Annotated in this window: 51 protein-coding genes, 1 pseudogene and 1 riboswitch (2 of these 53 only partly in view); of the genes and pseudogenes, 36 read left to right on the forward strand and 16 right to left on the reverse strand. The window is 71.9% G+C overall.

Features of this window, described 5'->3' with window-relative positions; all coding sequences use genetic code 11:
• Positions 1–1,965 carry the 5' portion of a glycogen debranching protein GlgX gene (gene glgX, locus ACIRB7_RS25795; protein WP_403602988.1) on the reverse strand. The gene continues 237 nt to the left of window position 1, outside the view, so only the first 1,965 of its 2,202 coding nucleotides appear in the window; its start codon is at positions 1,963–1,965; its stop codon lies beyond the left edge, outside the window.
• A gap of 142 nt (positions 1,966–2,107) precedes the next feature.
• Here glgX and ACIRB7_RS25800 point away from each other — a divergent pair, with 142 nt between their 5' ends.
• The 8 genes from ACIRB7_RS25800 to ACIRB7_RS25835 all read left to right on the forward strand — a co-directional run bounded on the left by ACIRB7_RS25800 (position 2,108) and on the right by ACIRB7_RS25835 (position 9,850).
• Entirely contained in the window at positions 2,108–3,346 is a 1,239-nt protein-coding gene (locus ACIRB7_RS25800) for an Ig-like domain-containing protein (protein ID WP_403602990.1), read from the forward strand.
• Positions 3,347–3,531: 185 nt separating this feature from the next.
• Positions 3,532–4,803: an Ig-like domain-containing protein gene (locus ACIRB7_RS25805; protein ID WP_403602992.1), complete on the forward strand. Its 1,272-nt coding sequence runs from the start codon at positions 3,532–3,534 to the stop codon at positions 4,801–4,803.
• Positions 4,804–4,880: 77 nt separating this feature from the next.
• A complete protein-coding gene (locus ACIRB7_RS25810; protein ID WP_403602994.1) occupies positions 4,881–5,648 on the forward strand; it encodes an enoyl-CoA hydratase/isomerase family protein in 768 nt (255 codons plus the stop codon).
• 71 nt (positions 5,649–5,719) lie between these two features.
• Complete coding sequence (locus tag ACIRB7_RS25815; RefSeq protein ID WP_351215138.1) at positions 5,720–6,223, forward strand: ATP-binding protein; 504 nt, start codon at positions 5,720–5,722, stop codon at positions 6,221–6,223.
• Positions 6,224–6,604: 381 nt separating this feature from the next.
• Positions 6,605–7,396 (forward strand): polysaccharide deacetylase family protein, encoded by a 792-nt coding sequence (locus tag ACIRB7_RS25820; protein ID WP_403602997.1) that lies wholly within the window; start codon positions 6,605–6,607, stop codon positions 7,394–7,396.
• Positions 7,396–8,571: a hypothetical protein gene (locus tag ACIRB7_RS25825; protein ID WP_403602999.1), complete on the forward strand. Its 1,176-nt coding sequence runs from the start codon at positions 7,396–7,398 to the stop codon at positions 8,569–8,571. The genes ACIRB7_RS25820 and ACIRB7_RS25825 overlap by 1 nt, the downstream gene beginning before the upstream one ends.
• 86 nt (positions 8,572–8,657) lie before the next feature.
• The gene (locus ACIRB7_RS25830; RefSeq protein ID WP_403603001.1) at positions 8,658–8,873 is read left to right on the forward strand and encodes an EF-hand domain-containing protein; all 216 of its coding nucleotides are present in this window, start codon (positions 8,658–8,660) and stop codon (positions 8,871–8,873) included.
• Between the two features lie 68 nt (positions 8,874–8,941).
• Complete coding sequence (locus ACIRB7_RS25835) at positions 8,942–9,850, forward strand: CopD family protein (RefSeq protein ID WP_403603003.1); 909 nt, start codon at positions 8,942–8,944, stop codon at positions 9,848–9,850.
• Positions 9,851–9,913: 63 nt separating this feature from the next.
• On the opposite strand, the gene ACIRB7_RS25840 is transcribed toward ACIRB7_RS25835, so the two are convergent.
• The 4 genes from ACIRB7_RS25840 to gcvT form a co-directional block, all read right to left on the reverse strand.
• Complete coding sequence (locus ACIRB7_RS25840) at positions 9,914–11,284, reverse strand: L-serine ammonia-lyase (protein WP_351215128.1); 1,371 nt, start codon at positions 11,282–11,284, stop codon at positions 9,914–9,916.
• Positions 11,285–11,460: 176 nt separating this feature from the next.
• Complete coding sequence (gene glyA, locus ACIRB7_RS25845) at positions 11,461–12,729, reverse strand: serine hydroxymethyltransferase (protein WP_351215126.1); 1,269 nt, start codon at positions 12,727–12,729, stop codon at positions 11,461–11,463.
• Between the two features lie 32 nt (positions 12,730–12,761).
• Positions 12,762–13,145 (reverse strand): glycine cleavage system protein GcvH, encoded by a 384-nt coding sequence (gcvH, locus tag ACIRB7_RS25850; protein ID WP_403603006.1) that lies wholly within the window; start codon positions 13,143–13,145, stop codon positions 12,762–12,764.
• 77 nt (positions 13,146–13,222) lie between these two features.
• Positions 13,223–14,347, reverse strand: a complete 1,125-nt coding sequence (gene gcvT / locus ACIRB7_RS25855) for a glycine cleavage system aminomethyltransferase GcvT (RefSeq protein ID WP_403603008.1) — start codon at positions 14,345–14,347, stop codon at positions 13,223–13,225.
• A gap of 186 nt (positions 14,348–14,533) precedes the next feature.
• A riboswitch (glycine riboswitch) is annotated at positions 14,534–14,633 on the reverse strand.
• Between the two features lie 151 nt (positions 14,634–14,784).
• Between gcvT and ACIRB7_RS25860 the strand changes: the two genes are divergently transcribed.
• The 11 genes from ACIRB7_RS25860 to ACIRB7_RS25910 all read left to right on the forward strand — a co-directional run bounded on the left by ACIRB7_RS25860 (position 14,785) and on the right by ACIRB7_RS25910 (position 27,249).
• A complete protein-coding gene (locus tag ACIRB7_RS25860; RefSeq protein ID WP_403603010.1) occupies positions 14,785–15,447 on the forward strand; it encodes an AAA family ATPase in 663 nt (220 codons plus the stop codon).
• A gap of 124 nt (positions 15,448–15,571) precedes the next feature.
• Positions 15,572–16,312 (forward strand): enhanced serine sensitivity protein SseB, encoded by a 741-nt coding sequence (locus tag ACIRB7_RS25865; RefSeq protein ID WP_403603012.1) that lies wholly within the window; start codon positions 15,572–15,574, stop codon positions 16,310–16,312.
• 93 nt (positions 16,313–16,405) lie between these two features.
• Positions 16,406–17,197 (forward strand): enhanced serine sensitivity protein SseB C-terminal domain-containing protein, encoded by a 792-nt coding sequence (locus ACIRB7_RS25870; protein ID WP_351215116.1) that lies wholly within the window; start codon positions 16,406–16,408, stop codon positions 17,195–17,197.
• 363 nt (positions 17,198–17,560) lie between these two features.
• On the forward strand, positions 17,561–18,589 hold the full coding sequence (locus ACIRB7_RS25875) for an ABC transporter permease (RefSeq protein ID WP_403603014.1): 1,029 nt from the start codon (positions 17,561–17,563) through the stop codon (positions 18,587–18,589).
• A 110-nt stretch (positions 18,590–18,699) separates the two neighbouring features.
• Positions 18,700–20,469: an ABC transporter substrate-binding protein gene (locus tag ACIRB7_RS25880; RefSeq protein ID WP_403603016.1), complete on the forward strand. Its 1,770-nt coding sequence runs from the start codon at positions 18,700–18,702 to the stop codon at positions 20,467–20,469.
• A gap of 306 nt (positions 20,470–20,775) precedes the next feature.
• Positions 20,776–21,774: an ABC transporter permease gene (locus ACIRB7_RS25885; protein WP_403603018.1), complete on the forward strand. Its 999-nt coding sequence runs from the start codon at positions 20,776–20,778 to the stop codon at positions 21,772–21,774.
• A complete protein-coding gene (locus ACIRB7_RS25890; protein ID WP_403603020.1) occupies positions 21,771–22,889 on the forward strand; it encodes an ABC transporter ATP-binding protein in 1,119 nt (372 codons plus the stop codon). The genes ACIRB7_RS25885 and ACIRB7_RS25890 overlap by 4 nt, the downstream gene beginning before the upstream one ends.
• A gap of 14 nt (positions 22,890–22,903) precedes the next feature.
• Entirely contained in the window at positions 22,904–23,962 is a 1,059-nt protein-coding gene (locus ACIRB7_RS25895) for an ABC transporter ATP-binding protein (protein WP_403603267.1), read from the forward strand.
• 420 nt (positions 23,963–24,382) lie between these two features.
• Entirely contained in the window at positions 24,383–25,060 is a 678-nt protein-coding gene (locus tag ACIRB7_RS25900) for a trimeric intracellular cation channel family protein (RefSeq protein ID WP_403603022.1), read from the forward strand.
• Between the two features lie 23 nt (positions 25,061–25,083).
• A complete protein-coding gene (locus ACIRB7_RS25905; protein ID WP_403603024.1) occupies positions 25,084–25,944 on the forward strand; it encodes a thioesterase family protein in 861 nt (286 codons plus the stop codon).
• 141 nt (positions 25,945–26,085) lie between these two features.
• The gene (locus ACIRB7_RS25910; RefSeq protein ID WP_403603026.1) at positions 26,086–27,249 is read left to right on the forward strand and encodes a cysteine desulfurase family protein; all 1,164 of its coding nucleotides are present in this window, start codon (positions 26,086–26,088) and stop codon (positions 27,247–27,249) included.
• Between the two features lie 15 nt (positions 27,250–27,264).
• Here ACIRB7_RS25910 and ACIRB7_RS25915 read toward each other — a convergent pair whose 3' ends face one another.
• Entirely contained in the window at positions 27,265–27,915 is a 651-nt protein-coding gene (locus tag ACIRB7_RS25915; protein ID WP_403603028.1) for an N-acetylmuramoyl-L-alanine amidase, read from the reverse strand.
• A gap of 61 nt (positions 27,916–27,976) precedes the next feature.
• On the opposite strand from ACIRB7_RS25915, the gene mnmA reads away from it, so the two are divergent.
• Complete coding sequence (gene mnmA / locus ACIRB7_RS25920) at positions 27,977–29,113, forward strand: tRNA 2-thiouridine(34) synthase MnmA (protein WP_403603030.1); 1,137 nt, start codon at positions 27,977–27,979, stop codon at positions 29,111–29,113.
• A gap of 13 nt (positions 29,114–29,126) precedes the next feature.
• Here the strand turns inward: mnmA and ACIRB7_RS25925 are convergent, their stop codons facing one another.
• The gene (locus ACIRB7_RS25925; protein WP_403603032.1) at positions 29,127–29,768 is read right to left on the reverse strand and encodes an alpha/beta fold hydrolase; all 642 of its coding nucleotides are present in this window, start codon (positions 29,766–29,768) and stop codon (positions 29,127–29,129) included.
• A gap of 98 nt (positions 29,769–29,866) precedes the next feature.
• Here ACIRB7_RS25925 and ACIRB7_RS25930 point away from each other — a divergent pair, with 98 nt between their 5' ends.
• The 9 genes from ACIRB7_RS25930 to gatB all read left to right on the forward strand — a co-directional run bounded on the left by ACIRB7_RS25930 (position 29,867) and on the right by gatB (position 40,431).
• A complete protein-coding gene (locus ACIRB7_RS25930) occupies positions 29,867–30,406 on the forward strand; it encodes a TIGR00730 family Rossman fold protein (RefSeq protein ID WP_403603034.1) in 540 nt (179 codons plus the stop codon).
• Positions 30,407–30,413: 7 nt separating this feature from the next.
• Positions 30,414–31,112: an SDR family oxidoreductase gene (locus tag ACIRB7_RS25935; protein WP_403603036.1), complete on the forward strand. Its 699-nt coding sequence runs from the start codon at positions 30,414–30,416 to the stop codon at positions 31,110–31,112.
• 2 nt (positions 31,113–31,114) lie between these two features.
• The gene (locus tag ACIRB7_RS25940) at positions 31,115–32,113 is read left to right on the forward strand and encodes a methionine synthase (protein WP_403603038.1); all 999 of its coding nucleotides are present in this window, start codon (positions 31,115–31,117) and stop codon (positions 32,111–32,113) included.
• Positions 32,114–32,145: 32 nt separating this feature from the next.
• Complete coding sequence (gene ligA, locus ACIRB7_RS25945; protein ID WP_403603040.1) at positions 32,146–34,326, forward strand: NAD-dependent DNA ligase LigA; 2,181 nt, start codon at positions 32,146–32,148, stop codon at positions 34,324–34,326.
• A gap of 330 nt (positions 34,327–34,656) precedes the next feature.
• Complete coding sequence (locus ACIRB7_RS25950; RefSeq protein WP_403603042.1) at positions 34,657–36,771, forward strand: putative bifunctional diguanylate cyclase/phosphodiesterase; 2,115 nt, start codon at positions 34,657–34,659, stop codon at positions 36,769–36,771.
• Positions 36,772–36,865: 94 nt separating this feature from the next.
• Positions 36,866–37,162 carry an Asp-tRNA(Asn)/Glu-tRNA(Gln) amidotransferase subunit GatC gene (gene gatC, locus ACIRB7_RS25955; RefSeq protein ID WP_015036350.1) on the forward strand — a complete coding sequence of 99 codons (297 nt, stop codon included), beginning with the start codon at positions 36,866–36,868 and terminating at the stop codon, positions 37,160–37,162.
• 5 nt (positions 37,163–37,167) lie between these two features.
• Positions 37,168–38,664 (forward strand): Asp-tRNA(Asn)/Glu-tRNA(Gln) amidotransferase subunit GatA, encoded by a 1,497-nt coding sequence (gatA, locus tag ACIRB7_RS25960; RefSeq protein ID WP_403603044.1) that lies wholly within the window; start codon positions 37,168–37,170, stop codon positions 38,662–38,664.
• Between the two features lie 5 nt (positions 38,665–38,669).
• Positions 38,670–38,903: a hypothetical protein gene (locus tag ACIRB7_RS25965; protein ID WP_356696183.1), complete on the forward strand. Its 234-nt coding sequence runs from the start codon at positions 38,670–38,672 to the stop codon at positions 38,901–38,903.
• Positions 38,904–38,919: 16 nt separating this feature from the next.
• On the forward strand, positions 38,920–40,431 hold the full coding sequence (gatB, locus tag ACIRB7_RS25970) for an Asp-tRNA(Asn)/Glu-tRNA(Gln) amidotransferase subunit GatB (protein ID WP_403603046.1): 1,512 nt from the start codon (positions 38,920–38,922) through the stop codon (positions 40,429–40,431).
• Between the two features lie 93 nt (positions 40,432–40,524).
• On the opposite strand, the gene ACIRB7_RS25975 is transcribed toward gatB, so the two are convergent.
• The 5 genes from ACIRB7_RS25975 to ACIRB7_RS25995 all read right to left on the reverse strand — a co-directional run bounded on the left by ACIRB7_RS25975 (position 40,525) and on the right by ACIRB7_RS25995 (position 45,294).
• Positions 40,525–40,686 (reverse strand): hypothetical protein, encoded by a 162-nt coding sequence (locus tag ACIRB7_RS25975; protein ID WP_403603048.1) that lies wholly within the window; start codon positions 40,684–40,686, stop codon positions 40,525–40,527.
• 338 nt (positions 40,687–41,024) lie between these two features.
• Positions 41,025–43,823 (reverse strand): tetratricopeptide repeat protein, encoded by a 2,799-nt coding sequence (locus ACIRB7_RS25980; RefSeq protein WP_403603050.1) that lies wholly within the window; start codon positions 43,821–43,823, stop codon positions 41,025–41,027.
• A 3-nt stretch (positions 43,824–43,826) separates the two neighbouring features.
• Positions 43,827–44,231, reverse strand: a complete 405-nt coding sequence (locus ACIRB7_RS25985) for a hypothetical protein (protein WP_403603052.1) — start codon at positions 44,229–44,231, stop codon at positions 43,827–43,829.
• On the reverse strand, positions 44,228–44,470 hold the full coding sequence (locus ACIRB7_RS25990; protein WP_403603054.1) for a DUF397 domain-containing protein: 243 nt from the start codon (positions 44,468–44,470) through the stop codon (positions 44,228–44,230). The genes ACIRB7_RS25985 and ACIRB7_RS25990 overlap by 4 nt, the downstream gene beginning before the upstream one ends.
• Positions 44,467–45,294: a Scr1 family TA system antitoxin-like transcriptional regulator gene (locus ACIRB7_RS25995; protein ID WP_403603056.1), complete on the reverse strand. Its 828-nt coding sequence runs from the start codon at positions 45,292–45,294 to the stop codon at positions 44,467–44,469. The genes ACIRB7_RS25990 and ACIRB7_RS25995 overlap by 4 nt, the downstream gene beginning before the upstream one ends.
• Positions 45,295–45,406: 112 nt before the next feature.
• On the opposite strand from ACIRB7_RS25995, the pseudogene ACIRB7_RS26000 reads away from it, so the two are divergent.
• Positions 45,407–45,784, forward strand: a pseudogene (locus tag ACIRB7_RS26000) (ATP-binding protein); the annotation flags it as partial.
• 32 nt (positions 45,785–45,816) lie between these two features.
• On the opposite strand, the gene ACIRB7_RS26005 reads toward ACIRB7_RS26000, so the two are convergent.
• On the reverse strand, positions 45,817–46,122 hold the full coding sequence (locus ACIRB7_RS26005) for a hypothetical protein (protein ID WP_403603058.1): 306 nt from the start codon (positions 46,120–46,122) through the stop codon (positions 45,817–45,819).
• Entirely contained in the window at positions 46,119–46,430 is a 312-nt protein-coding gene (locus ACIRB7_RS26010; protein ID WP_403603060.1) for a hypothetical protein, read from the reverse strand. Before ACIRB7_RS26010 ends, ACIRB7_RS26005 begins: the two co-directional genes overlap by 4 nt.
• A 258-nt stretch (positions 46,431–46,688) precedes the next feature.
• Here ACIRB7_RS26010 and ACIRB7_RS26015 point away from each other — a divergent pair, with 258 nt between their 5' ends.
• The 6 genes from ACIRB7_RS26015 (at position 46,689) to ACIRB7_RS26040 (ending at position 55,780) form a co-directional block, all read left to right on the forward strand.
• Positions 46,689–48,791, forward strand: coding sequence for a phosphocholine-specific phospholipase C (locus ACIRB7_RS26015; protein ID WP_403603269.1), 2,103 nt, complete (start codon positions 46,689–46,691; stop codon positions 48,789–48,791).
• A 176-nt stretch (positions 48,792–48,967) separates the two neighbouring features.
• Entirely contained in the window at positions 48,968–51,214 is a 2,247-nt protein-coding gene (locus ACIRB7_RS26020; protein WP_403603062.1) for an MMPL family transporter, read from the forward strand.
• Complete coding sequence (locus ACIRB7_RS26025) at positions 51,192–51,755, forward strand: GNAT family N-acetyltransferase (protein ID WP_403603064.1); 564 nt, start codon at positions 51,192–51,194, stop codon at positions 51,753–51,755. Before ACIRB7_RS26020 ends, ACIRB7_RS26025 begins: the two co-directional genes overlap by 23 nt.
• Before the next feature lie 35 nt (positions 51,756–51,790).
• The gene (locus ACIRB7_RS26030; RefSeq protein WP_403603066.1) at positions 51,791–52,369 is read left to right on the forward strand and encodes a hypothetical protein; all 579 of its coding nucleotides are present in this window, start codon (positions 51,791–51,793) and stop codon (positions 52,367–52,369) included.
• Positions 52,370–52,518: 149 nt separating this feature from the next.
• Positions 52,519–52,716, forward strand: coding sequence for a hypothetical protein (locus ACIRB7_RS26035; protein WP_403603068.1), 198 nt, complete (start codon positions 52,519–52,521; stop codon positions 52,714–52,716).
• A 7-nt stretch (positions 52,717–52,723) separates the two neighbouring features.
• Positions 52,724–55,780: an AAA family ATPase gene (locus tag ACIRB7_RS26040; RefSeq protein ID WP_403603069.1), complete on the forward strand. Its 3,057-nt coding sequence runs from the start codon at positions 52,724–52,726 to the stop codon at positions 55,778–55,780.
• Here the strand turns inward: ACIRB7_RS26040 and ACIRB7_RS26045 are convergent.
• Both ACIRB7_RS26045 and ACIRB7_RS26050 read right to left on the reverse strand, forming a co-directional pair.
• Positions 55,777–56,925, reverse strand: coding sequence for a PQQ-dependent sugar dehydrogenase (locus ACIRB7_RS26045; RefSeq protein WP_403603071.1), 1,149 nt, complete (start codon positions 56,923–56,925; stop codon positions 55,777–55,779). The two genes, ACIRB7_RS26040 and ACIRB7_RS26045, sit on opposite strands and share 4 nt — an antisense overlap.
• Before the next feature lie 121 nt (positions 56,926–57,046).
• Positions 57,047–57,195 carry the 3' portion of an aldo/keto reductase gene (locus tag ACIRB7_RS26050; RefSeq protein WP_403603073.1) on the reverse strand. The gene runs 862 nt beyond the window's last position, so 149 of the gene's 1,011 nt are visible here — the last part of the coding sequence; its start codon lies beyond the right edge, outside the window; the stop codon is at positions 57,047–57,049.

Raw genomic sequence — 57,195 nt, forward strand, 5'->3', positions numbered from 1 at the left:
GATGTCACGGCCCGACAGGTAGAGGCCGAGGGTGGCCGTGGGCGCGTACCAGTCGGGTTCCGTCATCTCGGCGCCGTCCGCGGTGAACCAGGCCAGGTCCCGCAGTCCGTCCGCGCCCTGGGGGCGGCCCGAGAAGAAGGCCCGGCGGCGCAGCACCGGGTGGTGGTTGCGGAGGGCGAGCAGTCGGCGGGTCAGGGCGAGGAGCTGGGCCCGCCCGGGGTCGTCCGGGAGGGACCAGTCGACCCAGCCGGTCTCGTTGTCCTGGCAGTACGCGTTGTTGTTGCCGCCCTGCGTACGGCCCATCTCGTCGCCGGAGACGAGCATCGGGACACCGGTGGAGAGGAGGAGGGTGGTGAGGAGGTTGCGCTGCTGGCGCAGCCGCAGGGTGGTGATCCCGGGGTCGTCGGTCTCGCCCTCCGTCCCGCAGTTCCAGGACCGGTTGTCGTTCGTGCCGTCCCGGTTGCCCTCGCCGTTGGCCTCGTTGTGCTTGCGCTCGTACGTGACGAGGTCGCGGAGGGTGAAGCCGTCGTGGGCGGTGACGAAGTTGACGGAGGCGTACGGCCGGCGCCCGCCCCAGGCGTACAGGTCACTGGAGCCGGAGAGCCGGTAGCCGAGGTCCCGTACGTCGTGCAGGGCCCCGCGCCAGAAGTCCCTTACGGCGTCCCGGTAGCGGTCGTTCCACTCGGTCCACAGCGGAGGGAAGGCGCCGACCTGGTAGCCGCCGTTGCCCACGTCCCAGGGTTCGGCGATGAGTTTCACCCGGCGGAGCACCGGGTCCTGGGCGATCACCGCGAGGAACGGGGAGAGCATGTCGACGTCGTGCATCGAGCGGGCGAGTGCCGCCGCCAGGTCGAAGCGGAAGCCGTCGACGCCCATCTCCGTGACCCAGTAGCGGAGGCTGTCGGTGATGAGGCGCAGGACCTGCGGCTGCACGACGTGCAGGGTGTTGCCGCAGCCCGTGTAGTCGGCGTACCGGCGGGCGTCGGACTGGAGCCGGTAGTAGCCGCGGTTGTCGATGCCCTTCAGGGACAGGGTGGGGCCGAGCTCGCCCGCCTCCGCCGTGTGGTTGTAGACGACGTCGAGGATGACCTCGATCCCGGCCGCGTGCAGCGCCCGCACCATCCGCTTGAACTCGCCGACCTGCTGCCCGGTCGTCCCCGACGAGGAGTAGCCGGCGTGCGGGGCGAAGTAGCCGATCGAGTTGTAGCCCCAGTGGTTGCGCAGGCCGCGCCGGAGAAGATGGTCCTCGTGCGCGAACTGGTGCACGGGGAGCAGCTCCACCGCCGTCACCCCGAGCTGTACGAGGTGCTCGATCGCCGCCGGATGGGCCAGGCCCGCGTACGTGCCCCGCAGCCGTTCGGGGATGCCCGGGTGGAGTCGGGTGAATCCCTTGACGTGGAGCTCGTAGATGACGGAGTCCTGCCAGGGCGTCTTGGGCCTGCGGTCGTCCGACCAGTCGTCGTCGTCCTGGACGACGACCCCCTTCGGCACGTACGGGGCGGAGTCCCGCTCGTCGCGCACGGTGTCGGCGACATGCTGCTGCGGCCAGTCCCGCACATGCCCGTACACCTCGGGCGGCAGGTCGAAGTCGCCGTCCACGGCCCGCGCGTACGGGTCGAGGAGCAGCTTCGCCGGGTTCCACCGGGCGCCCGTCCACGGGTCCCAGCGGCCGTGCACCCGGTAGCCGTACCGCTGCCCGGCCTCGACCCCGGGCACGAATCCGTGCCAGATCTCGTGGGTCAGCTCCGTGAGCGGCAGCCGGCGTTCCGTACCGTCCGGCCCGAAGAGGCACAGCTCCACCGCCTCCGCCCCGCCCGCCCACAGGGCGAAGTTCGTGCCCGCCACCCCGTCGGGCCCGACCCGGCAGCGGGCGCCCAGGGGCGTCGGCGCCCCCGGCCACACCGGGGGTCCGGCCCGCTCCGGGGCATGCTCCGGTACCGCCTCCTGCTCGGCTGCGCTCGCCACCGTCCCGGCCTCCCGCGGCTCGTCGGGCCCGCGCCCGGGGCAGCGACGGCGTCCCGGCCGCCGCTCCCGCGCGTGTCCTCCTCCTGTTCTGCCCGCACGGCCCCGCTCCCAACATGACCCGTACGCACGTTTCCCCTGGAGGGTGGCCGTCGTTGGGCCGAGCGTGACACACGTATGGAAGCGGGCGAGGTACGCCCTGGCGGTGGCGGGACTGATGGCGGGCCTCGTGGGCTGCACGGGAGAGGGCGGCGGACGGGGCATCGACCTCTCCCTGCCCGGCAAGGCGCGGGCCCCTGGTGACGTCATCCGGATCAGCCCGGAGGACGGCACCCGGGGGGTGAAGGCCGAAGGGCCGGTCGAGGTGAGGGTGGACAGCGGGCGGCTCGAACGGGTGACCGTCGTCCAGGTCGAGGACGCCCAGCGGACCGAGGTCGCGGGGGAGATCTCCGCGGACGGGCTGCGCTGGCGGCCCCGGGCGGACGCCCGGCTCGCGCTGGCCGCGAAGTACAGCGTGGACGCGGTCGCGCTCGACGCGCACGGGCGCCGCTCCGCCCGGCACACCACCTTCACCACCGTGGTGCCGGAGAGCCGCTTCATCGGCTACTTCAAACCGGAGAACCGTTCCACTGTCGGCACCGGCATGATCGTTTCCTTCGGCTTCAACAGACCGATCGAGAACCGCGCCGCGGTCGAACGGGCCATCAGGATCACCTCCGTGCCGCCGGTCGAGGTCGTCGGCCACTGGTTCGGCAAGGAGCGGCTCGACTTCCGCCCCGCCGCGTACTGGCAGCCCGGCACCCGCGTCACCGTCCGGCTCGGCCTGCGGGACGTCGAGGGGGCGCCCGGCGTGTACGGCATCCAGCGCAAGACGGTCGGCTTCACCGTCGGCCGCTCCCAGGTCTCCCTGGTGGACGCCGCCGCGCACACCATGGAGGTCAGGAGGGACGGCGCGGTCCTGGCGACCCTGCCGATCACCGCGGGAGCGCCGAAGACCACCACGTACAACGGGAAGATGGTCGTCACCGAGCTGTACGACGTGACGCGGATGGACGGGCGCACGGTCGGCTTCGGCGGCGAGTACGACATCAAGGACGTCCCGCACGCCATGCGGCTCACCGAGTCGGGGACCTTCCTGCACGGGAACTACTGGGCGTCGCCCGGCACGTTCGGCACCGCCAACGTCAGCCACGGCTGCGTGGGGCTGCGGGACGAGAAGGGCGGCAGCGCCGAGTCGCCCGCGGGCTGGTTCTTCGACCGGACGCTCATCGGCGACGTGGTGGAAGTGGTCAACTCCCGTGACCGCAAGGTCGCTCCCGACAACGGCCTCGGCGGCTGGAACATGGAGTGGAACCGGTGGAAGGCCGGCTCCGCCCTGCACTGACCCCTCGTCGCCCTCGCACCACCCGGAACTTCCGTCGTCTTACCAGGTCGATCGGGACTGAACGGTGACATTCACGAGGATCTTTCGTGTCCTGCGGTGTGATTATCTAGCGCCGTGTGCGCGAGTGAATGCGCACGGGGGTGGGGCCGTGGCGGTGCCAGGCCGTGCGAGGGGAGACGACCACAGTGAACGGGCAGCCGATATCGGGGACATCGGTAGGGGCTAAGGGGCGGCGCGGCCGACGGCGCGGGGGCGTCCGGCTGCAGGCCCTGGCGGCGGGAGCGATGCTCCTGGTGCTCACGGCCTGCGGCGGCGGCGAAACAGCCGGCGGCAGCGGCGGTACGGGGGGACAGGGGCCGGCCGCCGGGGGCGGCGGCCAGCAGGGGAACGCGGCCTCGCAGGCGGTCGTGACGATCCTTCCGAAGGACGGCGCCGACTCGGTCGCCACCAGCGGGGCGCTCAAGGTCACCGCGACGCAGGGCAAGCTGACCACGGTCACGGTCGCCGACTCCAAGGGCACCGCGGTCGAGGGCAGGATCGCGGCGGACGGCGCCAGCTGGTCGCCCACCGCCCACCTGGCCGGCGGCACCCAGTACAAGGTCCACGCCGTCGCGAAGGACGCCGAGGGCCGCGAGTCGGCGAAGGACACCACCTTCACCACCCTGGTCCCGAAGAACACCTTCCTCGGCCACTACACGCCGGAGCACGGTTCGACCGTCGGCGTCGGCATGCCGGTGTCCATCAACTTCACCCGGGGCATCACCGACCCCGAGGCCGTCGAGAAGGCCATCAAGGTGACGGCCGAGCCGGCCGTGCGGATCGAGGGCCACTGGTTCGGCAACGACCGCCTCGACTTCCGCCCGGAGAACTACTGGGCCGCCGGCACCAAGGTGACCGTCGAGCTCAACCTGGACGGCGTCGAGGGCCGCCCGGGCGTCTACGGCAAGCAGAAGAAGACGGTCACCTTCACCATCGGCCGCCGTCAGGTCTCCACCGTCGACGCGAGCGCCAAGACGATGAAGATCGAGCGCGACGGCAAGATCATCAAGACGATCCCGATCACCGCGGGCGCCCCGTCGACGACCACGTACAACGGTCAGATGGTCATCAGCGAGAAGTACAAGGTGACCCGCATGAACGGGGCCACGGTCGGCTTCGGCGGCGAGTACGACATCAAGGACGTGCCGCACGCGATGCGTCTGTCCACCTCGGGCACCTTCGTGCACGGCAACTACTGGGCCCCGAAGAGCACCTTCGGCTCCTCCAACGTCAGCCACGGCTGCGTCGGCCTCCAGGACGCGCGGGGCGCGGGCGACAGCTCCATGCCGGCCGCCTGGTTCTACGACCGCTCGATCATCGGTGACGTGGTCGTCGTGAAGAACTCCAAGGACAAGCAGATCAAGCCGGAGAACGGCCTCAACGGCTGGAACATGGACTGGTCGGAGTGGATCGCCTAGATCTCCCGTGAGAGGGCCCGGTGCTGTGAGCAACAGCACCGGGCCTTTTCCAGTTAACGGACACTAACCTTCCTCTCATGACTGTGAATCTCGAAGTCGCCGAAGGCGTCGGCACGATCCGCCTCGACCGCCCCCCGATGAACGCCCTGGACATCGCCACCCAGGACCGGCTGCGCGAGCTGGCCCAGGAGGCGACCGACCGCGACGACGTGCGGGCCGTGGTCCTCTACGGCGGCGAGCGGGTGTTCGCGGCCGGCGCGGACATCAAGGAGATGCAGGTCATGGACCACGTGGCCATGGTCAAGCGCTCCCGCGCCCTCCAGGACTCCTTCACCGCCGTCGCCCGCGTCCCCAAGCCCGTCGTCGCCGCGATCACCGGGTACGCCCTCGGCGGCGGCTGCGAGCTGGCGCTCTGCGCCGACTACCGGATCGCCGCGGACAACGCGCGGCTGGGCCAGCCGGAGATCCTGCTCGGCCTGATCCCGGGCGCGGGCGGCACCCAGCGCCTGTCGCGCCTGGTCGGCCCCTCCAAGGCCAAGGACCTCATCTTCACCGGCCGGATGGTGAAGGCCGACGAGGCCCTGACGCTGGGTCTGGTCGACCGGGTCGTCCCGGCCGCCGAGGTGTACGAGCAGGCGCACGCCTGGGCCGCGAAGCTGGCGCAGGGGCCCGCGGTCGCCCTGCGGGCCGCGAAGGAGGCGATCGACCAGGGGCTCGAGGCCGACATCGACACCGGTCTCGCCATCGAGCGGACCTGGTTCGCGGCTCTGTTCGCGACCGAGGACCGCGAGCGCGGGATGCGCAGCTTCGTCGAAGAGGGCCCGGGCAAGGCGAAGTTCGCCTGACGGGTTGTTCCGGGGGCCGATTCCGTCGGAACGGCCCCCGCGGACGCCTCCGTACGGCCATGATGGGGGGCATGGCGGGCCTGGAGGGTAGGGAACAGCCGTGGCAGCGCGCAAGCGCCGCCGCAGCGCGGTGGTCACCGGCCGCGGACGACGAACAGGCCGCCGGGGCAATGGAGTTGTACGGTAATCCGGCGGACGAGGATGTGCGGCTGCCGTCCCGTCCCGAGTCCGCGTGGGTGGCCCGCCGACTCACCGAGCACGTCGTGCTGCGGCAGTGGGGGCTGGGCCCGCAGATCGCCGAGCACGCGGTCCTGCTCGTCTCCGAACTCGTCGGGAACGCGGTCCGGCACACCGGCGCCCGGGTCTTCGCACTGCGGTTACAGCGGCGGCGCGGCTGGATCCGCGTCGAGGTGCGGGACCCCTCGCGCGGGCTGCCCTGTCTGATGCCGGTGCACGAGCTCGACACGAGCGGCCGGGGGCTCTTCCTCGTCGACAAGCTCTCGGACCGCTGGGGTGTGGACCTCGCGCCGCGCGGCAAGACGACCTGGTTCGAGATGCGGGTCTCCGACCGCTGACCGACCCCGCAGGCACGGAAGCCCCCGTGCGCCGTGGTGGGGCGCGTGGGGGCTGCCGTGTGGTGCGCCGTGGACGGGGGGGTGTATCCACGGCCGCTATGTCGACCTGGCCCGGGTCAATGGGGGTCGTGTCTCCGACTATGGCAGACAGGGGGCCTTGGCGCCAAAAGCTCCTAGCGGGGCAATCCAGGGCGAAGTGGGACAGTTCCAGAATGAATCGTTGGTGACGTGAAGCACCCGCCTTGTAAACAGTGAATGGCTATGCGGTTCATCGGTTGTTTCCCGGGCTCGTCCGCATGCTGGACGCCACTTCAGGGGTCGTAAACGTCCTGAATTGGCCCAATCGTAATAAATCGGGCGGTAGCGCCTTTAAATGGTCGCGTGAAGCCGACCGACCGCCGCAGCGCCCTCCGAGCCGGTGCGGCCGCCACCCTCGCGGGAGCCCTCGCCACCGCCTGCGGCACGGAGCCCCGCCCCGCCGCCCCCGCTCCACAGCGCCCGGCCGCTCCCGCCGCTCCCCGGCGGCCCGCCCCCGCGCCCCACGCGGCCCCCGGCCCGCGGCGCCTCCCCGGACAGCCCGCGGAGATCGCCCACGGCCCCCGTGACCGGCCCCGCGTCGCCCTCACCTTCCACGGCCAGGGCGACCCCGCCCTCGCCCGGACGCTCCTCACCCAGGCCGAGAAGGCCGGCGCCCGTGTCACCGTCCTCGCCGTCGGCAGCTGGCTCGACGCCCACCCCGACATGGCCCGGCGCGTCCTCGACGGCGGACACGACCTCGGCAACCACACCCAGCACCACACCGACGTCAACGCCCTCACCGAAGCCGGGGCCCACGCCGAGATCGAGGCCTGCGCCACCAGGCTCCGCCGGCTCACCGGCTCCATCGGCACCTGGTTCCGGCCCTCCCGCACCCAGCGCGCCGCCCCCGCCGTCCTGCGCGCCGCCCACCGCGCCGGATACCCGCACGTCCTCTCGTACGACGTCGACTCCCTCGACTTCACCACCACCGACGCCGCCGCCGTCGTCCGCAACGTCACCGGCACGGCCCGCGCCGGCTCCGTCGTCAGCCTGCACTTCGGCTACCCGGTCACCGCCGTCGCCCTTCCCCTCCTCCTCGCCGACCTCGACCGCCGCGGGCTGCGCGCGGTCACCACCACGGAGCTGCTGACCTGATGGCACACCCCACGAAGCGCACAAGAGCCCTCCTCGCCGCCGCGGTCCTCGCCCTCCTCGCCGGCTGCGGCACCGGGGACCCCGGCGAGGGAGCCGCCCCGGTGAAGAAGGCCGCCCCCGTCAAGAAGCCCGCCGCCGCGCCCGCCGGGCTCCCCGGCATGCCACCGCTGCTCGACCCGAACGACGTCTACGCCGCCGACCGGCCGAACAAACTCTCCCCGGTCGTCAAGGACTTCCCCTCCCGCGTCTACGTCCCCAACACCAACTCCAACACCGTCTCCGTCATCGACCCGGCCACCTACCAGGTGATCGAGACCATCCCCGTCGGCATCCAGCCCCAGCACGTCGTGCCCTCCTGGGACATGAAGACCCTCTGGGTCAACAACAACCGGGGCCACACGCTCACCCCCATCGACCCCGCCACCGGCGTCGCGGGCAAACCCGTCGAGGTCCACGACCCGTACAACCTCTACTTCACACCCAACGGCAAGTACGCCGTCGTGATGGCCTCCCTGGACCGCGAACTCGTCTTCCGCGACCCCCACACCATGGAGCGGAAGAAGACCGTCCCCGTCAGCTGCTACGGCGTCAACCACGCCGACTTCTCCGCCGACGGACGGTACTTCGTCGTCTCCTGCGAGTTCTCCGGCGAACTGCTCAAGGTCGACACCGAGAAGATGGAGGTGATCGGCCAGCAGAAGCTGCCCTTCGAGGGCGCCATGCCGCAGGACGTGAAGATCTCCCCCGACGGCAAGACGTTCTACGTCGCCGACATGATGGCCCACGGCATGTGGGTCCTCGACGGCGAGAAGTTCACCACCCCCACCCTGCTGCCCACCGGCAAGGGCTGCCACGGCCTCTACATCAGCCGGGACTCACGCGAGATGTACGTCCCCAACCGCGGCGAGGGCTCCGTCTCCGTCTTCGACTTCGCCAAGAACAAGCTCACCAAGAAGTGGTGGCTGCCGGACGGCGGCTCCCCCGACATGGGAGGTGTCTCCGCCGACGGCAAGGTCCTGTGGCTCTCCGGCCGCTACGACGCCGAGGTGTACGCGATCGACACCACCACCGGAAAGCAGCTCGCCCGCATCCCGGTCGGCGGCGGCCCCCACGGCCTCGCCGTCTACCCCCAGCCGGGCCGCTACTCCCTCGGGCACACGGGCATCTTCCGGTAGCCCACCCCTGAGACCCCTCGCGGCCCGTCCCGGCGGGCCAGCTAATCTGACCCCCGTCAGAGAAGCACCGAGAAGGGGCGGAAGCAGTGGCGGACATCGAGTCGGCACGCACGGCATTCAACAGTTTCGACGTGGACGGCGACGGCTTCATCACCGCCGCGGAGTACAAGAGCCTCATGGCGCAGCACGGCGACTTCAACGTCACCGAGTCGGTCGCCGAGGTGCTCATCAAGCAGCGCGACGCCAACGGCGACGGCGTCCTCTCGTGGGACGAGTTCTGGGCGCACTACAGCAAGGCCTGACCCGCCGGGCCGGACGGGCGGAGCGACCCTGAGTTGCCGCCCGTCCGGGGCTCGGTGACGATCGTCCGGTGACGCTTCCCGGACCCTTCGGTACCCCGAGCCGTCTGACGGCGGCGGTCCTCGCCGTCGTCGCGGTCCTGGTCGTCGCCCTGCTGGGCGGCGGCCTCGCCCAGACGGGCACGGGCGAGCTCCGAATACCCGCGGCCGGCACCACCACGCTGCTGCGGCTTCTGGTCTTCACCGGTCTGGCCGTACACGTCGGTGAACTCGCCGGCCGCCGCCTCGCGCGCGACGGGCCACGGCCCCGCGCCTGGTCCGCCCCCGCCGCCCTCCTTGCCGCGGCCGCCTCGGCCGGGCTCCTGCTGCTCTTCGCAGCGGTCAGCGGACTCAGCCCGCCCGTCGTGTACGGGCTCCGCGAGGGCCGCCTCCTGCTCGTCACGGCCAACGCCTTCGTCCTGGCCGCCCTCTGCGCCGCCTCCCGGCGCCCCGCGCTCGCCGCCCTGCCGCTCGCCCTCGCCGTGGGCGCCGAGGCCGTACGCGCCCACCCGGAGACGTACCAACCGGTCATCGGCACGTCCCTCACGGTCGTGCACCTCACCGCCGCCTCGCTCTGGGCCGGCACCCTCCTGTACGTGCTCCGCACCATGAGACTGCGGGGCGGCGGCCGGGACGTCCTCGCCCGGTACGCCCGGATGGCCGCCTGGGTGTACGCCGCTCTCGCGGTCACCGGCACCGTCTCGACCCTGCGCAAGCTACCGCTCGACGCCGTCATGAGCACCGCCTACGGCCGGATCCTCCTGGTGAAGCTGATCCTGTTCGGCGGGGCGAGCCTGCTCGCGCTCGCCGCCCGGGGGCGGATGATGTCCGGCGGGAACGCCCAGGCACCCGCGCGCGTGGAGGTGTCCGTCCTCGCGGCGATCATCGTCGTCTCGGCACTCCTCACGGTGGTGCCGGACCCACACGGAATCGGCCCCTGACCCCGGCCACAGGGCGGAATCGCTCGCTGAACGGCACAAACGCGCTGGTCAGGGCCTACAAGCTCAGCACTCGATGATGTTCACCGCGAGACCGCCCCGGGCGGTCTCCTTGTACTTCACGCTCATGTCCGCGCCGGTCTCCTTCATGGTCTTGATGACCTTGTCGAGGGAGACCAGGTGGCTGCCGTCGCCGCGCATCGCCATCTTCGCCGCCGTGACCGCCTTGACCGCCGCCATGCCGTTCCGCTCGATGCACGGGATCTGGACCAGGCCGCCGACCGGGTCGCAGGTCAGGCCCAGGTTGTGTTCCATGCCGATCTCGGCCGCGTTCTCCACCTGCTCCGGGGTGCCGCCGAGGACCTCGGCGAGGGCGCCCGCCGCCATCGAGCAGGCCGAGCCGACCTCGCCCTGGCAGCCGACCTCGGCGCCGGAGATCGAGGCGTTCTCCTTGAAGAGCATGCCGACCGCGCCGGCCGCGAGCATGAAGCGGACGATGCCCTCGTCGTCGGCGCCGGGGACGAAGTTCATGTAGTAGTGCAGGACCGCCGGGATGATGCCGGCCGCGCCGTTCGTCGGGGCGGTGACCACCCGGCCGCCCGCCGCGTTCTCCTCGTTCACGGCCATCGCGTAGAGCGTGATCCACTCCATCGCGTGCGCCGCCGGGTCGCCCTCGGAGCGGAGCTTGCGGGCGGAGGTCGCGGCGCGGCGGCGGACCTTCAGGCCGCCGGGCAGGATCCCCTCGCGGGACATGCCGCGCGAGACGCAGGACTGCATGACCCGCCAGATCTCCAGGAGGCCCGCGCGGATCTCGTCCTCGGTGCGCCAGGCCTTCTCGTTCTCCAGCATCATCGCGGAGATCGACAGGCCCGTCTCCTTCGCCAGGCGCAGCAGCTCGTCGCCCGTACGGAAGGGGTACTTCAGGGCCGTGTCGTCGGGGACGATCGGGTTCTCGCCGGCCACGGCGTCCTCGTCGACGACGAAGCCGCCGCCGACCGAGTAGTACGTCTTCTCCAGGACGAGGCCGCCCTCCGCGTCGTACGCGAAGATCGTCATCCCGTTGGCGTGGTACGGCAGCGCCTTGCGCCGGTGCAGTATCAGGTCGGCGTCGAAGTCGAAGGGGATCTCGTGGGCGCCGAGGAGGTTGATCCGGCCGCTCGACTTGATCCGCTCGACCTCGTCGTCGGCGGTCTCCACGTTCACCGTGCGGGGCGAGCTGCCCTCAAGACCGAGCAGGACCGCCTTCGGGGTGCCGTGGCCGTGGCCGGTCGCGCCGAGCGAGCCGTACAGCTCCGCCCGGACCTTCGCGGTGTGGGCGAGCAGGCCCTCGTTCTTCAGCCGGCGGGCGAACATCCGGGCCGCGCGCATCGGGCCCACCGTGTGGGAGCTCGACGGGCCGATGCCGATCGAGAACAGGTCGAAGACCGAGATGGCCACGGAGAACTCCTTGTGGGGGGCTAGACGCCGTTGTCTGCCGGGGTGGAGCAGAAAAGCGTGAAGGCAAGCGGTCGGAACCGCGCGATGACATGGGGTGGGGCACCGCGCTCACTGTCCAGTGTGCGCGATGCCCCGGAGGTGTCGTACGAACGAAACCGGAACTAAATCGTACGAAACTACTTCAGGCCGGGGTACAGCGGGTGCTTGTCGGCGAGCGCCGTCACCCGGGCCTTCAGCGATGCGGCCTTGTCGGCGTCGAAGCCGGGCTTCAGGGTCTCCGCGATGATGTCGCCGACCTCGGTGAAGTCCTCGGCCTGGAAACCGCGGGTCGCGAGCGCCGGCGTACCGATGCGCAGACCCGAGGTGACCATCGGCGGGCGCGGGTCGTTCGGGACGGCGTTCCGGTTGACCGTGATGCCGACCTCGTGGAGGCGGTCCTCGGCCTGCTGGCCGTCCAGCTCGCTGTCGCGCAGGTCGACGAGGAGCAGGTGGACGTCCGTGCCGCCGGACAGGACGGAGACACCGTGGGCGGTGACGTCGTCCTGGACCAGGCGCTCGGCGATGATGCGGGCGCCGTCCAGGGTGCGCTGCTGGCGCTCCTTGAACTCCTCCGTGGCCGCGACCTTGAAGGAGACGGCCTTGGCGGCGATCACGTGCTCGAGCGGGCCGCCCTGGAAGCCGGGGAAGACCGAGGAGTTCAGCTTCTTCGCGAACTCCTTCTTCGCGAGGATGATGCCGCCGCGGGGGCCGCCGAGCGTCTTGTGCGTGGTGGAGGTCACCACGTCCGCGTACTCGACCGGGTTCGGGTGCAGACCGGCGGCGACCAGGCCCGCGAAGTGGGCCATGTCGACCCACAGCTTGGCCTCGACCTCGTCGGCGATCCGGCGGAACTCGGCGAAGTCCAGCTGGCGCGGATAGGCGGACCAGCCCGCGATGATCACCTTCGGGCGGTGCTCCTTGGCGAGGCGCTCGACCTCGGCCATGTCGACCAGACCGGCCTCGTCCACGTGGTACGCGACCACGTTGAACTGCTTGCCGGAGAAGTTCAGGCGCATGCCGTGGGTGAGGTGACCGCCGTGCGCCAGGTCCAGACCCAGGATCGTGTCGCCGGGCTGGGCGATCGCGAAGAGGGCGGCCTGGTTCGCGGAGGCGCCGGAGTGCGGCTGGACGTTGGCGTACTCGGCGCCGAACAGGTCCTTGATCCGGTCGATCGCGATCTGCTCGGCGACGTCGACGTGCTCGCAGCCACCGTAGTAGCGGCGGCCCGGGTAGCCCTCGGCGTACTTGTTGGTGAGGACGGAGCCCTGCGCCTCCATGACGGCGACCGGAGCGAAGTTCTCCGAGGCGATCATCTCGAGGGTGGACTGCTGACGGCGGAGCTCGGCGTCGACAGCGGCGGCGACGTCCGGGTCCAGCTCGTGGAGGGGAGTGTTCAGAAGCGACATGAATCGATCCCTAAGGGGTCTCGGGCCCGGTCTCAGTTCCCGGAGGCGGAGAACTCGGTGTACGCGTCGGCGGAGAGCAGATCGTCCGGCTCGCCCGCGACACGTACCTTGAACAGCCAGCCACCCTCGAACGGAGCCGTGTTCACCAGGGACGGGTCGTCCACCACGTCCTGGTTCGCGGCGACGATCTCACCCGTGACGGGGGAGTACAGGTCGCTCACGGACTTCGTCGACTCCAGCTCGCCGCAGGTCTCGCCCGCGGTGACGGTGTCGCCGACGGCGGGGAGCTGGGCGAAGACGACGTCACCGAGCGCGTTGGCCGCGAACTCCGTGATGCCGACCGTCGCGACGCCGTCCTCGGCGGCCGACAGCCACTCGTGCTCCTTGGTGTAACGCAGCTGCTGGGGGTTGCTCATGGCCTGATTCTCCTGGATCGGGGGAGTGCTGATGAACGTGGGTCTTGCGGGGTGAGACGCGACGTGAGACGGATGCGTCACTTCTGGCGCTTGTAGAAGGGCAGCGCGACGACCTCGTACGGCTCGTGGGTGCCGCGGATGTCCACACCTACACCCTGGGTGCCGGGCTCGGCGTGCGCCGCGTCCACGTACGCCATCGCGATCGGCTTTCCGAGGGTCGGCGACGGGGCGCCGGAGGTGACCTCGCCGATCACCACGCCGTCCTTGACGACGGAGAAGCCCGCGCGGGGGACCCGGCGGCCCTCGGCGACCAGGCCGACGAGCTTGCGCGGCGGGTTGGTCGCCGCGCGCTCGGCGGCGGCCTCCAGCGCCTGGCGGCCGACGAAGTCGCCGTCGTTGGTCGTCTTCTCGAACTTCACGACCCGGCCGAGACCCGCGTCGAAGGGGGTGAGGGCGGTGGTCAGCTCGTGACCGTACAGCGGCATGCCCGCCTCCAGGCGGAGCGTGTCGCGGCAGGACAGACCGCAGGGGATCAGGCCGACGCCCTCGCCCGCCTCGGTCAGCGCCTTCCAGACGCCCTCGGCGTGCTCGGGCTTCAGGAACAGCTCGAAGCCGTCCTCGCCGGTGTAGCCGGTACGGGCGATCAGCGCGGGCACGCCCGCGACCGTGCCCGGCAGGCCGGCGTAGTACTTGAGGCCGTCCAGGTCGGCGTCCGTGAGCGACTTCAGGATGCCGGGGGACTCCGGGCCCTGGACGGCGATCAGGGCGTACGCGTCACGGTCGTCGCGCACCTCGGCGTCGAAGCCGGCCGCGCGCTCGGTCAGCGCGTCCAGGACGATCTGCGCGTTGGAGGCGTTGGCGACGACCATGTACTCCTGTTCCTGGAGCCGGTACACGATCAGGTCGTCGAGGATGCCGCCGTCCTCCTGGCAGATCATCGTGTAGCGGGCGCGGCCGTTGCCCACGGTGGAGATGTTGCCGACGAGGGCGTGGTCGAGGAGCTCGACCGCCTGCGGGCCGGTGACGGTGATCTCACCCATGTGGGAGAGGTCGAAGAGACCGGCCCTTGTGCGGACGGCGAGGTGCTCGTCGCGCTCGCTGGCGTACCGCAGCGGCATGTCCCAGCCGGCGAAGTCGGTCATGGTCGCGCCCAGCGAACGATGCAGGGCATCGAGGGCGGTCAGGCGGGGGGCAGTGCTCATGGGGTGGCTCCCGGGTCCCAAGGGCGTGATCGGTGACGAAACACATGACGGCGAGGACGTCCTCCCCATCTGTCATGGAACCTGAGAGGTTCACCGAGAGCATCTCGTCGCCGGGAGTTCGGCGCCGGGAGTTCGGCTTGCACCTTGGGTGGGGACACAGCAGGGTGTCCCGCTTTTCAGATCTGCCTCATCCGCGCGGTACGGGGCCTGAGAGATTCAAGGGAGGGTCTTGCTCCTTCGGCGTCCGGACACGCTGGGCGGTCCGGAACTCTCCCGCGCGGATTCGAGCGGCCGGTATGCGATTGTGTGGCGACTGTGCGCGCCTGGCGGGCACATCATTGCACGCGAGCTCGGCGGGGCATATCGCTTGTGTCCCATTACCGTTTCTTTACACTTTGTGGGCAAGGGTCTCCCGAGGCCCGGCAGGGGGAGAAGCGATGAGGATCCAGCACAGCGGCGCGTGCGCGCCGAGTACGGGCATACCGTCCCAGCGAGCCCGCGCCAGGACCCGCGGCCGCGGCCGTCTCCTGCGGGACCTCCGCGAGCGCGGCGGCCGGGGCCCCCGCACCCTCACCTTCGCGGCCGGCGACCTCGTCGTGGTCTCAGGACTGCCCGGCAGCGGCAAGTCGACCCTCATGAGGCGCGCCGCCGCGGGCGCCGGCATCGACTCCCAGGACGCCCGCGAGCGCTGGGAGGCCCGCATGCCCCGCCTCGTGCCGTACGCCCTCTACCGCCCCCTGGTCCGGCTCGCGCACTACGCCGGGCTGCGCCGCGCCCTGCGCTCCGGCACCGGGGTGATCGTGCACGACTGCGGCACCCAGTCCTGGGTGCGCGGCTGGCTCGCCCGCGAGGCCCGTAGGCGCGGCCGTGCCCTGCACCTGCTCCTCCTCGACGTCTCCCCGGACACCGCTCGCGAGGGCCAGCGGACCCGCGGCCGGGGCGTCTCCGCCTATGCCTTCGCCCGGCACCGGCGTGCCGTCGGCCGGCTCGTCGAGGCCGCCGAGTCCGGCCGCCTCCCGCACGGCTGCGCCTCGGCCACCCTGCTCGACCGGGACGCGGCGGACGCCCTGCGGAGGATCGAGTTCCGGGAGACCGCCTGACGGACGCGCCCGACCCGGCGCACTCTCGCTTCCGTACCCTTTTCGCCACGGTGGCGCCGAGGCGGCGTTAGGGTTCTGCCGGGCGGCCGGTGCGGCAGGCCGTGCGAGAAGGGGATACGGGACCGTGGACGTGACGTGGCCGAGCAACGAGCTCGAAGAGGTCCTTGCCGCCTCACTCGGCAACCCGGCGGCCGGCGGCCGCCTGGTCGAGGTGCTCGGGCGCAGCCCCGTCTGGGTCCCGCTGCCCAACGGCGGCGGACCCGAGAGCCCCGACCTCGACCTCGCCACCATGGAGCTCGACGGCGCGGCCTACGTCCCCGTCTTCAGCTCCGAGCAGCAGTTCCTCGCCTGCGTCGGCAGCCACATGTCCTTCGCCGTCGCGCCCGCCCGCGACTTCGCCCGCGGCCTGCCCCCACAGCTCGGCATCGCCGTGAACCCCGGCGGCACCGTCGGCGTCCCGCTGCCCCCGCCCGCCGTCGCCGAACTGTGCCGCGTCGGCCGCACCCCGCTCGACGGGCCCGCCACCGGCGGCCGCGTCCGCCTCTTCGAGCCCGACTGGCAGGACGACCCCGTCGACTTCCTCGCCGCCGCCTCCGCCGAGTTCGAGGCCACCGGCGTCGTGACCAGCGCCCGCCGCGCCCTCGCCAGCGTCGAGGGCACCGAACCCGCCCTCTTCGTCGGCGTCCAGCTCGCCGCCTGGGACGGCGTCGACCGCAACGCGCCCCTGGACGCCCTCGGCCGCGCCCTGGGCCGCGTCGAGGTCGCCTGGCCGGTCAACCTCATCCTGCTCGACATGGCGCAGGACCCGGTCGGCGACTGGATGCTGGAGCGGGTGCGCCCCTTCTACCAGCGCGCCGCCGGGTGACCGGCTCCCCGCTCGGGGCGTGACCGGCGCCCTAAGCTGAACTGAATCATCGGCTGGACGAACGTGGTGAACGGAAGAGGGGCGGGACCCAGGGTGAGCGCGTCAGGCACTGCTGCGGCTGGTCAGGTCGAGCACATGCTGCGCCAGGTGGCACCCGGACGCTACGACGCGTACGAGCAGCTCCTGCACGCCCTCGCCGACGGCGAGCTGTGGATGCTGCTCTGGCACGGCTCTCCCGGCGCGTCCGACGCCCAGTACGGGAACATGGAGGTCGACGGCTTCGGCTACGCGCCCTGCGTGACCTCCGCGCAGGAACTCTCCGCCTCCGGCTGGACCCGCGCCCACGAGCTCGTCACCGGCCGCGAGATCGCCCGCGCCCTCTACCCCGACCGCTGGGGCGTCTGGCTCAATCCGCACGCCCCCGGCGGCGGCGTCGGCATCCCGTGGGCCGACCTGCGCCGGATCGCCACCGGCCTCGACCGGATGCCCGCGGGGCCGCTGCGGGTCACCGAGCCCGCCCTGGAGATCCCGCAGTTCTACGCCCTGCTCACGCAGAACGCGCACCGCACCCCGGCCGTCAGGGCGCTGCGCCGCGGCTGGGTGCAGCCCGCGCTCGGCTCCCCGTACCTCGCCATCGGGCTCGACCTGTACGACACCTCCCCGGCGGCCGTCGACACGGTCCGCGCGATGATGCGCCAGTCGATCGGCGCCGTACCCGACGGGCTGCCCGTCTCGACGGTCGCGCTCTCCGACGCGTACGACCCGGTGGCCCTCTGGCTGCGGGCGAACGGGCGGCCCTTCTACGACCGCGAGGCGCACGCGGGCCGCGGCTCCGCGCCCGTCCCCGGGTACGGCTACCCGCCGCCCGCGCCGTCCGGATACTGAGACGCCCCTCTTCTCGCGTACCGTCCCACCGGCCTCCGGAGTTCGCCCCGGAGGCCGTCGTTCGTCCCAATACCGACGGCGGACCGCCCAGTTGAGGGACATGTCCGATTAGGGGGAAGAGGCCCCGAGATGGTCCGCTCACGTGATCGTGGCGTCCGGATAACGGAAGTCGCAGCACCGCATCACGTTTGAGCAAACATTCCCCGTCAGGGCTGGCGGGTGATCACAAGCGCATTGAAGACTCCCCGGAACACCGGGCGTTCGGCTCCTTTCGAGCCGGTGCCCAGCAGGTTGTTCCACCGAGCCGCTACCCGCGGCGGGCAAGTGGCCGGCTACCGGCGGCCGAGAGGGGTCCTCACCACGATGACGGCACCACTGCACAAGGCGAGTGCGGTCGAGTCGACCGCCACCGCCGACGCCGCGCCCGACGCACCCGGCACTCCGGACAACTCCGGCGCCTCCGGCAAGGCGATCGAGGGCCGCTCGCCCTGGAAGATCGCCTGGACCCGCCTCAAGCGCGACAAACTGGCCCTCGCGGGCGCCTTCGTCGTCCTCTTCCTCGTCCTGGTCGCGGTCTTCGCGCCGGTCATCGTCGGCCTCCTCGGCCACCCGCCGGACGAGTTCCACGAGGACCAGATCGACCCGCTCTTCGGCACCCCCATCGGTTCCTGGGGCGGCGTCAGCTCCGAGTTCCTCTTCGGCGTCGAGCCCGTCAACGGCCGCGACGTCTTCAGCCGGATCGTCTACGGCGCCCGGATCTCGCTGCTCGTCGCCTTCCTGGCGGCTGTCTTCGCCGTCGTCCTCGGCACGATCCTCGGCATCATCGCCGGCTACTTCGGCGGCTGGATCGACGCGGCCCTGAGCCGGGTCATGGACGTGATGCTCGCCTTCCCGCAGCTGCTCTTCACGATCGCCCTGGTCTCCGTCCTGCCGAACGAGCTCCTCGGACTCGACGGCTCGGGCGTCCGTATCGCCGCCCTCGTCGTCGTCATCGGCTTCTTCGGCTGGCCGTACGTGGGCCGCATCGTCCGCGGCCAGACCCTCTCGCTGCGCAACCGCGAGTACGTCGAGGCCGCCCAGAGCCTCGGCGCCGGCCGGCTCTACATCCTGCGCCGGGAGCTGCTGCCCAACCTGATCGCCCCGATCACGGTCTACGCGACCCTCATGATCCCCACCAACATCCTCACCGAAGCGGCGCTCAGCTTCCTCGGCGCGGGTGTGAAGCCTCCGACCGCTTCCTGGGGTCAGATGCTGTCGACGGCCATCACCACCTACGAGGCGGACCCGCTCTTCATGGTGATCCCCGGCCTCGCGATCTTCATCACCGTCCTGGCGTTCAACCTCTTCGGCGACGGCGTGCGTGACGCGCTCGACCCGAAGGGCTCCCGCTGACCGTTCGTCGACGACACGCAAGACCCGCCCCTGCCGCTGGCGACAGGAGGCTCATCCCCACTCGGCGGACCGCCGTATCGGCCGCCACTATCCCGGAGGTTGCGAGACCCATGACTCTGATGAGTTCTCAGAGGCGCAGGATCGCCGCAGGCGCGCTGCTCGCGGCGGCCACGATGGTCGTCACCACCGCCTGCGGCGGCGGCAGCGGCGACAGCGGCGACAAGGGCAAGGGCGGAGCGCCCGGCTTCGACGCCGGTGTGAACAAGGTCGCCAACCCCTCCGACAAGAAGGGCGGCGAGCTGAAGTTCATCGGCTCGCAGGAGGCCGACTCGTGGGACCCGCAGCGCGGCTACTACGGCTTCGTGTGGGACTTCGCCCGCTACTACACCCGCCAGCTGGTCACCTTCAAGGCCGAGCCGGGCGCCGCCTCCACCGAGCTCGTCCCGGACCTCGCGACCGACTCCGGCAAGGTCTCCGCCGACGGCCTCACCTACACCTTCACGCTGAAGGACGGGGTGACCTGGGAGGACGGCAAGCCGATCACCTCCAAGGACATCAAGTACGGCATCGAGCGCATCTGGGCCCAGGACGTCATCTCCGGCGGCCCGATCTACCTCCAGCAGGTCCTCGACCCCAAGGGCGAGTACAAGGGCCCGTACAAGGACACCTCCGCGGACAAGCTCGGCCTGAAGGCGATCGAGACCCCGGACGACAAGACCATCATCTTCAAGCTGCCGGTCGCCAACGGTGACTTCCTGCAGATGCTGGCGATGCCCGCCGCCTCCCCGGTCCGCCAGGACAAGGACACCAAGGCCAAGTACGGCCTGAAGCCCTTCTCCTCCGGCCCGTACAAGTGGGAGTCGTACACCCCGAACAAGTCCATCAAGCTCGTCCGCAACGACAAGTGGGACGCGAAGACGGACACCGTCCGCAAGGCACTCCCGGACAAGGTCAGCGTCACGTTCACCACGAACGCCGACGACATGGACAACCGTCTGATCGAGGGCGAGTACGACCTCGACATCAACGCCACGGGCATCGGCTCCGCCGCCCGCCAGAAGGTGCTCCAGAAGCACAAGGCCAACGTCGACAACCCGCAGACGGGCTTCATCCGCTACGCGGTCTTCCCGCAGACGGTCATCCCCAACATCGAGTGCCGCAAGGCCATCATCTACGCGGCCGACTCCAAGTCCCTCCAGACCGCCCGTGGTGGCCCCCAGGCCGGTGGCGACATCGCCACCAACATGCTGCCGCCGGGCCTCAAGGGCGCCGACGCGAAGGCCGACCCGTACGGCAAGCTGAGCGGCGCGCCGGACGTGGCCAAGGCGAAGGAGGCCCTGAAGAAGTGCGGTAAGCCGAACGGCTTCAAGACCACCATCGCGGTCCGCAACAACAAGAAGATCGAGATCGCGACCGCCGAGTCCCTCCAGCAGTCGCTGCTGAAGGTCGGCATCGACGCCCAGATCGACCAGTTCGACGGCGCCCAGACCTCCGGCATCATCGGTTCGCCGAAGGTCGTCAAGGACAAGGGCTACGGCATCATCATCATGGGCTGGGGCGCCGACTTCCCGACCGGGCAGGGCTTCCTCCAGCCGCTGGTCGACGGCCGCTTCATCCTGCAGAGCGGTAACAACAACTTCTCGGAGCTGAACGACAAGGCCGTCAACGGCCTGTTCGACGCCGCCCTGAAGGAGACCGACCCCGTCAAGGCCGGCGAGCTCTACAAGCAGATCAACACGAAGGTCTCGGAGGCCGCCGTCTACCTGCCCTTCACCCACGAGAAGAACATCATCTGGCGCAGCTCCCGGCTGACCAACGTCTACACGGCCGACGCGTACAACGGCCGTTACGACTACGCGTCGCTCGGCGTCGTCAAGTAATCCGACCCGCTCCACCGGCGCACCACCCGCCGCCAGGTCCGAAGGGCAGGTGATGGCCGAGGGCGGCGGGGGGGGGGGGGCCCGGGGGGGGCCCCCCCCCCCCCCCCCCCCCCCCCCGCGGGGGGGGGGGGGGGGGGGGGGGGGGGGCGGGGCGGGGGGGGGGGGGGGGGGGGGGGGGGTTTTTAATATCCCCCCCCCCCCCCCCCCCCCCCCCCCCCCCGGGGGGGGGGGGGGGGGGGGGGGGGGGGGGGGGGGGGGGGGGGGGGGCCCCGGGGGGGCCCCCCCGCCCCCCGACCGGCCGACCGCATGCTTGCATACATAGTCCGACGGCTCTTCTCAGTCGTCGTGATGCTGCTCGTCGTCACCCTGGTGACGCTCAGCATCTTCTTCCTCATCCCCAAGATGACCGGCAGCGACCCTGCCGCGATGTTCGTCGGCAAGCAGGCGGATCCGGCTTCCATCGAGGCCGTCCGGCAGAAGCTGGGTCTGGACGAGCCGCTCCTGGTTCAGTTCTGGCACTTCGTCTCCGGCATCTTCGTCGGCCGCGACTACACCGGAGGCGGCGACACGATCCACTGTGCCGCGCCCTGCTTCGGCTACTCGTTCCGCACCGAGCAGGACGTCTGGTCGATGCTGGTCGACGCCTTCCCCGTGACCCTCTCCATGGTCATCGGCGCGGCCGCGCTCTGGCTGGTCCTCGGCGTGTCCGCGGGCGTGGTCTCCGCGCTCAAGCGGGGCACGATCATCGACCGCGCGGCGATGATCACCGCGCTCGCCGGTGTCTCGCTGCCCATCTTCTTCACCGCCATGCTGGCGATGCTCGTCTTCCGCACGCAGCTGGAGTGGACGACGGCCTCCTACGTACCGATCACCGAGTCCTTCGGCGGCTGGTTCGGCGGACTGCTGCTGCCCTGGGTCACCCTCGCCTTCCTGTACGCGGCGATGTACGCGCGGCTCACCCGCGCCACCATGCTGGAGGTCCTGGGCGAGGACTACATCCGCACCGCGCGGGCCAAGGGCCTCCCGGAGTCGGTCGTGCTCGGCAAGCACGCCATGCGCTCCACCATGACCCCCATCCTGACCATCTTCGGCATGGACCTCGGCGCCCTCGTCGGCGGCGCGGTCCTGACCGAGACCGCGTTCAGCCTCCACGGCCTCGGCGGCCTCGCCATCAAGGGCGTGAGCGAGCGTGACCTGCCGCTGATCCTGGCCGTCACCCTCATCACCGCCGCCTGCGTCGTCATCGCGAACCTCGTGGTGGACCTGCTGTACGCGGTGATCGACCCCCGAGTGAGGCTCGCATGACGGACAAGCTGACGAAGACCGGCGCGGCGGTGGGAGAACCCGTCGCCACCGGGCAGTCGGCCCGGGGGTCCGCCCCCTCCGACGCCTTCCTCGACGTACGCGACCTGAAGATCCACTTCCCGACCGACGACGGTCTGGTCAAGTCGGTCGACGGGCTCAGCTTCCAGCTGGAGAAGGGCAAGACCCTCGGCATCGTGGGCGAGTCCGGCTCCGGCAAGTCGGTGACCTCGCTCGGCATCATGGGCCTGCACACGGTCGGCCAGTACGGCCGCCAGAAGGCGCAGATCTCCGGCGAGATCTGGCTGGACGGCCGCGAGCTGCTCTCGGCCGACCCCGCCGAGGTCCGTAAGATGCGTGGCCGCGACATGGCCATGATCTTCCAGGACCCGCTGTCCGCGATGCACCCGTACTACACGGTCGGCCACCAGATCGTGGAGGCGTACCGCGTCCACCACCCCGTCGACAAGAAGACGGCACGCAGGCGGGCCGTCGAACTCCTCGACCGGGTCGGCATCCCCGAGCCCGCCAAGCGGTTCGACAACTACCCGCACGAGTTCTCCGGCGGTATGCGCCAGCGCGCGATGATCGCCATGGCGCTCGTCAACAACCCCGCGCTGCTCATCGCGGACGAGCCGACGACGGCGCTCGACGTCACCGTCCAGGCCCAGATCCTCGACCTGATGCGGGACCTCCAGAAGGAGTTCGGCTCCGCGGTCGTCATCATCACCCACGACCTCGGCGTCGTCGCCGAGCTCGCCGACGACATCCTCGTCATGTACGGCGGCCGCTGCGTCGAACGCGGACCGGCCGAGTCCGTCTTCTACGAGCCGCAGCACCCCTACACCTGGGGCCTGCTCGGTTCGATGCCGAGGATCGACCGCGACCAGACCGAGCGGCTCATCCCCGTGAAGGGCAACCCGCCCAGCCTCATCAACATCCCGAGCGGCTGCGCCTTCAACCCCCGCTGCCCGTACGCGGACATCCCCAAGGGCGGGATCACGCGCACCCAGCGGCCGGAGCTGGCGCCGGCCGGGGACCGCCACTTCTCGGCGTGCCACATGCCGCAGGAGGAGCGGACCCGCATCTGGACCGAAGAGATTGCGCCGAAACTGTGAGCGACATGAGCGACATGAGCGGCAACGTGGAACCTCTGCTCAAGGTCACCGGCCTGAAGAAGCACTTCCCCATCAAGAAGGGGCTGCTCCAGCGCCAGACCGGCGCCGTCAAGGCGGTCGACGGGATCGACTTCGAGGTCCTGCCCGGTGAGACCCTCGGCGTCGTCGGCGAGTCCGGCTGCGGCAAGTCCACGATGGGCCGGCTCATCACCCGGCTGCTCGAACCGACCGACGGCACGGTCGAGTTCCAGGGCAAGGACATCTCCCACCTCGGGGTGGCGGGTATGCGTCCGTTCCGCCGGGACATCCAGATGATCTTCCAGGACCCGTACGGGTCGCTGAACCCGCGCCACACGGTCGGCACGATCGTCTCGGCGCCCTTCAAGCTCCAGGGCGTCGAGCCCGAGGGCGGTGTGAAGAAGGAGGTCCAGCGGCTCCTCGGCCTGGTGGGCCTCAACCCCGAGCACTACAACCGCTACCCGCACGAGTTCTCGGGCGGCCAGCGCCAGCGCATCGGCATCGCCCGCGCGCTCGCCCTCAAGCCGAAGCTGGTCGTCGCGGACGAGCCGGTCTCCGCCCTGGACGTCTCCATCCAGGCGCAGGTGGTCAACCTCCTGGACGACCTCCAGCGGGAGCTGGGCCTCACGTACGTGATCATCGCCCACGACCTGTCGGTCATCCGGCACGTCTCGGACCGCATCGCGGTCATGTACCTGGGCAAGATCGTGGAGCTCGCGGACCGCAAGTCCCTGTACGAGAACCCGATGCACCCGTACACCCGGGCCCTGATGTCCGCGGTCCCGATCCCGGACCCGCGCCGGCGGGGCGCCAAGAGCGACCGCATCCTCCTGACCGGCGACGTCCCGTCCCCGATCGCCCCGCCGCCGGGCTGCCGCTTCAACACCCGCTGCTGGAAGGCGACGGACGTCTGCCGCACCCAGGAGCCCCCGCTCGTGGAACTCCGCCCGGGCCAGCGCGTGGCCTGCCACCACCCGGAGAACGCGGAGTCCCTGACGGTGCCGGGGGCGAGGGAGTCGGTAGAACTCACACCGCCGAAGCAGCCGGGGGCGTAGGACACGGGGCCCGGGCCGACACCGCGCCGCGGCCTCGGCCGGGGCGGGGCGACGCCCACGCCCGCCCCGCCCACTCGTTGCGGGCAACTGTCCCGCCGGGACGGTGCCCACCCGCCCGCACCCCGCGTGCGGGCCACTGTCCCGCCGGGGCGGCGCCCACCCCGTTGTGGGCAACTGTTCCGCTGGGGCGGAACGGGTGGGCACAACGGAACGGCGCCCCTTGCCGGGCCTAGGCTTCCGTGCCTGAACCCGCACCCCGTGTGCGCCGCGCTGGGCGTGCGGGTCCGGGCACAAGGGGCGGGGGCGCCGCTGAGGGCGCCGTCCCGTGTGCCCACCCGTCCCGCCCTGCGGGACGATTGCCCACACGGCAGGGGCCGGGGCGCATCCCGCCCCCCCCCCGGGGACCGCGACAATGACCCCGTGCTCCACAACCTGTTCAGCCCCGACGTCCAGCACGCCCTGGACCTCGTCGGCATCTTCGTCTTCGCCATCTCCGGCGCCCTCCTCGCCGTCCGCAAGAACTTCGACGTCTTCGGCATCGCCGTCCTCGCCGAGGTCACCGCCCTCGGCGGCGGCCTCTTCCGCGACCTGATCATCGGCGCCGTACCCCCCGCCGCCTTCACCGATCTCGGCTACTTCCTCATGCCCCTGATCGCGACGGTGCTCGTCTTCTTCCTCCACCCGCAGGTCGAACGCACCCAGCGGGCCGTCAACGTCTTCGACGCCGCCGGCCTCGGCCTCTTCTGCGTGACCGGCACGACGAAGGCGTACGACTACGGCCTCGGCCTCACCTCCTCCGCCGCGCTCGGTCTCGCGACGGCGGTCGGCGGAGGCGTCCTGCGGGACGTGCTCGCCAACGAGGTGCCGTCCCTGCTGCGCTGGGACCGTGACCTGTACGCGGTCCCGGCGATCGTCGGGGCGGTGATGGTGGTGCTCTGCATCCGTTTCGACATGCTCAACCCGTTCACGAGCGGCGCGGCCGCCCTCACCGCCTTCGCGCTCCGACTGCTCGCGCTGCGCTACCACTGGCGGGCGCCCCGCGCCTGGAACAGGCGCTCGTCCGCCCGCGAGGAACCGGAAAAAGCTACCGCTCAGTAGCAAGCTGGGGTACCGTCGAAAACATGAGCACGAGCACCGAGACGAGCACGGCGACGGACCTCGCGACGAGCGAGTTCGACCGCGACACCGCCCTCACCCTCCGCGAGCCCGGCGTGTACGACGCCGAGCTCTCCGCCGGCTGGACGATCATCCACGCGGTCAACGGCGGCTACCTCCTCGCTCTGCTCGGCCGCGCACTCGGCGAGCACCTCCCGCACCCCGACCCCTTCACGATCTCGGCGCACTACCTCACGCCGTCCGTGCCGGGCCCCGCGGTGATCAGGACGGAGACGGTCCGCACGGGCCGGACGCTGTCCACGGGACAGGCCTCGCTCTTCCAGTACGCGGAGGACGGCACCGAGGTCGAGCGGATCAGGGTCCTCGCCTCGTACGGAGACCTCGACGCGCTCCCCGACGACGTCCGCACCACGGCGACGCCGCCGGCGATGGCGCCGATCGAGAACTGCTTCAGCGCCGCCGACAACCCGGCCCCGAGGATCCCCGGCTCCTCCGCCATCGCCGACCGGCTGGACCTCCGCCTCGACCCCGCCTGCGTCGGCTGGGCGCTCGGAGCGCCCTCGGGCAAGGGCGAGATGCGGGCCTGGTTCGGCCTCGCCGACGGCAGGGAGCCCGACGCGCTGTCGCTGCTCCTGACGGTCGACGCGCTGCCGCCGACCTCCTTCGAACTGGGCCTCAAGGGCTGGACCCCGACCGTCGAGCTCACCACCCACATCCGCTGCCGCCCGGCCCCGGGCCCGCTGCGGGTCTCCATCACCACCCGCAACCTCGCGGGCGGCTTCCTGGAGGAGGACGCGGAGATCTGGGACAGCGCCGACCGCCTGGTAGCCCAATCCCGCCAACTGGCCCGCGCACCCCGCACCTGAGGGAAAGACGGGCAGGCCGGCCTCCCGGGCCTGTCGGCCTCCCCCCGGGGACCCGGACACCCCAAGCCAGGCGCCCCTCCCCCCGCCGTAAACCGGCCACCCGCCGGGCCCGACGCCACGGGCTCGTAGAATCGATCCACCATGGCTTACCTCGACCACGCCGCGACCACGCCCATGCTGCCCGAGGCGATCGAGGCGATGACCGCCCAGCTCGCCGTCACGGGCAACGCCTCCTCCCTGCATGCCCCCGGACGGCGGGCCCGGCGGACCGTCGAGGAGGGGCGCGAGACGCTCGCCGCCGCGCTCGGCGCGCGGCCGAGCGAGGTCGTCTTCACCTCCGGCGGCACCGAGGCCGACAACCTCGCGGTGAAGGGCCTCTACTGGGCCCGGCGCGACGCCGACCCCCGCCGTACCCGCGTCCTGGCCAGCCCGGTGGAGCACCACGCCGTGCTCGACGCCGTCGACTGGCTCGCCACCCACGAGGGCGCCACCGTCGAGTACCTCCCTGTCGACCGCCACGGCCGCGTCCACCCCGACGCCCTGCGCGAGGCCATCGCCCGTGACCCCGACTCCGTCGCCCTGGCCACCGTCATGTGGGCGAACAACGAGATCGGCACGGTCATGCCGGTCCGTGAACTCGCCGACGTCGCCGCCGAGTTCGGCGTACCGCTGCACGCCGACGCCGTCCAGGCGGTCGGCCAGGTCCCGGTCGACTTCGCCGCGTCCGGACTCGCCGCGATGACCGTCTCCGGCCACAAGATCGGCGGCCCCTACGGCATCGGCGCCCTGCTCCTGGGCCGCGAGTACACCCCCGTACCCGTGCTGCACGGCGGAGGCCAGGAGCGGCACGTCCGTTCCGGCACCCTCGACGTACCGGCCGTCGCCGCGTTCGCCGTCGCCGCCCGGCTCGCCACCGAGCGGCGCGAGGAGTTCGCCCGCGAGGTCGGCGCGCTGCGCGACGAGCTCGTCACCACCGTCCGTACGGCCGTCCCCGACGCGCTCCTCGGCGGCGACCCCGTCGAGCGGCTCCCCGCCAACGCCCACTTCACCTTCCCCGGCTGCGAGGGCGACTCCCTGCTCCTGCTGCTCGACGCCGCCGGCATCGCCTGCTCCACCGGCTCCGCCTGCACCGCCGGCATCGCCCAGCCGAGCCACGTCCTCCTCGCCACCGGCACCGATCCGGACCTGGCCAGGGGCACCCTGCGCTTCTCCCTGGGCCACACCTCCACCAGGGAGGACGTCGCGGCGGTGGCGGCCGCGATCGGCCCGGCCGTCGAACGCGCGAGGACCGCAGGCCTCACCTGAGGTCTGCCGAACCGCTCACACGAGCTTCTTCGACGCCTCCCGCACCAGCTTCAGATAGCGGTCCCAGTCCCAGTGCGGACCGGGATCGGTGTGGTCCGTGCCCTCGACCTCCACGTGCCCGATGATGTGCTCCCGGTCCACCGGTATCCCGTGCCGCGCGCATATGTCGGCCGTGAGCCGCGCCGACCCCGCGTACATCGCCGCCGTGAAGTCCTGCGGCCGGTCGACGAAGCCCTCGTGCTCGATGCCGATGCTCCGCTCGTTCATGTCGCGGTTCCCGGCGTGGAAGCCGACGTCGAGCTCCCGGATCATCTGCGCCACATGCCCGTCCTTGCGGACGACGTAGTGCGTGGCGGCCCCGTGCCCCGGGTTCTTGAAGACCTTGAGCGCGGTCGCGTAGCTGCCCTGGACGACATGGATCACGACCCGGTCGATCCGGTAGTCGTCGGGCCGGTCGGCCCGCCGCCAGTTCGCCCGCGCCGCCGAGGTCCACTCGGCGGCCCGGTGGTCGAGCTCACCCTCGACCCGCTTCTTCTGCATCCCCGGCAGCCGCCACCACGCGCGCGCCAGCTCGTCCCCGGCCAGCGCCGCCGTGCCCAGCACGGCGACCCCGCCCCCGAGCAGGACGGCGCGCCGCCCCACCTTCTTGTTCGGCTTGCTCCCCATGCCACCGAGAACGCTTACTACCGCGACCGTGGTTCCCGCCGACCCGTACCCTGGTAGGGCTATGACTCAGACTCCGCCCCCGCGCCCCCTTCGCGTCCTCGCCGCCATGTCGGGCGGCGTGGACTCCGCCGTCGCCGCCGCCCGTGCCGCCGAAGCCGGTCACGACGTCACCGGCGTGCACCTCGCCCTCTCCGCGAACCCGCAGTCCTTCCGTACGGGCGCGCGTGGCTGCTGCACGATCGAGGACTCCCGGGACGCCCGCCGGGCCGCCGACGTCATCGGTATCCCGTTCTACGTGTGGGACCTCGCCGAGCGGTTCCGTGAGGACGTCGTCGACGACTTCGTCGCGGAGTACGAGGCCGGCCGCACCCCCAACCCGTGCCTGCGCTGCAACGAGAAGATCAAGTTCGCGGCGCTGCTCGACAAGGCGCTCGCCCTCGGCTTCGACGCGGTCTGCACCGGCCATTACGCGACGGTCGTCCTGAACGAGGACGGCACCCGGGAGCTGCACCGGGCCTCCGACATGGCCAAGGACCAGTCGTACGTCCTCGGGGTCCTGGACGAGAAGCAGCTCGCGCACGCCATGTTCCCGCTGGGCGACACCCTCACCACCAAGGACGAGATCCGGGCGGAGGCCGAGCGGCGCGGGCTCGCGGTCGCGAAGAAGCCCGACAGCCACGACATCTGCTTCATCGCCGACGGCGACACCCAGGGCTTCCTCGCCTCCCGTCTGGGCAAGGCGGACGGCGACATCGTCGACGAGGCGGGTACGAAGGTCGGCACCCACGAGGGCGCGTACGGCTTCACCATCGGCCAGCGCAAGGGCCTCCGGATCGGCCACCCGGCCGCGGACGGCAAGCCCCGCTACGTCCTGGACATCTCGCCCGTGAACAACACGGTCACGGTGGGCCCCGTCGAGGCCCTGGACGTCACGGCCCTGACCGCGATCAAGCCCCGCTGGTGCGGCACCGCCCCGGAGGGCTCCGGCCGCTACACCGCCCAGCTCCGCGCCCACGGCGGCGAGACCGAGGTGACGGCGTCCCTGGCGGACGGCGAGCTCACGGTCACCTTCGACGAACCGGTCAGGGGCGTGGCCCCAGGCCAGGCGATCGTCCTGTACGACGGCACGCGCGTGGTGGGCTCGGCCACGATCGCGACGACCCGCCGCACGGAGGCCACGGCGGAGGCCACGGCGTAAGCCGCACGCCTCCTCAAGCCGCCTCCACGGTCTCCCGGTCCTCGGACAGGAACTCCTCCAGGACCGGGGCGAGCACATGCGGGGCCACCTCGTGCGTCTGGCCCGTCAGGGTGCGGTGGCGGGCGCGGGGGAGGGCCGCCGCCAGGGCGCGGGCCGCTCGACGGGTCCCCGCCGGGCTCGCGCCCCCGTCGACCACCAGTACGCGCGCGTGGACCCGGACGAGGAGCCGCTCCGGGACCGTTTCCACGGAGTACGGCGGCTCGTACACCGACAGGTGCCCCACCGGCAGCCCGGCGGCCACGGCGGCGAGCGCGAGTACGCCCCCGGTGCCCGTCCCGTACAGGGCCACACCGTCATGCGGGGCGCCACCGGCCCCCGCCTCCGCGACCACCGCCGCCAGATCCTCGATCTCCCGCTCCACCGCGTACGGCCCGGTGTCGCCGCTTCCGCCCCGGCCCCTGCGGTCGTACGCCACCACGGAGAAGCCCCGGGCGAGCAGCAGGCCGAGCGGCCGCTCGGTCGCGGCCGTCCCCAGGGCGCCGCTCACCAGGACGATCGGCGGCCCGTCCCCGTACCTCTCGTACGCGATCGGCGTCCCGTCCCGTGACGTGACCCGTCCCCGGCCCCTGCTCAGCGCGGTCTCCACCTCGTCCATGGCAGTGCAGACCGGGCCCGTCGCCGGAACTCATCGCGGGGCGACGGGATTTCCGTAAGAATCTTGGAAGCCGCTGGTCAGGGCCTACGGTGGAGCGCATGAACATCTGCGTCTTCCTCTCGGCGGCCGACCTCGACGAGCGCTACACGGCCCCCGCCCGCGACTTCGCCCGTCTCCTCGGCAAGGCCGGCCACACCTTGGTCTGGGGCGGCTCCGACACCGGCCTGATGAAGGTCGTCGCGGACGGCGTCGAGGAGGCCGGCGGCCGACTCGTCGGCGTCTCCGTCGACTTCCTCGCCCACAAGGCCCGCCCGAACGCCGACGAGATGGTCGTCACCAAGGACCTGGCCGCACGCAAGGCGCTCCTCCTCGCCAAGTCCGACGCGATCGTGATCATGGTCGGCGGCACCGGCACCCTCGACGAGGCCACCGAGATCCTGGAACTGAAGAAGCACGGCAGGCACACCAAGCCGGTGGTCCTGCTGAACACGGCCGGCTTCTACGACGGCCTGAAGACCCAGTTCCGCCGCATGAACGAGGAGGGCTTCCTCCCCCTCCCCCTCACCGACCTCGTCTTCTTCGCGGACGACGCCGCGACGGCCCTCGCCCATCTGGAGGAGAACATCGGCTCCCGCTGATGCGAGCATGGCTCCCATGCCTACACATGTGATCACCGGCGCCGGTTCCGGCATCGGCGCGGCCGTCGCGCGCCGCCTCCACGCGCGCGGGGACGAGCTCGTACTGCACGCGCGCGACGCGGGGCGGGCCAAGGAGCTCGCCGCGGAGTTCCCGGGGGCCCGGACGCTCGTCGGGGACCTGGCGGACCCGGACCGGCTCTCCTGGGCGTTCTCGCACCAGAGCATGCCCGAGCGGGTGGACAGCCTGCTGCACATCGCGGGCGTCGTCGACCTCGGACCGGTCGGGGACCTCACCCCGAAGACCTGGCACCACCAGCTGAACGTCAACCTGGTCGCCCCGGCCGAACTGACCCGGCACCTCCTGCCCCAGCTGCGGGTCTCGCAGGGCCACGTCGTCTTCGTGAACTCGGGCGCCGGGCTCGCCGCGCACGCCGAGTGGGGCGCGTACGCCGCCTCCAAGCACGGGCTCAAGGCGCTCGCCGACTCCCTGCGCCACGAGGAGCACGCCCACGGGGTCCGGGTGACCTCGGTCTACCCCGGCCGCACCGCCAGTCCCATGCAGGCGAAGGTGCACCAGCAGGAGGGCAAGGAGTACGACCCGTCGCGGTGGATCGACCCCGAGTCGGTGGCGACGGCGATCCTCACGGCGATCGATCTGCCGCGCGACGCCGAGATCAACGACCTCACCGTCCGTCCGGGGCGGTAGACATGAGCGACACGAAGCTCTGGGGCCCCGCCACCGGCGTCGGTTCCCTGCCCGGCGGCGACGCCCGTGAGGCCGCAAGGGCCGCCACCGGTTCCTTCGAGGACTTCCCGTTCCTGGCCGAGCTGCCCGCCAGGGGCCCCGGCGCCGACATGATCGGCCGGACGCTCGGGATGCTCGTCGACCTGTACGCGCACGTGGAGCCGAGCGGCTGGCGGATCAGCGACCGGCCCGGCCGGGACACCAAGCGGGCCCGCTCCTGGATGGGCGAGGACCTGGACGCCCTCGAGGAGTTCACCCAGGGGTACGAGGGGCCGGTCAAGGTGCAGGCCGTCGGCCCGTGGACGCTCGCCGGCGCCCTGGAGCTGCGCGGCGGCGAGGCGGCGCTCGGGGACCCGGGCGCCTGCCGTGACCTGGTCGGCTCGCTCGCCGAGGGGCTCCACGGGCACCTCGCGGAGGTGCGCAAGCGGATTCCGGGGGCCCGGGTCGTCCTCCAGCTCGACGAGCCCTCGCTCACCGCGGTCCTGCGCGGCCATGTCCGTACCGCCAGCGGCTACCGCACCTACCGGGCCGTCGACCGGCAGGTCGTCGAGAGCGCCCTGCGGGAGGTGATCGCGGTCCACGACGGGCCGGTGGTCGTCCACTCCTGTGCCCCGGACGTCCCGTTCGCGCTGCTGCGCAGGGCGGGAGTCGCCGGCGTCTCGTTCGACTTCGGGCTGCTCACCGAGCGTGACGAGGAGTCGATCGGTGAGGCCGTGGAGGCCGGCACCAAGCTCTTCGCCGGTGTGGTGGCGTCCACTGACGGCCCGTTGTCAGACCCGGGCGGTAGCGTCATGGGTGTCAGGACGTTGTGGCGCAGGCTGGGGCTGAATCCGGGGACTCTCGCGGAGTCCGTGGTCGTCACTCCCACGTGCGGGCTGGCGGGCGCTTCGCCCGCCTACGCCCGCGCGGCGCTCGCCCACTGCGTCCGGGCGGCGAGATCGCTCGCGGACAACCCAGAGTGACCGGGTTCAGAGGCACGGGAGGACGGACGAAGGTGGCAGTCGAACAGGGGGCCCTGCCCGCCGAGGCACGGGAGAAGCACGCCGATCTGGCCGAGCGGGTCGAGGAGCACCGCTTCCGGTACTACGTGAAGGACCAGCCGGTCATCAGCGACGGCGAGTTCGACACGCTCCTGCGCGCCCTGGAGGCGCTGGAGGAGGAGTACCCGGAGCTGCGGACGCCGGACTCCCCGACCCAGAAGGTTGCGGGACAGTACGAGACCGAGTTCACCTCCGTCCAGCACCGCGAGCGGATGCTCTCCCTCGACAATGCCTTCGACGACGAGGAGTTGGCCGCCTGGGCCGAGCGGATCGCCCGGGACGTCGGCACCCCCGACTTCCACTACCTGTGCGAGCTGAAGGTCGACGGCCTCGCGGTCAACCTCACGTACGAGCACGGGCGGCTGGTCCGGGCCGCCACCCGCGGTGACGGGCGCTCCGGCGAGGACATCACGCCCAACGTCCGGACGATCGCCGACATCCCGGACCGGCTGACCGGGGAGCGCGTACCGGACCTCGTGGAGATTCGCGGCGAGGTCTACTTCCCGATGGAGGCCTTCGAAGGGCTCAACGCCCGTCTGGTGGAGGCCGGCGACAAGCCCTTCGCCAACCCGAGGAACGCGGCGGCGGGTTCGCTCCGCCAGAAGGACCCCAAGGTCACCGCCTCCCGCCCGCTCCACATGGTGGTGCACGGCATCGGCGCCCGCGAGGGCTTCGAGATCGGCCTGCTCTCGGAGACGTACGAGCTGCTGCGCTCCTGGGGCCTGCCCACCGCCCGGCACAACAAGGTGGTCGGTTCGCTCGACGAGGTGCGGGAGTTCATCACGTACTTCGGGGAGAACCGTCACTCCGTGGAGCACGAGATCGACGGGGTCGTCGTCAAGCTCGACGAGATCCCGCTCCAGGGCCGGCTCGGCTCCACCGCGCGCGCCCCGCGCTGGGCCATCGCCTGGAAGTACGCGCCGGAGGAGGTCAACACCAAGCTGCTCGACATCAAGGTCGGCGTCGGCAGGACCGGTCGCGTCACGCCGTACGCGCAGGTGGAGCCGGTGACCGTGGCCGGCTCGGAGGTCGAGTTCGCCACCCTCCACAACCAGGAGGTGGTGAAGGCCAAGGGCGTGCTGATCGGCGACACGGTCGTGCTGCGCAAGGCCGGTGACGTCATCCCGGAGATCCTCGGGCCGGTCGCCGACCTGCGCGACGGCACCGAGCGGGAGTTCGTGATGCCCGCCGAGTGCCCGGAATGCGGCACGGCGCTGAAGCCGATGAAGGAGGGCGACATCGACCTCCGCTGCCCGAACGCCCGGACCTGCCCGGCCCAGCTGCGCGAGCGGCTCTTCTTCCTCGCCGGGCGTCAGTGCCTGGACATCGAGAACTTCGGGATGGTGGCCGCGGCGGCGCTGACCCGCCCCCTTGAGCCGTCCGAGCCCCCGCTCGTCGACGAGGGCGACCTCTTCGACCTCACCATCGAGCGGCTTCTCCCGATCAGGGCGTACGTCCTCGACCCGAGCAGCGGGCTGCCCAAGCGGGACCCCAAGACCGGCGAGGAGAAGATCGTCACGGTCTTCGCCAACCAGAAGGGCGAGCCGAAGAAGAACGCCCTGGCGATGCTGGAGAACATCGCGGCGGCCAAGGAGCGCCCGCTGGCCCGCTTCATCAACGGCCTGTCGATCCGGCACGTGGGGCCGGTCGCGGCCGAGGCGCTGGCCCGTGAGTTCCGCTCCCTGGAGCGGATCGAGCAGGCGAGCGAGGAGGAGCTGGCGGCCGTCGACGGGGTCGGCGGGATCATCGCGGCCGCGGTGAAGCAGTGGTTCTCCGAGGAATGGCACCGGGAGATCGTGCGCAAGTGGCGTGCGGCCGGGGTCAGCCTGGAGGACGAGGGCGCCGGGGAGGACGTGGGGCCGCGTCCGCTGGAAGGTCTCACGGTGGTGGTGACCGGCACCCTGGAGAAGTTCACCAGGGATGGCGCAAAAGAGTCCCTTCAGCGGCTCGGAGCGAAGGTGACCGGTTCCGTTTCGAAGAAGACCGCCTTCGTGGTGGTCGGTGAGAACCCTGGTTCGAAGTACGACAAGGCGATGCAGCTGAAGGTTCCGGTTCTGGACGAGGACGGCTTCGCGGTCCTGCTCGAACAGGGACCCGAAGCCGCCCGGGAGGCCGCTGTCCCGGTCGCCGGGTAGGACCCCGGACCGCCCGCGAAGGTCACCCGTTCGGCGCATACCAGATCGTTACGGGTGGCCAGGTCGCATTCGGGCAAGACAAGGAGAGCGCTGCCCGTCGAAGCCCTCGGCGGCCTAGTGTGGTGACCGTGCGTCTCGTCCTGCGCGGCCGTCCGAGGGCCCTGCCGGTCGTGGCGCCAGGACACCGGCCCCGTCGACAGGACGAAGGCCACGTCGACACCAGACACGACCGCCCGACGGCGGCCGTGCGACGGACGGCCGGACGACGGACGGCCGCGCCACCGCGGCCGTCGCACACCGACGGCACCGCCGCCTGTGAGAGGGACGGGAATGGAACCGACCGAGAGCGCCGCCCCGGTCCCACGGCCACACGGCCGTGCGGTCCCCCTGGGCTTCACCTCCCGGCTGCCCGCAGCCGTGGTGGGCATCGCCGCCGTCGTGCTCGTCGCCGGGCTCCAGCAAGCCCTGAGCACCGGCCGCGGACTCTTCCCCGGCGGCGTCACCGGCGGGGCCCTCGCCGTCCTCACCGGCCTCATCGTCGGCCACCTGGTCGCCCTCGGCCGCGACCGCTGGTGGGGCGGCACCGGCTCCGGCGCCGCCCTCACCCTCGCCGTGCTGCTCCTGTACGGCTGGGTGCCCGCCGGGCTCGTCTCGCTGACCGTCGTCGCCCTCGTCGGCGCCGCCCGCCGGCACCGCTGGCGGCAGGGCCTGCTGCACGGCGCCGCCGACGTCATCGGAGTCGCCGCCGCCGCCCTCGTCCTCGCCCTCTTCGGAGACGTACCGACCGTCGAACAGCCCTGGCAACCCCTCGACTGGACGATCGGGGACCTCCCGGAAGTCGTGCTCGCCGCGGCCGCCTATCTCGTGGTGACCCGCATCCTTCTGTGGTACACGCTCGCCCCCCAGGGCCGCGGCCTGCCCACGATCGCCCGCACCGCCCTCCTCCGGCAGGGCCTCGTCGCCGTCGCCCTGCTCGGCATCGCCCCGCTGATCTGCGTCGTCGCCGCCACCCGGCCGGTCCTGCTGCCGCTCTTCGCCGTCCCCCTCATCGCCCTCGACTCCACCCTCTGGATCGCCCGCGCCCGCGCCGAGGAGCAGCTGCGCGACCCGCTGACCGGGCTCCCCAACCGCCAGTGGCTCCTGGAGCGGGCCTGGACCGCCCTGGAGGAGGCCGAGGGAGAGGGGGCCCGCGCCGCCCTCGTCCTGATCGACCTCGACCGCTTCCGATCGGTCAACGACACCCTCGGTCACCTCGCGGGCGACCGGCTGCTCCTCCAGATCGCCGACCGGCTCCGCCTCGCCCTGCCCCGCGGCGCCGAGGCCGCCCGGCTCGGCGGCGACGAGTTCGCCGTCCTGCTGCCCATCGCCGACTCCACCACCAGCGCCCAGCGGGTCGCCCGGCACCTCGTCGCCGAACTCTCCTCGCCGCTCGACCTCGACGGACTCACCCTCGTCCTGGAGGCCAGCGCCGGCGTCGCCGTCTTCCCCGACCACGCCCTCGACGCCGAAGGCCTGCTGCGCCGCGCCGACGTCGCCATGTACCAGGCCAAGCGGGACCGCACCGGCGTCGAGGTCTACGAGTCCAAGCGCGACTCCAACACGCCCGACCGGCTCGGTCTCCTCGGCGACCTGCGCCGCGCCCTCGACGCCGGCGACGTCGAACTCCACTACCAGCCCAAGGTCCAGTTCGACGGCCAGGTCGCCGGCCTCGAAGCGCTCGTCCGCTGGGTGCACCCCGAGCGCGGAAAGGTCCCGCCGGACGAGTTCATCGCCATCGCCGAGTCCTCCGGCCTGATGCCCCACCTCACCGAGTACGTCCTGGAGACCGCCCTCGCCCAGGTCGCCCGCTGGCGCGCCCAGGGCCTCGACGTCCCCGTCGCCGTCAACGTCTCGCCGCGCGACGTGCACACCCCCGGCTTCGCGGGCGCCGTCGCCGCCCGCCTCGCCCGCCACGGCGTCCCGGCCGGAGCGCTCCAACTGGAGATAACGGAGCACGTCCTCCTGGAGGACCCGCAGCGGGCCGCCGACACGCTCAACGGCCTCACCGGCCACGGCGTCAAGATGTCCCTCGACGACTTCGGCACCGGCTACTCCTCCCTCGTCCATCTGCGCCGGCTGCCCGTCAGCGAACTGAAGATCGACCGCTCCTTCGTCGCCCGGCTCGCCGTCGACACCGAGGACGCCGAGATCGTCCGCTGCACGGTCGACCTCGCCCACTCCCTCGGCCTCCTCGTCGTCGCCGAGGGCGTGGAGGACGACGAGACCTGGGAGCGCCTGCGCGACCTGGGCTGCGACGCCGTCCAGGGCTGGCTGGTGGCCGCCGCGATGCCGCCCGCCGAGGCGACCGCCTGGCTCCTGGCCCGCGGCGAGCACGGCTGGCGCCGCCCCGCCGACCTCGCGGCCGAACTGGACCTGGACCACCCCTCAGGACAGGTCGTCCAGTAGCGCGCGCCGGACGCCGGGCAAACCGTTTCACGGGCAGCGCCACCGGCCCCATAGGATGGGGCCACACCATCAAGCTCACCCCGTGAGGATCCGCATGCCTGGCATCACGCGCGAGGAGGTCGCCCACCTCGCACGGCTGGCGCGTCTGGAGCTGAAGGGCGAAGAACTCGATCACTTCGCCGGCCAGCTCGACGACATCATCGGCGCGGTCGCCCGCGTCTCCGAGGTCGCCGACCAAGACGTACCGCCGACCTCCCACCCGCTGCCGCTGACCAATGTCATGCGCGCGGACGAGGTCCGTCCGTCGCTCACCCCCGAGCAGGCGCTCTCCGGCGCCCCGGCCCAGGAGCAGCAGCGTTTCAAGGTGCCGCAGATCCTGGGGGAGGACTAACAGTCATGACGGACAACATCATCAAGCTCACCGCGGCCGAGATCGCCGGGAAGATTGCCGCCGGCGAACTGACCGCCGTCGAGGTCACCGAGGCCCACCTCGCCCGCATCGAGGCCGTCGACGAGAAGGTCCACGCCTTCCTGCACGTCGACCGTGAGGGTGCGCTCGCCCAGGCCCGCGCCGTCGACGAGAAGCGCGCCCGCGGCGAGAAGCTCGGCCCGCTCGCCGGGGTGCCGCTCGCGCTCAAGGACATCTTCACCACCGCCGGCATGCCGACGACCGTGGGCTCGAAGATCCTCGAGGGCTGGATCCCGCCGTACGACGCGACCCTGGTCAAGAACCTGAAGGCCGCCGACGTCGTCATCCTCGGCAAGACCAACATGGACGAGTTCGCGATGGGCTCCTCCACGGAGAACAGCGCGTACGGTCCGACCGGCAACCCCTGGGACCTGACCCGGATCCCCGGCGGCTCCGGCGGTGGCTCGTCCGCCGCCCTCGCCGCGTACGAGGCGCCCCTCGCCATCGGCACGGACACCGGCGGCTCCATCCGCCAGCCCGCCGCCGTCACCGGCACCGTCGGCGTCAAGCCGACCTACGGCGGTGTCTCCCGCTACGGCATGGTGGCCTTCTCCTCCTCCCTCGACCAGGGCGGCCCCTGCGCCCGTACGGTCCTGGACGCGGCCCTCCTCCACGAGGCCATCGCCGGGCACGACCCGCTCGACTCGACCTCCATCGACGCCCCGGTCCCGCCGGTCGTCGAGGCCGCGCGCAACGGCTCGGTCGCCGGCATGCGCGTCGGCGTCGTCAAGCAGTTCCGCGGCGAGGGCTACCAGGCCGGTGTCGTGCAGCGCTTCGACGAGTCCGTCGAACTGCTCAAGTCGCTGGGCGCCGAGATCGTCGAGCTGGACTGCCCGACCTTCGACCTCGCCCTCTCGGCGTACTACCTGATCGCGCCGTCCGAGTGCTCCTCGAACCTGGCCCGCTTCGACGCCATGCGCTACGGCCTGCGCGTCGGCGACGACGGCACCCGGTCGGCCGAGGACGTCACCGCCCTCACCCGTGAGGCCGGCTTCGGCGACGAGGTCAAGCGCCGCATCATCCTCGGTACGTACGCGCTGAGCTCCGGCTACTACGACGCGTACTACGGCTCGGCGCAGAAGGTCCGTACGCTCATCACCCGTGAGTTCGAGCAGGCCTTCGAGCAGGTGGACGTGATCGTCTCCCCGACGACCCCCACCACCGCCTTCCCGATCGGCGAGCGCGCCGACGACCCGATGGCCATGTACCTCGCGGACCTGTGCACGATCCCGACCAACCTGGCCGGCAACGCCGCCATGTCGCTGCCCTGCGGCCTCGCGCCCGAGGACGGTCTCCCGGTCGGCCTGCAGATCATCGCCCCCGCCATGAAGGACGACCGGCTCTACAAGGTCGGCGCCGCCGTCGAGGCCGCCTTCGTGGAAAAGTGGGGACACCCGCTGCTCGAGGAGGCTCCGTCGCTGTGAGTGCCATGGCAAAGAAGGCCAAGAACTTCAAGAAGTCGAAGACCGGCGTGTACGTGTCGCTGGCGACCACCGCGTTCGGCGCCGTCAGCGTCGCCAAGCAGGCGAAGCTGGCCCGCAGCGACGGCGACATGCTGCGGCTCGTCGACGCCGCCGTCTCCGCCGCCGCCATCGTGACCGGCCTGGCGATCCTCTACCGGGAGCTGAAGCGCCTGGGCGACGACGACGTCCTGCTGGGCTGAGAGGGAAAGTCTCACCGTGACTGTCACTGAACTGCTGTCGTACGAAGCGGCGCTCGCCGAGTACGACCCCGTCATGGGCCTCGAGGTCCATGTCGAGCTGGGTACCAAGACGAAGATGTTCTGCGGCTGCTCGACCGAGCTGGGCGCGGAGCCGAACTCGCAGACCTGCCCGACCTGCCTCGGCATGCCCGGCTCGCTGCCCGTCGTCAACGCGATCGGCGTCGAGTCCGCCATCAAGATCGGTCTCGCGCTGCACTGCGAGATCGCCGAGTGGTGCCGCTTCGCCCGGAAGAACTACTTCTATCCGGACATGCCGAAGAACTTCCAGACCTCCCAGTACGACGAGCCGATCGCCTTCAACGGCTACCTGGACGTCCAGCTGGAGGACGGCGAGATCTTCCGCGTGGAGATCGAGCGCGCCCACATGGAGGAGGACACCGGCAAGTCGCTGCACGTCGGCGGCGCCACCGGCCGTATCCACGGCGCGTCCCACTCCCTGCTGGACTACAACCGGGCCGGCATCCCGCTCATCGAGATCGTCACCAAGCCGATCGAGGGCGCGGGCGAGCGGGCCCCCGAGGTCGCCAAGGCGTACGTCGCCGAGCTGCGCGAGCTGATCCGCGCCCTCGGTGTCTCCGACGCGCGCATGGACAAGGGCCAGATGCGCTGCGACGTGAACCTGTCGCTGCGCCCGCACGGCCGGGAGAAGTTCGGCACCCGCTCGGAGACGAAGAACGTCAACTCGCTCCGTTCGGTGGAGCGGGCGGCGCGCTTCGAGATCCAGCGCCACGCGGCCGTGCTCTCCTCCGGTGGCACGATCGTGCAGGAGACCCGTCACTTCCACGAGGACGACGGCTCCACCACCTCCGGCCGCATCAAGGACAACGCCGAGGACTACCGGTACTTCCCGGAGCCCGACCTGGTGCCGGTGGCCCCCGCCCGCGAGTGGGTCGAGGAGCTCCGCAAGGGCCTTCCCGAGCTGCCCCGGGTGCGCCGCAACCGGCTGCGCGAGGAGTGGGGCGTGTCCGAGCTGGACATGCAGTCCATCCTCAACGCGGGCGCGGTCGACGCGATCGTCGCCACGATCGAGGCGGGCGCGGACGCGGCCTCGGCCCGCAAGTGGTGGATGGGCGAGCTCGCCCGTAACGCCAACGAGCAGGGCGTCTCCCTCGAGGAGCTGGCCATCACCCCGGCCGACGTGGCCCGGGTCTCGGCCCTGGTCGCCTCCGGTGACCTCAACGACAAGCTGGCCCGTCAGGTCATCGAGGGCGTTCTCGCCGGCGAGGGCACCCCGGACGCGGTCGTCGAGAAGCGCGGTCTGAAGGTCGTCTCCGACGACGGCGCGCTCGGCACAGCGGTCGAGGAGGCCATCGCGGGCAACGCGGCCATCGCCGACAAGATCCGCGGCGGCAAGGTCGCGGCGGTCGGCGCCCTGGTCGGCGCGGTCATGAAGGCGACCCGCGGTCAGGCCGACGCGGCGAAGGTCAAGGACCTGATCCTGGAGAAGCTGGGCGTCAGCGAGGGCTGATCCTCTTCTTCTCGTACGTCCATTCTCGTACGGCCATGTGAACGGCCCCGCACCGGAGTTCCGGTGCGGGGCCGTTCGCGTACGCGGGTGGGGTCAGCGCCTGAGGACGGGGGCGGCGATGACGCCGCTGCCCTCGTCGGTGCAGGTCTCCTCCACCTTGAGACGCAGCCGCAGCGCGCCCTCGATCTTCAGCGACCTGGTGATCGGCTTGCCGAGGTCCACGGTCTCGTTGAAGAGGGCGGGCTGGTCGTCCACGGAGACGATGATCCGGGCCGTCTCGATGTTCGGAGTGCAGCCAGTCCAGGACGTCCGCGAGCTGCTCCAGGGTCCGCATCACCTCCCGCCGCTCGCCGGGCGCGGCGAGGGTGCGTTCGGCCCGCCAGTCGCGCAGGCCGAGGCCGTCGACGTGGTTCATGACGAGCACGAGGGCGCGGCCCGTGATGGTCCCGGAGTCGCCGGGCCGGTGGACCGGAGGAGCCGGTACCGGTCAGGAGTGGAGTCGGGCCCGATGTGGTGTGCCGTGTTGCTCAAGTTCCCCCCCAGGGCACAGTGAATGACAGGCCATCAGCTTGCCGCTCCCGGGGGGGCTCAGGTCAACGCGCCGCCGGGCGGCCCAGCGTCCGCAGACAGCCGTCCCTGGTGCGGCGCAGGTGGGTGAGGAGCTCTCCGTACGCGGGCGGGTTCGCGGCGGCGGACCGCTCGGCGAGGCCGATGGCCTCGACGACGGGCACGAGCGCCTCCTCCCAGCGCCCGTCGAGCGCGAGGAAACGTCCCAGGTTGTTGAGGACCCGGACCAGGTCGAAGGTGTACGCGGCGGGGTTGCCGTCGAACGCCGCACGGCACAGCTCCACGGACCGCCGGGTCGCGGCGAGCCCCTCGGGACGCCGCCCGGCCGCCTCCAGGCACATGCCCAGGTTGGAGAGCGACTGGGCCAGATCCACCCGGTTCGGGTCCGGTCGTTCGGCGTACAGGCGCTCGCGGAAGGAGACGGCCTCCTCGGCGGCGGCCAGGGCCTCGGCCGGGCGGCCCACGTCCAGCAGGAGGTGAGCCAGGTTCGACAGGGACTGTGCGAGCCCCTGGGAGTAGGCGGCCAGGTTGCCCGAGGCGAGGCGGCGACGGATCGCGACGGCCTCGGCCATCGCGTCCACGGCCTCGGGCGCCCGTCCGGCCTCCACGAGGTCGACGCCCAAGCTGTTCAGCGCGAGGGCGAGGTCCGGTTCGTGCGCGGCGGCGTTGACCCGGGCGAGGGCGCGCAGGACGGTCACCGCCTGCCCCGACAGATCCAGGGCTTCGGCCCGCCGGCCCTGGGCGGCCAGGTGGTTGGCGTGGTTGATGAGCGAGCGGGCGAGGTCGGGCCGGTGGGCGGCGGGGTCCCGCCCGGCCAGCCGCAGCCGGATCCGCACCGCCTCACCGGTGGCTTCGGCGGCCTCCGGCCAACGGCCCAGCGTCGAGAGGTAGTTGCCGAGACCGTGCAGGGCGCCGGCCAGATGCTCCTCGTGGACGGGGTCGGCGGCGACGATCCGGCGCCAGGCGGCGACCGACCGCTCGCCCAGGGCCAGGGCCTCGTGGTCCCGGCCGAGCATGGACAGCCAGATGCCCAGGTCGTTGAGGGCCCCCGCGTACATCCCCTCCCACCGCGTCGGCTCGGCCTCGGCGAGCCGCCCGAACAGGGCGGCGGACTCCTCGGTCACTTCCACCGCCTCCTCGGGCCGCCCGGTCAGGGCCAGGCGGTTGCCGAGCCCGAACAGGGCGGTGGCCAGCGCGGGAACGTCCTCGGGGAGTTCCTCCTGCGCGGCGAGGCTCAGCCGCGCGGCCTCCAGGGCCTCGTCGAGCCGGCCGGCGTTCGAGAGCCGGCTGCTGAGGTGGTGGTAGCCCGTCGCACGGGCGGAGGGCCCGTCGTCGAGGGCGAACAGTTCACGGACGATCCGGCGCGTGACGGCGGCGATGCCCGCGTCGAGGTCCACATGACGGTGGATGGGAAAGCGCTCCTCGATGGCGGTGAGGAGCCGGGTCGGCATGTCGTCGAGCGCGGCGAGCGAGCTCAGGGCCGCGCCGCCGGCGGCGAGGGCGAGACCCGGGTCGGACGCCAGGAGCGGGTAGAGGTGCCGGGGCCCGAGGTGCGGCCAGCGCTGCGCGGCGGCGGCCAGGAAGGTGACGGCGCGCTCGGCGTGCGGCCCGAGCAGGCGTGCGGCGACGTCCGGGGCCCAGTCCATGGCGGGGTAGTCGGCGCCGTGCCCCGGAAGCGTGAGGGCGAGGAAGTCCTCGGCGAGCCGGTCGGGGAGGAGTGGCTCCAGGACGGTGCCCCGCTCCGGTTCGGCGGCCGGGTAGCAGAAGGCGTGGTCGTCGAGGACCCGACCGGGGGAGAGTCCGGGGGAGGGCCCGGCGGACTCGCCGGGCCCGAGTCCCGCCACGACGCCCGACCCCGTGGACGGGTCGAGCGCCCCGGTGAGCGCGGCGGCGAAGACGGCCCGGTTCATGGCCTGTGGTGGGGTCCCGTACCGCCCGTCGCCGCGCGCGAAGAGCGTCCCCCAGTGCAGGTGCTCGCGGTCGAGGAGGTAGACGCTCAGACCGGCGGGATCGGTGGGTGCGTGGCGCCCGTGAACCCGGGCGTCGACGGAGACGAGGGCGGCCATGTGGAGGGCGAGGGTCAGCCCGTGCGGGGGCGGGGGCTCGGGCGCGGGCAGGACTCCGTACCGTACGGCGAAGGCGTCGCGGGCGGCCCCGTACATCTCGGCGCGGGCGTCGGAGCCGTCGGGGAGGTCCTCAAGGAACATGCTGCTCGTCCCGGCCTGGAGGTTGGCGAGCGAGGCGCGGACGGCGGGCCACGCGTCGGCGGTACGGGCGAGCAGCAGCACGCGCGCCCGTACCCCGGGCCGGTGGAGCAGGGCGTTGCTGAAGAGCCAGGTGAGGTGGGTGAGCGGCCAGCGGTCCGCGTAGTCGACGACCAGGAGGACGCCCTCGCGTCCGTCGAGCGTCAGGTCTTGGCTGCCTGGCGACGGCTGTACGGATCCGGGGCCGTTCGTCGCGGCGACGACCCGCCAGCCGCCGCCCTCGGTCTTGGAGGCGGTCTCGTCCGCGAATTGGGCGGCGAGCCGTGTCTTGCCCTGGCCGCCGGGCGCGTGCATCCAGCGGACGGCGAGTCGCGGCCCCCGGTCCCGCCAGGCGCGTAACTCGGCCAGCTCGGCCTCGCGTCCCGTGAAGGGAACGACCTCGAAACGCGAGTTGAGCATCCGGCTCGGTAACTCCCGTAACCACTCCGGGTCGGCGGCGGGCGCACGGCGCCAGTTCTTGAGCAGATAGACCGGCGAACCGTCGCCGAACACGTGGATGTCGGCGCCGATGACGCCGTACGCGTAACCGGAGTGCGCGGTGACGTGCTGCTCGGCGCTCACGGCCTACGCGTCCGGGCGGGGCTCGGGGCTCTGGTGGAGGACGATGTTCCCGTGCTGGACCCCGAAGACGAGCCCGTTGTCGTGGGCGGTGTTGTGCTGCACGGAGTGCTGCCCGCCCGGGGTGTCCCGTATCAGCGCGCGCAGCTCGTCGGCGTACTCCGGGTGCTCGGTGAGGAGGGCGCGCAGCCGCAGCGCCCAGCCGGGCACGAGCGCCTGCCGGGCCTCGTCGGTGTCCTCGGCCCCGGCGACGAGGGCGGCGTCCTCGTCGAGCCGCCCCTCGACCTCGGGCCGCCCCCGGAACAGCCGGACGACCCCGTCCCGGGTGACCTGCCAGGCGTCCGTGGCCATGGCGGCGACGACGGCCCCGCCGCCGGCGGCGGCCAGGGCCGTCAGCGACTCCTCTATCACGAGACCTCCGCGACGAACGCGCTCCAGGCGGTGGGGGAGACGGCGAAGACGGGGCTGCCGTCGGCGAGCTTGGAGTCGCGGACGTGGACGGCGGCGGGGTGGGCGGCGACCTCGACGCAGTCGCCGCCCTCGCTGGCGCTGTAGCTGGACTTGCGCCAGTCGTAGGCGACTTCGAGGCAGTTGCCGCCCTCGTCACTGCTGTAGCTGGACTTGAACCACGAAAGCGCTACTGAGCTCATGTCTCTCCTGCCAGGCGATCCAGCAGACCCTTGGTTTCTTCTGGCGTGAGGGCCTGTGATCGCAGCATTCCATACTTCCGTTGGAGGATGCCGACCTCGTCGGGGTCGTCGATGAGGAAGCCGACGCGCTGTCCTTCGATGTAGGCGACGTGGGTGTGTTCAGGTGTCTCGATGAGCACCATGGGCCCGGCGAGCCCCGCGTGTTTCGTCAGGTTCTTCGGAAGGACCTGGATGACGAGGAAGGGAAGTTCGGCCATCTCCCGAAGATGCCGGATCTGCGCACGCAAGACGTCTGCCCCGCCGATGGGCTGTTCCAGGACCGACTCATTGATGAGGAAGGTCATCATCGGGGGCCAGGGCTTCTGCTCGAAGATCCGCTGCCGGTCGATCCGCGCGAGCAGGCGTTCCTCGGCTTGCTGCTCTGTGATGGGCGGGTAGATGCAGTCGATGACCGCGCGGGCGTACTCGGGTGTCTGGAGCTGGCCCGGCATGACCTGGTTCTCGTACGAGTACAGACTGAGGGCCATCGCCTCCTCGTCGATGAAGTCCCTTACGAACTCCGGATACTTCTCCCGCTCCGGCACCTTACCGACCGCCGTCGTCAGCGCCCCCTTCGTGTCGAGCAGTCCGTCGAGCTCCTCCGCGAGCTTCGGCCGCAACGGCCGCCGCCCCTGCTCGATCGACCCCAGCGTCTCAAGCCCGACGCACACGAGTGACGCGAGGTGCGGCTGCGTCATCCCCGCGTTCTTCCGGTACAGGGCCACAAGCGCGCCGACGACCTCCCACGAGGGGACTTTCTTGCGTGGTTTCTTTCCCTGCTGCATGAGCGGTGGCTTCCCCTCCTCGCGCGTACCCGACGCATTTCGCACCCGTACAAAGAATTTGTACGGCTCTCCCACCTGGGGCGCATGGGTCACGAGTCGCGATCGTGCCACCATGACCGACCAACTCACCTTTCGTCAGCAGGCGTTCTTCCGGCGAGAGCGCCGATCCGTCCCGCTCGCCCGTGACTTCACGCGCGAGGTCCTGGCCGCATGGGACCTGGACGCCCGTGCGGACGACGTACTCCTGTGCGTGAGCGAGCTCGCCACCAACGCCCTCCTCCACGGCGTCCCGCCCGGCCGCGGATACGCGCTCCACCTCTGCCGGACCGCCGACGGTCTCCGTGTCGAGGTCCACGACAGCGGCGACGGCGTCCCGGCCCTGCGCGAACCCGCCGACGAGTCCGGCCGCGGCCTCCTCCTCGTCGCGGCCCTGGCGGACCGCTGGGGCGTGGGGGAGCGGAACCCCGGCAAGCTCGTCTGGTGCGAGTTCGACCGGGGCTCGGGGGCGGACGGGGCCTGGTGTCAGGCGAACTCGGCGGAGTCGTCGGGAACGATCACCGTGATGGCTACTCCCGGTGGAGCCGGGGTGGCCATGTACAGGTAGCCGACGGTCAGTCCGGGCATGCCCGGACGGGCTTCGAGGTGCGTCATGAACGCCTTGCCCCGAGGTCCGCGATCCTTCCCCTTGGGGAGCCCGAGACGGGGGTTCAGCTCCAGCTCCTGCCGAAGGCTCTCCACCGCCTCCGCGGCCGTGGCCCCCAGTTCCTTGAGCCGTTCCTGGGCTCGGAGCGTGATCACCGCGACGGCGACCGGTTCGAAGTCGCTCACCGCTCGGCCGCCTCTGCCTTGATGCGCAGGAGCAGCTCCTCGCCCTCCTGCATGGCGACGTCATAGTCCGGCGCGCTGGCGAGCCGCACCCGCCCCCGGTAGTCGACCATCACCGCCGCCACCGCCGAGAGGTCCGTCTCCGTCGAGTTCTCAAGGGCCCGCGTCAGGTCGAGCTCGAAGTCCTCGCGGTCCCCCGGGAAGCCCCGCCCGGCCCGCAGCGCCGCTCTTATGTCGCCCAGCGTCCGCAGCGGCATGTCCGCCCCGCTCGGGGCCGGGCGGGAGGAGTGCTCGGTGGGCTGGGCGGACATGGTGCCTCCAAGGGACGTTCCGTACTCCCACGGTACCCAGCTCCACCCCGCACCGGCGGCACCTGACCAAGATCGCCTCGGCTTGATCGCGCTTGGACTCCTGTCGCCGGGTATTGGACGTTCACCACCCGGTCCGCGTCGGGTCTTCCCCGCGTCATCCGGCCTCACTACCGTCCCCGGCGTACCACCCAATGGCTCGAAGGCGAACCATTGGCCGTCGACTGGAGGTCGGTCTTGTCCCCCGCGAAGTCCCCCGAGATGTCCCGCGAGCTGCCCCCCGAGCTGTCCCGCAGAAGGCTCCTCGCACTGGGCGGAGGTGCCCTCGGTGTGGCCGCCGCCGGCTCGCTGCTGCCGCCGTCGTTGCAGGCCGCGATGGCCGCGGAGCCCCCGGCCGGGGGGATGTCGGCGGTCCGGCACGTGGTGGTCCTGATGCAGGAGAACCGTTCCTTCGACCACTACTTCGGCACCCTCCGCGGCGTCCGCGGATTCGGCGACCGCAATGCCATCGAGCTCCCCTCCGGCAAGCCGGTGTTCGAGCAGCCCGCCGCGCTCGGCCGGACCGTGCTGCCCTTCCCGATCCGGGGCGCCGCCGAGACCCAGAAGAAGGATCTCCAGTACATCGGGGACCTCGACCACTCCTGGAGCGGCGGCGGCAAGGCCTGGCGCGGCGGCTGGATGGACGGATGGGTCTCGGCCAAGACCGCCGCCACCATGGCGTACTACGACCGGCAGGACATCCCCCTGCACTACGAGCTCGCCGACACCTTCACCATCTGCGACGCCTACCACTCGTCCATCCACACCTCGACGAGCCCCAACCGCAACCACCTCTGGTCCGGCTGGACCGGCTTCGAGGCCGACGGCAGCCGGGCCGTCACCAACGCCGCGTACGCCGAGGGCACCCACCCGGGCTACGGCTGGCCCACCTACGCCGAGCGCCTCGAAGCCGCCGGGCGCAGCTGGAAGACGTACACCGAGTGGGAGAACTTCACCGACAACAACATCGAGTTCTTCACCAGCTTCAAGAAGATCGCCCGCAAGGCGCTCGCGAAGACCGGCGGGCACACCTTCATGGAGTCGTTCTACGCCGCCGTCCGCGACACTGACGACACCGCCGAGCGCACCCGCCTCCTCGGCCTCCTGGAGGAGGGCGTCGCCACCCTCACGGAGGCCGAGCGCTCCCTCTTCGAGCGGGGACTGCGCCGCGTCGAGTCCGGCACCCTCGCCGACGCCTTCCGCGCCGACGTCGCCGCGGGCACCCTCCCCGAGGTCTCGTACCTCGTGCCCTCCGCGATCGACTCCGAGCACCCCGGTTCCTCCTCGCCGATCGCCTCCGCGACCCTCGTCTACAAGGTGCTCGACGCCCTCGGCGCGCACCCGGACGTCTGGCGCCACACCGTCGTCCTGATCAACTACGACGAGAACGACGGCTTCTTCGACCACGTGCCGCCGCCGGTCCCGCCGGCCGACAACACGGACGAGCGCTGGAAGGGCCAGCCCACCGGCCTCGGCATCCGCGTCCCGCTGCTCGTCGTCTCGCCCTGGTCGGTCGGCGGCTACGTCTGCTCCGAGACCTTCGACCACACCTCGGTGATCCGCTTCCTGGAGCGGCTCACGGGCATCCAGGAGCCCAACATCACCCCCTGGCGCCGCGCCGTCACCGGCGACCTCACCTCCGCCTTCGACTTCAAGCGCGGCCACCGGCAGCCCGAGGTCGAGCAGCCCGGCCCGATCCCGCCCTTCTCCGGCCGCTGGCGGCCCCAGCCCCCGGCCGTCCAGCAGATGCCGGCGCAGGAGCCCGGCGTCCGCCGCGCCCGCCCGCTGCCATACCAGCCGGACGCCTCCGCGACCGTCGGGGCGGGCTCCGTCACCGTGGCGCTCAGCAACCGGGGGAAGGCGAGCGCGCACTTCGCGCTCTATCCGTACGCGGGCGAGTTCGCCGTCCCGCAGCACCAGGACGTCAGGGGTACGGGGGAGTGGACCGTCCCCGTACCGGGCGGTCACTACCGCTTCACGATCACCGGCCCCAACGGCTTCCGCCGCGAGTTCGAGGGCCCCGCGACGGGCGGCGCCGAGCTCGCCTCGCGGATCGACCACCACGACCGTGACCTGCACCTCACCGTACGGAACACCGGATCCGCACCGCTCGCCTTCACCGTCAGGCCGCTCGGGTACGTCGATGAGGACGACCTCGCCGACTGGACCCGCACGGTCACCGTGAAGCCCGGCCGGACCCGTACCGTCGTGCACTCGGCCTCCGACGCGCACGGCTGGTACGACGTCGAGGTGACCGCGGCCGGTGGCTTCCGCCGCCGGCTCATGGGGCACATCGAGAACGGCCGCGCCAGCGTCTCCGGCTGAGCCGTTGTGCCCGGGGGCCGGGACCTCCGTCCCGAGCCCCCGGGCATGCCTGTGAGTATCGACACGAAACGGGCAAACGATCACGTTCTGCTGTCACAGTGGCCCCCATGTAGGTCATGCGTTCTTCTCGGGCTGTCCCCGTGAAAGAGCCACGAACCACCCAGGGAGCACGTCCTTTGGCAGCCATCGCACGGTGGTGCGTCACGCACCGCCTCGTCGCCGTCCTCCTGTGGCTCGTCGCCCTCGTCGGGGTCGGCACCGCGGCGGCCGTCGCCGGCAGCGCGTACTCCAACGACTACGAGGTCCCCGGCACCGAGTCCGGCCGTGCCACCGCCCTCCTCGACCGCGGCTTCGACGGCCTCGGCGGCGACAGCGTCACCATCGTCTGGCACACCGACCTGGGCAGCGTCCGCGCCGACGCCGTCGAGCAGCGGACCAGCGCGATGCTCGACGAGGTCGCCGAGCTGCCCGGCATCGCCGCCGTGGTCTCGCCGTACGGCGACCCCCAGGGCCGCATCAGCGAGGACGGACACACCGCCTACGCCACCGTCGCCTTCCGCGAACAGGCCGACGACATCCCCCAGGCACAGGCACGCGCCCTCGTCGACACGGCCAAGGCCGCCGCGAACGAGGCCGAGGGGCTCTCCGTCGAGCTCGGCGGCAGCGCCGTCGCCCTCACCGAGGCCCCCGGTGGACACATCGCCGAAGTCGTCGGCGTCGCCGTCGCCGCCGTGGTCCTCTTCCTCGCCTTCGGCTCCCTCGCCGCCTCCGCGCTCCCCATCGCGACCGCGCTCGTCAGCGTCGGCATCGCGTACTCCGGGATCGTGCTCCTCGGCCATCTGATGACCGTCGCCGACTTCGCCCCCATGCTGGGCATGCTCGTCGGCCTCGGCGTCGGCATCGACTACGCCCTCTTCATCGTCACCCGGCACCGCAGAGGCCTGAAACGCGGCCTGTCCGTCGCGGAGGCCGCCGAGACCGCCGTCGCCACCACCGGCCGCGCCGTCGTCTTCGCCGGGGCCACCGTCTGCATCGCCCTCCTCGGCATGCTGATCCTGCGGCTCGGCTTCCTCAACGGCGTCGCCATCGCCGCCTCCCTCACCGTCGTCCTCACGGTCGCCGCCTCCGTCACCCTGCTCCCGGCGCTGCTCTCGTTCATCGGCATGCGCGCCCTGTCCCGGCGCGAACGGCGGGCGCTCGCCGTCCACGGGCCGCAGCCCGAGCTGCCCACCGGCTTCGCCGCCCGCTGGTCCGCCTTCGTCGAGCGGCACCCGAAGCTCCTCGGCCTGGTCGCCGTCGTCGTCATGGGCGTCCTGGCGCTGCCCACGTTCTCGCTCCACCTCGGCACCTCCGACCAGGGCAACAACCCGGCCACCGCGACCACGCGGAAGGCGTACGACCTGATCGCCGACGGCTTCGGGCCCGGTGTCAACGGCCCCCTCACCCTCGTCGCCGGGCTCGACGGCGCCGACGACCGGGTCGCCCTCGACCAGCTGCCGGCCGCGCTCTCCGCCACCCGAGGGGTCGCCTCCGTCTCCCCGGTCACCTACAACAGCCCGGGCGACACCGCCGTCCTCACCGTCGTCCCCGACTCCTCGCCCCAGTCCAAGGCCACCAGTGAGCTCGTCGACCGGCTCCGTACGGACGTCCTCCCGAAGGCCGAGGCCGGCACCTCCCTCGACGTCCACGTCGGCGGTGTCACCGCCTCGTACGACGACTTCGCCGAGATCATCGTCGGCAAGCTGCCGCTCTTCGTCGGGGTCGTCATCGCGCTGGGCTGCCTGCTGCTCCTGCTCGCCTTCCGCTCGATCGGCATACCGCTCAAGGCGGCCGCCATGAACGTGGCGGCCGTCGCCGCCGCCTTCGGCGTGGTCGTGGCGATCTTCCAGTGGGGCTGGGGGAGCGAACTCCTCGGCCTCGGCAGCGCCGGACCGATCGAACCCTTCCTCCCCGTGATCATGGTCTCCGTCCTCTTCGGACTCTCCATGGACTACCAGGTCTTCCTGGTCAGCCGGATGTACGAGGAGTGGCTGGAGACCGGCGACAACCGGCGGGCGGTCCGGGTCGGCCTGGCCGAGACCAGCCGCGTGATCAACTCCGCCGCCGTCATCATGATCGCCGTCTTCCTCGCCTTCGTCCTCTCCGGCGACCGCGTCATCGCGATGTTCGGCATCGCGCTCGCGGCGGCCGTCGCCCTCGACGCCTTCGTGCTCCGCACCCTCCTCGTCCCCGCGCTCATGCACCTCCTCGGCGGCGCGAACTGGTGGCTGCCGCGTCGGCTCGACCGGCTGCTGCCCCGGATCAGCATCGAACCTCCCGAGAGCCGCGAGGCCGCCGACGCGCGTGCGAAGATCCCTAGGCAGCGCGTGACGGTACCGGCCGTGGAGGAGAGGAACGACGATGTTCGCGATACCGCTGGGTGACGACGGCGCCGAGCTGAGGCCCCTGGAGCCCTGGCAGGCCGAGGAGTTCCTGACCCACATGGACCGGGGACGGGACTTCATCGGGCAGCACATCGTCCTGCCGGACTACGCCACCGACCTGGACTCGGCCCGTTCCTTCCTCAGCTCGTACGCCGAGAAGGCCGCGACCGACACCGGACGCATCTACGGCATCTGGGACGGGGGCACGCTCGTCGGCGGCGTCCTCTTCCGGACGATGGACGTGGCGGCCGGGAGGGCGGAGGCGGGGTGCTGGCTGGAGCCCTCCGCCGCCGGGAAGGGTCTGATCACCCGGGCCTGCCGGGTCATCATCGACTGGGCGGTCGAGGAGCGCGGCATCCACCGCGTCGAATGGCGCGCCTCCGCGAAGAACGAGCCGAGCATCGCCGTCGCCCGCCGGCTGGGCATGACGCGGGAGGGCGTCCTGCGCGAGAACTACCCGCACCGCGGCTCCCGAGCGGACACGGAGCTCTGGGCCGTCCTCGCCCCGGAGTGGCGCGCGGCGAAGGCCGAGGCGTCTTAAGACGCCTCTCATGTGCGCCGCCTAGCGTGCGCCGCATGGACACCAAGACGACGACAGAGAAGCCCGCCGACAACGCGGAGAGCGCGGAGAGCGCGGCCGGGGCGGACGCCGGGGCAGCGGCGGAGCCGCTCGACGCCCACGACACGGCCGGGGCGGACGAGGCCTACGCGGACGATTCGGACGAGGACGACTCGGAGGACGAGCTGTCGGCGGAAGGGGAGGCGGCCGCCGCCCCCGCTTCCGCCGGCGTCGGCGCCGCCGCGGCCGTGGTCTCCGCCGCCCTCGGGGCCGTCGCACTGACCGGCACCTGGACCGGCAAGGTCGTCTCCGAGCGCGAGACCCTCATCGGGCAGATCAAGACCTCCGGAGCGGGCACCCCCGCCCAGCAGATCTCCGAGATCTACGGCGACGCCTGGCACACCACCGCCCTGGTGAACGGCGTCTTCGCGCTCGTCGCCCTGCTCGTCGCCGTCCTCGTGCTCATCCTCCCCGGGCGCCCCACCTGGGTCCGCGCGGTCGCCGTCGCCGGCGCCGTCCTGGGCGGCCTCGGACTGCTCCTGTCGGCAGGTACCTACTTCGACCTGTTCCTGAGCCTCCCCACCGCCGGATCCTGAGACCGCCTAAGGACCCCCTAGGTCCCGCCTAAGGCCCCCCGTACGCCGAACATGCGGAACTCGCCCGATGTGGCCGCACCCCCTGGGAAACGACAGTAGAGGCATCGCAGGAAGCGATACCGAAACCGAGAAGACCAGGGAGCATCCCGATGTTCGAGTACGAACTCCACCGCATGAACCACGCCCAGCTCGTCCGCGAGGCCGCCGCCCAGCGTCTGTCCCACGAGGCCGCCGAGTCGGCCGGCTCCGCCCGGGGCCTGCGCCGCTTCGGCCGCCGCAGCGGGGGCCAGGATCCGGAGGGGCGGGTGAGTGGCGAGGGCCGCAGCCGTTTCGTCCGGGCCGCGTGACCCCCTTATGAGCGAACGCACGGACGGTTGTGCGATGCTCGGCGCCGTGGAGACCAGGTCAGTCAGCCCCGTGTTCGTCGGCCGCGCCGGCGAACTCACCGCCCTCACCGAGGCGCTCTCCCGCGCGGCCGCTGGAGAGCCCCAGGCCCTGCTCGTCGGCGGTGAGGCCGGGGTGGGCAAGACCCGGCTCATCGAGGAGTTCCTCGACACGGCCTGCGGCCGGGGCGCCGTCGTCGCGCTCGGCGGCTGCGTCGAACTCGGCGCCGACGGACTGCCCTTCGCCCCCTTCGCCACCGCACTGCGCTCGCTCCGCCGCCGGCTCCCCGACGAACTCACCGAGGCCGCCGACGGCCAGGAGGGCGAACTCGCCCGCCTGCTGCCCGAACTGGGCGACCCCGGAAGCCACGACTCCTCCGACGAGGACTCCACCGCCCGCCTCTTCGAGCTGACCGTACGGCTCCTGGAACGGCTCGCCGCCGACCGTACGATCGTGCTCGTCCTCGAAGACCTGCACTGGGCCGACGCCTCCACCCGGCACCTCCTCACCTATCTCCTCCGCACCCTCCGCCGCGGCCGGATCGTGGTCGTCGCCAGCTACCGCGCCGACGACATCCACCGCCGCCACCCGCTGCGCCCCCTCCTCGCCGAACTCGACCGGCTCCGCACCATCCGCCGCATCGAACTCGCCCGCTTCACCCGCATCGAGGTCCACCGCCAGCTCACCGGCATCCTCGCCGCCGAACCCGACCCCGGCCTCGTCGAAGAGGTCTTCGAGCGCTCCGACGGCAACGCCTTCTTCGTCGAGGAACTCGTCGTCTCCCACGAGGCGGGCTGCGCCCCCGGCCAGCTCAGCGACTCCCTGCGCGACCTCCTGCTCGTCCGGGTCGAGACGCTTTCCGAAGACGCCCAGCGGGTCGCCAGGATCGTCGCCGAAGGCGGCTCCACCGTCGAGTACGGCCTGCTCGCCGCCGTCGCCCGGCTCACCGAGGACGAACTCATCGAGGCGCTCCGGGCCGCTGTCGGCGCCAACCTCCTCCTCGCCGTCCCCGACGGCGACGGCTACCGCTTCCGCCACTCCCTCGTCCGCGAGGCCGTCAGCGACGACCTGCTCCCCGGCGAACGCTCCCGCCTCAACCGGCGCTACGCCGAAGCCCTGGAGGCCGACCCGGGGCTCGTCCGGGCCGACGAGCGCGCCACCCGGCTCGCCACGTACTGGTACCACGCGCACGACCCGGCCAAGGCCCTGCCCGCCGTCCTCCGCGCCTCCGTCGAGACCCGCAAGCGCCACGCCTACGCCGAACAGCTCCGACTCCTCGAACGGGCCATGGAACTCTGGGACGAGGCCCCCGCCGAGACCCGCCGCTCGCTCCGGCCCATGGACTACGCCGAGGCCTACCCTCCCTGCGGCTGCGACCCCGAGACCACCGCTCTCAGCTACCTCGACCTGCTCGCCGAGGCCGCCGTCGCCGCCCGCCTCAGCGGCGACCGCGAACGCGCCCTGAAGATAGGCAAGACGGCGCTGCGCCTCCTCGGCAGCGCGGAGGAGAGCGACCCCCTCCGCGCCGCCTGGTTCTGGACCGAGAAGGCCCGCCTCCAGTCCAACCTCGGCCGGGGCGACGGCTGGCAGGAGATCGCCCGCGCCCAGGAACTCGTCAAGGGCCTGCCGCCCTCCGCCGTCCACGCCAGGGTCCTCGTCGGCGCCGCCGGCTGGGGCATGCTCCGCAACCCCGGCCCCGAGGCCATCGCCGCCGCGGAACGCGCCGTCGAGTACGCCCGGCACGTCAAGGCCGAGTCCATCGAACTCAACGCCCGGCTCACCCTCGGCACCCTCATGGCCGGGGCGGGTGACGCCGAGGCCGGTCTCGCCGAGATGCACGAGGTAAGGGAACGGACCAAGGCCATCGGCCAGTACACCGAGACCGCCCGCGCCCACATCAACATCGCCTCCTCCCTGGAAGCCCTCGGCCGCTCCCGCGAGGCCGTCGAACTCTCCGACACCGGCATCCGCCTCGCCCGCTCCTACGGCCTCGTCGAAAGCGTCGGCTGGATCGAGGCCAACCGGGCCGAGTCCCTTTTCTCCCTCGGCCGCTGGGACGAGACCCAGGAGGCCGCCGAACGGCTGCTCCGCTCGTCGACCAGCGCCAAGCCCCGCGGTTCCGCCTCCCTCCGCCTCGCCCAGCTCGCCGTCGCCCGCGGCGAACTCGACGCGGCCGGCCGCCATCTCGCCGACGCCCGCGCCGTCTACGGCACCCGCGACCCGATCCCGCAGTACACCCTGCCCATGGGCCAGGTCGACATCGCCGTGGCCGCCGCCGAGGGGCGCGTCGCCGACGTCCGCACCCAGCTGGCCGCCGCCGAACAGGCCGGCTTCCCGCCCAGCACCCACCGCTACGGCTGGCCGCTCGTCCTCACCGCCGTCACCGCCGAGGCCGACAGCCGGGGGCTGCCCGCCGCCGACGAGGGCCGCGCCGAGGCACTCGCCGCGATCCGCCGCTGCGTCCGCGGCCTCGCCGCCCCGGCCCCCGTCTGGGCCGCCCACGCCCTCCAGGTCTCCGAGGAGCTCGCCCGCGCAGAGGGCCGCGAGTCCGCCGCCCGCTGGGCCGAGGTCGTCGCCGCCTACGAACCGCTGGAACGCCCCGCCCAGCTGGCCCGCGCCCGCCACCGCCTCGCCGACGCCCTGCTCGTCGAGGGCGGCCGCCGCGAGGAGGCCACGCCCCTGCTCCGCGAGGCCCACGCCACCGCCGGCCACCTCGGCGCCCGCCCGCTCCGCGAGGACGTGGAACTCCTCGCCGCCCGCGCCCGCCTCTCCCTGACCCCCGAGAAGCAGCCCCAGGTTCCGGCCGAGCCCGCGGACGACACCTTCGGTCTCACCCCCCGGGAACAGGACGTCCTGGGCCTGGTCGCGGCCGGCCGCACCAACCGCCAGATCGCCGAGGAACTGTTCATCTCACCCAAGACGGCCAGCGTCCACGTCTCCAACATCCTCGCCAAGCTGGGCGTCGCCGGCCGCGGCGAGGCCGCCGCCCTGGCCCACCGCCTCCACCTCCTCGACACCCCCGTCTAGCTCACCTCCAGCCGGAGGATCCTGTCGTCCCCCGGCCCGGGAGTGCCCCGGGAGTCCGTCTCGCTGGTCACCAGCCAGAGCCGCCCGCCACCCCCCGCGAGGACCGTGCGCAGGCGTCCGTACTCCTCCGTCAGGAACGCCTCCGGCTCCCCCGAGCGCTCCGCGCCGGAGAGCGGGACCCGCCACAGCCGCTCACCTCTGAGCCCGGCCATCCAGATCGCGCCCCGCGCGTACGCGATCCCGCTGGGCGAGGCCTCCGAGGTCGGCCACTGGGCCACCGGGTCCACGAACCCGGCCCGCCCGCCCCGCCCCTCGACCTCCGGCCAGCCGTAGTTCTTCCCGGACTCGACCAGGTTCAGCTCGTCCCAGGTGTTCTGCCCGAACTCGGCGGCCCACAGGCGCCCCTCCGCGTCCCAGGCGATTCCCTGCACATTGCGGTGCCCGTACGTATAGACCACCGATCCGGCGGAGGGATTGCCCGGCGCCGGCCGGCCCTCCGGCGTCATCCGCAGGATCTTCCCGCCCAGCGACTCCCGGTCCTGGGCCAGACCGGTCACGCCCGTCTCACCCGTCCCCGCGTAGAGCATCCCGTCCGGCCCGAACGCGATCCGGCCGCCGTTGTGCACGACTCCCTTCGGGATGCCGGTCAGCACCGGCTCCGGCGCGCCGAGCCGGTCCCCGGCCCCACCCCCGTACCGCATACGCACGATGCGGTTGTCCGACTCCGCCGTCAGATACGCGTACACCCAGCCGTCCCGGACCGCGAGGCCCATGAGCCCGCCCTCACCGCCCGGAACCACACCCGGCACCTCACCGAGCGAGGTCTTCGCCCCGGTCCGCCCGTCGACCCGGGTGATCGTCCGCTCGTCGCGCGAGGAGACGAGCAGATTCCCGCCCGGCAGCTCCGCCAGCCCCCAAGGCGACTTCAGCCCCTCGGTGAGCGTGCCGGTCACCGCCACCCGACCGGCGGCGGAGGCCGTCCCGGAGGGAACCGCGCTCGCGGAGCCGGACGGGGGCGTTGTCGCAGAGACCGACGTCGGCGGAGCCGTACCCGGGCGATCCTCCGTACTCCCCGAGGAGCAGCCCGCCACCAGGACCAGCACGGCGGCGCCCCACAGGGCCTTCACAACTGCAGGACGGCTCATGGCACGGTCCCTTTCGACGAGTCGAGCGGCATCCCTTCACTCTTGATACACCGCTCGGCCCGATCAGGTTCCCGCCCGTCGCCGAAGATCCCTGCGCGCCGCCGAAGATCCCCGGGCACCCTCAGTCCCAGGACCCCCGGGGCGGCGGAAGCGCCGCGATCTCCGCCAGATCCTCCGCCGTGAGCCGCAGCCCGAACGCCCGGGCGTTCTCAACCGCCCACCGCTCCCGCTTCGCCCCCGGCACCGGCACGACGTGCGGCCCCCGGCCGA

This window comes from Streptomyces sp. NPDC093795 (assembly GCF_044764665.1).
Classification (GTDB): domain Bacteria; phylum Actinomycetota; class Actinomycetes; order Streptomycetales; family Streptomycetaceae; genus Streptomyces.

Bases quoted from the DNA above. Each gene is read 5' to 3' on its own strand.
- ACIRB7_RS25810 (WP_403602994.1), top strand. From the start codon at position 4,881: ATGACTGTGAATCTCGAAGTCGCCGAAGGCGTCGGCACGATCCGCCTC.
- ACIRB7_RS25815 (WP_351215138.1), top strand. From the start codon at position 5,720: ATGGCGGGCCTGGAGGGTAGGGAACAGCCGTGGCAGCGCGCAAGCGCC.
- ACIRB7_RS25825 (WP_403602999.1), top strand. From the start codon at position 7,396: ATGGCACACCCCACGAAGCGCACAAGAGCCCTCCTCGCCGCCGCGGTC.
- glyA (WP_351215126.1), bottom strand. From the start codon at position 12,729: ATGTCGCTTCTGAACACTCCCCTCCACGAGCTGGACCCGGACGTCGCC.
- gcvH (WP_403603006.1), bottom strand. From the start codon at position 13,145: ATGAGCAACCCCCAGCAGCTGCGTTACACCAAGGAGCACGAGTGGCTG.
- gcvT (WP_403603008.1), bottom strand. From the start codon at position 14,347: ATGAGCACTGCCCCCCGCCTGACCGCCCTCGATGCCCTGCATCGTTCG.
- ACIRB7_RS25860 (WP_403603010.1), top strand. From the start codon at position 14,785: ATGAGGATCCAGCACAGCGGCGCGTGCGCGCCGAGTACGGGCATACCG.
- ACIRB7_RS25875 (WP_403603014.1), top strand. From the start codon at position 17,561: ATGACGGCACCACTGCACAAGGCGAGTGCGGTCGAGTCGACCGCCACC.
- ACIRB7_RS25880 (WP_403603016.1), top strand. From the start codon at position 18,700: ATGACTCTGATGAGTTCTCAGAGGCGCAGGATCGCCGCAGGCGCGCTG.
- ACIRB7_RS25885 (WP_403603018.1), top strand. From the start codon at position 20,776: ATGCTTGCATACATAGTCCGACGGCTCTTCTCAGTCGTCGTGATGCTG.
- ACIRB7_RS25890 (WP_403603020.1), top strand. From the start codon at position 21,771: ATGACGGACAAGCTGACGAAGACCGGCGCGGCGGTGGGAGAACCCGTC.
- ACIRB7_RS25895 (WP_403603267.1), top strand. From the start codon at position 22,904: ATGAGCGGCAACGTGGAACCTCTGCTCAAGGTCACCGGCCTGAAGAAG.
- ACIRB7_RS25905 (WP_403603024.1), top strand. From the start codon at position 25,084: ATGAGCACGAGCACCGAGACGAGCACGGCGACGGACCTCGCGACGAGC.
- ACIRB7_RS25910 (WP_403603026.1), top strand. From the start codon at position 26,086: ATGGCTTACCTCGACCACGCCGCGACCACGCCCATGCTGCCCGAGGCG.
- ACIRB7_RS25915 (WP_403603028.1), bottom strand. From the start codon at position 27,915: ATGGGGAGCAAGCCGAACAAGAAGGTGGGGCGGCGCGCCGTCCTGCTC.
- mnmA (WP_403603030.1), top strand. From the start codon at position 27,977: ATGACTCAGACTCCGCCCCCGCGCCCCCTTCGCGTCCTCGCCGCCATG.
- ACIRB7_RS25925 (WP_403603032.1), bottom strand. From the start codon at position 29,768: ATGGACGAGGTGGAGACCGCGCTGAGCAGGGGCCGGGGACGGGTCACG.
- ACIRB7_RS25930 (WP_403603034.1), top strand. From the start codon at position 29,867: ATGAACATCTGCGTCTTCCTCTCGGCGGCCGACCTCGACGAGCGCTAC.
- ACIRB7_RS25935 (WP_403603036.1), top strand. From the start codon at position 30,414: ATGGCTCCCATGCCTACACATGTGATCACCGGCGCCGGTTCCGGCATC.
- ACIRB7_RS25940 (WP_403603038.1), top strand. From the start codon at position 31,115: ATGAGCGACACGAAGCTCTGGGGCCCCGCCACCGGCGTCGGTTCCCTG.
- ACIRB7_RS25950 (WP_403603042.1), top strand. From the start codon at position 34,657: ATGGAACCGACCGAGAGCGCCGCCCCGGTCCCACGGCCACACGGCCGT.
- gatC (WP_015036350.1), top strand. From the start codon at position 36,866: ATGCCTGGCATCACGCGCGAGGAGGTCGCCCACCTCGCACGGCTGGCG.
- gatA (WP_403603044.1), top strand. From the start codon at position 37,168: ATGACGGACAACATCATCAAGCTCACCGCGGCCGAGATCGCCGGGAAG.
- ACIRB7_RS25965 (WP_356696183.1), top strand. From the start codon at position 38,670: ATGGCAAAGAAGGCCAAGAACTTCAAGAAGTCGAAGACCGGCGTGTAC.
- ACIRB7_RS25990 (WP_403603054.1), bottom strand. From the start codon at position 44,470: ATGAGCTCAGTAGCGCTTTCGTGGTTCAAGTCCAGCTACAGCAGTGAC.
- ACIRB7_RS25995 (WP_403603056.1), bottom strand. From the start codon at position 45,294: ATGCAGCAGGGAAAGAAACCACGCAAGAAAGTCCCCTCGTGGGAGGTC.
- ACIRB7_RS26010 (WP_403603060.1), bottom strand. From the start codon at position 46,430: ATGTCCGCCCAGCCCACCGAGCACTCCTCCCGCCCGGCCCCGAGCGGG.
- ACIRB7_RS26015 (WP_403603269.1), top strand. From the start codon at position 46,689: ATGTCCCGCGAGCTGCCCCCCGAGCTGTCCCGCAGAAGGCTCCTCGCA.
- ACIRB7_RS26025 (WP_403603064.1), top strand. From the start codon at position 51,192: ATGTTCGCGATACCGCTGGGTGACGACGGCGCCGAGCTGAGGCCCCTG.
- ACIRB7_RS26030 (WP_403603066.1), top strand. From the start codon at position 51,791: ATGGACACCAAGACGACGACAGAGAAGCCCGCCGACAACGCGGAGAGC.
- ACIRB7_RS26035 (WP_403603068.1), top strand. From the start codon at position 52,519: ATGTTCGAGTACGAACTCCACCGCATGAACCACGCCCAGCTCGTCCGC.
- ACIRB7_RS26040 (WP_403603069.1), top strand. From the start codon at position 52,724: ATGAGCGAACGCACGGACGGTTGTGCGATGCTCGGCGCCGTGGAGACC.
- ACIRB7_RS26045 (WP_403603071.1), bottom strand. From the start codon at position 56,925: ATGAGCCGTCCTGCAGTTGTGAAGGCCCTGTGGGGCGCCGCCGTGCTG.